This is a genomic window from Mesorhizobium sp. P160187, assembly GCF_057766425.1.
On sequence record NZ_JBYMDX010000003.1, the window covers coordinates 898912 to 955264 of the forward strand.

A 56353-nucleotide genomic window follows, 5' to 3' on the forward strand; every position below is an offset into this window, starting at 1 on the left:
GAACTGGGTGGCGCCCATCGGATCGCCGCCGGTGATGCGGCTGATCATGATCGGCCGTGCCGTGCCGCCGGATCCGGCAATGGCGCCGTCGACCCAGTGATTGCCGGTCGCGTCGAAGGCCTTGGCGAATTCCGCAACCGCCGCCGCCTCGCCGCCCGACGTCCACCAATGGGTGACTTCCAGGTCGGTGGCGGCCGCCGGGCCGGCAAGCTGAAGCGCGGCCGTCGCGGCAAGGGCAGCGGTCAAAAGTCTATAGCGCATTTCGGTTCCTCCCAGAATCTGAAACGTTACAGATTTTCGATACGGCAATTATGCGGTGCGTGCAACCCCTGAGATAAACGCGCTCGAATGTTTTTTCGAGGCGCGAACAAATTCGTTGCGTGCAAACCGGCAAACTCCGCGCAAAACCGGGTGCTGCGCTGCAAAATCATGCTGCAGCGCAAGAAAACCGTCTCGAACCTGATTGTCGCGCAACGTTTCTGGCCGCCAAAACCCTGCCAAAACCATGGCTTGAGAGACCCACGCGCTGCGATGTTGGAAATCTGTAACGTTTCAGTATATTGAGGCCTGACGGCGAAGAACCGTGCCACATCGTCATCGAAGCGATTGTCGGCTGGTCCGGCGGCTGCTATGCGCCTGACGGGGCGGGACGAATGGACAGGGACCAGACGGAGAAGGACGACGAGGCGTCGGCGCATGAGCGGCCGACGCTGAAAACGCTTGCCTTCATGACGGGGCTCGGCGTCACCACCGTCTCGCGCGCACTCAAGGATGCACCCGAGATCGGCGCCGAGACCAGGCGGCGGGTTCAACTCGTCGCCAGGCAGATCGGCTACCGGCCGAACCGCGCCGGCGTGCGCCTGCGGACTGGCAAGACCAATGTTATCAGCCTCGTGCTCAATACCGAGCGCGAGATCATGAGCTTTGTCTCGGACATCATCTACGGCGTCTCGGAGGTCATTGCCGACACACCCTATCACCTGATCGTCACGCCCTACTCGCGCTCGCAGGATCCGCTGGACCCGGTAAAGTATCTGGTCGAGTCCGGCTCGGCCGATGGCGTCATCATCTCACGCACGCAGCCCAACGATCCGCGCGCCCGCTACATGCTGGAGCGTGGCATACCCTTTGCCACGCATGGCCGCACCGATATGGGGCTTGTCCACCCCTATCACGACTTCGACAATTACGCCTTCGCCGCCGAAGCGGTGCGCCATCTGGCCGGCGTCGGCCGGCGCCGGCTGGCGCTGGTAGCGCCGCCGGTCGGGCTCACCTATTACGACCACACGGTCAATGGCTTTGCCGACGCACTGAGCGAGGTCGATGCCAGCGAAGTGCCGTTCAACGCTGTTTCAATCGACCAGTCGATCGATCAAATCAGGACGCGGACCGCGCAGTTGATGCGCCGCGACGTCAGGCCGGACGGTTTCGTCAGCAGCGCCGCCGCAGCGACGCTGGCAATCGTCGCCGGCATCGAGGATGCCGGCCTGAAACTCGGCCGCGACGTCGATGTCGTGTCCAAGCAATCGTCGGAACTGCTGCATCTGTTCCGCCGGGAGTTGCTGATCGTCAACGAAGACTTCCGCCTCGCCGGCACCGAGCTTGCCCGCGCCGTGCTGGGCTGGATAGGCGGCGCGGCACCTGGCTCTTTGCAGACAGTGGTCAAGCCAGGCGACGTCGTCGCGTATCAGGGCTGACTGGCACGACCTGAGAGGTCCGCCTCACCTGACCCTATCCGGCCGCTCCACTTCCCCATGGCCCATGGAAAGCGCCCTGCTCGCCGATGCGCTCGAAGCCATGCGCGCCGAAGAAGTCGCGCTGCGCCTGGATCAGGTTCGAGGTGCCGCGGCCCTGGCGGTAGCTGTCGAAATAGGCAAGTGCCGACGCCAGTGCAGGCACCGGCGAGCCTGCTTCCGATGCCTTGGCAACGGTGCGCCTAAGCGACGGATGCGCCTCCTGCATCATGGTGGTGAAAGCCGGCGCCATCAAAAGGTTGGTGGACGCGCCGCCCGAGCCGAAGGCTTCCGCCATGGTGTCGAGCATCTGCGAGCGGATGATACAGCCGGCACGCCAGATCTTGGCGATGGTCGGCATCGGCAGGCTCCAGTTGAACTCCTTCGAGGCGGCGCTCATCACCGCGAAACCTTGTGCATAGGCGGCGATCTTGCCGGCGAGCAGCGCCAGCTCCAGGTCTTTCAGAAGTGCCGCCTTGTCGCCGGAGATCTTGGTGACGCCGATATTGCCATAGGCTTTTTCGGCCGCCTGCCGCTCATCCTTGATCGAGGACAGCACGCGGGCCGCCACCGCCGCCTCGATGGCCGTCGCCGGAATGCCGAGCTGCTGCGCCTCGATGACAGACCATTTGCCGGTGCCCTTCTGGCCGGCACGGTCGAGGATGATGTCGACCACCGGCTTGCCGGTCTTTGCATCGTCAGCGGCCAGCACCCTGGCGGTGATCTCGATCAGATACGAATCGAGCCGGCCCTTGTTCCAGTCCTCGAAGACCTTGCCGATCTCCTTCGGCCCCATGCCGAGACCGTCACGCAGGATACCGTAGATCTCGGCGATCATCTGCATGTCGGCATATTCGATGCCGTTGTGGATGGTTTTCACGAAATGCCCGGCGCCGTCTGTGCCAAGCCAGGCAGCGCACGGTTCATCCTTGAACTTGGCCGAGATCGCGGTCAGCACGCGTTCGACGCGCTTCCAGGAGTCTTCGGTGCCGCCGACCATGATCGACGGTCCATGGCGCGCGCCTTCCTCGCCGCCGGATACGCCCATGCCGATGAAGGTGAGACCTGAGCCCGACAGTTCCGAAAAGCGCCGCATCGTATCGCGGAAATTGGCGTTGCCGGCATCGATGACGATATCGTTGTCAGACAACACGCCGCGCAGCGCTTCGATCTGTTCGTCGACCGGCTTGCCGGCCAGCACCATGATGATGACCGGGCGCGGCGGCTTGATCGCAGCTGCCAGTTCCTCCAGGCTGTAGCAGGGCACCACCATGTCCCTGAGCGAACCGGCGCCTTCGAGGAAGGCATCGGTGCGCGCCTTGGTGCGGTTGAAGACGGCGATGCGGTGCCCGTGCTCGGCAATGTTGAGCGCGAGGTTGGAGCCCATTGTGCCAAGGCCGATCAGGCCTATTTCGGCTTTTTCCATCGTTTCTTCCCTGCTTTCGGATTTTGTTGAGGCCGCGTTTTTCGGGATGCCCATTTTTCGGCGAGATGATTGACGGGCCTTTCGCGCCACGTCAACCGCCTCGCCGAATTGTGTTGCGTCTGCGTTGTGTCAGACCGAGTCAGGAAGGGTCAGTTGGTGACCAGGCGACGCCTTGCCGATCGAACATATGACGTTAGGTTGAACTTATGGCAGTCAAACGGATGGACAATGTCGGAATCGTCGTCGATGACCTCGACGAGACGATTACCTTCTTTCGCGAGCTCGGCCTCGAACTGGAAGGGCGGGCGACGATCGAAGGCGAGTGGGCCGGACGTGTCACCGGGCTCGGCGATCAGCACGTCGAGATTGCCATGATGCGCACACCGGATGGCCATAGCCGGCTCGAGCTCTCCCGCTTCCTCACGCCGACGGTCGTCGCCGATCACCGCAACGCCCCGGTCAATGCCCTGGGCTACCTGCGCGTCATGTTTACCGTGGACGACATCGACGACACGCTTGAAAGGCTCCGCAAGCGTGGCGCGCAGCTGGCCGGTGAAGTCGTCCGTTACCAGGACGTGTATCGGCTCTGCTACATCCGCGGGCCGGAAGGGCATCTCATCGGGTTAGCCCAGGAACTCGGCTGAGCGCCCTTCGCGGGCGGGCTGAATATCACTCGGCGCGGATATCGATCGGCGCTTCGATCTTTATCACTTCGAAATCCGAAACCAGAACATCGAGCCGCGCCGTCCAGCGGCCTGGAATCGGAATGACGAGATTATCGACCCGCCAGGTGCCGTCGCCTGGCTTGGTCGCCGGACGCTTGATCGGCTCGATCTCCGAATCGGGCTTGGACAGCACCAGCGTCACTTCCTTGGCGTCGAGCGGGCCGAAATCGCCATCCATGATGACGATGGAGGCGGTGACCTCCCCGGTATGGCCGGGCGTGATGTCGATGTCGGCCATCGCCTTCATAGTGTGGATATGGGTTGACGTCGGTTGTGCCGCGGCGATTGCCAGCGCCCGTGGCGGCGGCGTGAAGCGCCAGCCGGCGGCAACGCCGAAGATCAGGAGCACGATCAGCATTTCGACTGAGATCGAGCGGCTAAGCCGTCGCCGCACTTCCGTCGCTCCGGCCTCGGCCAAGGCGGTGAGCCGCCATCGATTGACCGCCGCCAGCGTGAACAGAAACACCAGCAGCGCCAGCTTGATCAGCAGCAGCCGGCCATAGGCGGTGTTGACCAGTGCCGCCGGTGTCTGCACCTGGATGATGGCGAGCGCCACACCGGCGGCGGCAAGCGCTACCACCACGGGCATGATCGCGCGCGAAAACCGCCGCAGGAACGCCCCGGCTTCCACCGATTGGCTGCTCAACGCCAGGCCGAGCGGCAGCAATGCTCCAGCCCAGAAAGCGATGCCGGCGCCATGCAGGAACACCATAGGCCGCGTCAGCCATTGCGGTTCGGCTGCACTGGCATGGCCGCTGGCGGCAAGAGCTGCACCCACACCGGCCAGCCCGGCGAGCGCCAACGGCCTGGCGCCGGCACGCGATCCGACCAACGACAGCAGGCCAAGCCCGAGCGCCGCCAGCGAAATCAGCACCGTCCAGCCGAAGCTGGTGCCAAGCGCCGTCCGCCAGACCACCGGTTGCGCCAGCCGGGCGAGTGGCGCGCCCAGCGCGTCCAGCCCCTGGAACCCGAGCGACAGGGGTGCTGCGACCAGCCCGCAGAGGATGGCGGCAATGACGAAGCGCTGGCCTGAGCGCTGGCCTTGCGCCAGCCATGTCAGCGCGAAGGCGCCGCCAATGCCGAGGAAAAGCCCGATGTAGAGAAGAACCTTGCCGGTCCAGATCGCTGACCGCAAATCTATATCGACAGCTTCCCCCACCGCCGGCGCCGCACTTGGCGCGCCAACGGAAAACAGCACCGAGCCGCCGACCGGATGGCCATCGGCGGAAATCACCCGCCAGCTCAAGACTTGGGTGCCCGGCCCGAGCTTTTGTGGATTGTCGATCTCAACCGTTTGGTCGCTCAACCGAAACGAGGTCAAAGCGACAGGCGTACCGTCGGGCCGCACCAAGGTCAGCACCAGCGGCGACACAGGCTCGCTGAAGGTCAGCGAAAATTGCGTCGGCGCTCGCTCCAGAACCGCGCCGTCGGCAGGCTCGGCCTTGATCAGCGCCGCATGGGCAAAGGCCTGGTTTGGCGTGGCAAGGACGGCAAGCAGCAGGATCGCGGCCAGCAAGCTGAAGCACCTGCCGGCTGTCCGTTCTATCCGCTGGAAACAGGCCACGTTCATGCCATCCACCAAAACAGTGGCGCGCCGCTTCGAAGCAGCGCGCCGCCAATGCATCATTTCTTCGGCAGCAGGTTGAGGCCGGGCGCCGGATCTTCCAGCGCATCCTCATCCTGACCAGCCGCCGGAATCTCTATCCAACGCGCGGTGGCGCCATCGCATTCCTGCACCACCGGAAAATAGAGTTTTTGCCCGGCCGGCAGATCGGCGGCCAACGTGCCGCGGAAGACGAACTCGTCATAAAATTCATCCGGCAGGCTGCCGCCGCTCCAGTCGACTTCCTTGACGCCCGAGGTCACCGCCTCGCCATAGAGCTGGTAGGATTTCTCGTACTTGCCTTTCTTGACCTGCAGCGTCCAGCCCGGCTTCGGCATCGGCTTCACTCCGATCACCCCTTCCGGGATCTGCACGCGCACGGCAATCGTCGCCTTGCCGTCGCAGCCATGCGGCACCCGCAGCACGGCCTTGTAGGTCGAACCGACCGGCGCTTCCTGGGTTTCGAGCGTGATATGGCCGAAGGCAGCGCTCGTCCCCAGGACAAGAAATGCAGCGGCCGGCAAAAGATACTTGTTCATGATGGTCCCTCTCGAAAAATCGGTTGGCAAATTGATTGGTCAGTCGTTGTCTTCGAGGGGTGGCGCGCTGCCTATGGCTTGCACGGCAAACTCGACGGTCACGGTTCCGGCCTTCTCGAAAGTCAGCGTGGCGGCAAACATCTGGCCTTCTTTAGGCGGCTGCTTCAAATCCATGAACATCACGTGGTAGGCGCCAGGACCCAGCGTGATCTTGCCGCCCGCCGGAATGTCCAGGCCGCCACTGACCGGGCGCATGGTCATGACGCCATCCTTCACCCCCATTTCATGCAGTTCGGCCTTCCCCGAAATGTCGGAGGAAATCGACAGCAGCCGGTCTGGTGCGCTGCCCTTGTTGACGATGGTGAAATAGCCGCCGGCAACCTTGGCGCCGGCTGGCGTGGCACGGGACCAGGGATGCTCGATCTCGATGTCACCGGCCTTGAACTCATGCGCAAGGACGGAATGGGCGCCGACGAACAACAGTGCAAAGGCAAAGAGGGCGCTGCCGAGACGCTGCTCGATAGTGGTGAAGATAGGGGTGCTGCGGCGCAACGCGCCGGCATGACGAAAACGGGACATGGGTAGGCTCCATGAATATGAGGTCGCGCCTTTGTCCGGCTGCGAACGAGTTTATCATTGGATGATTATCGCCCGCGCGGGTTACGCCAAGCGAGCGGCGGTTTTTCAGCCCGCAAGCGGCGGGGCGCGCGGATTGGCCGGAGAGCGCTCACGCGTAACGTCGGGATGCCTGACTGCCGGCGGAAGAAACGCGACTGTTTCAAAAGACAGGCTCACCGGCGCCACGCCGACGCCTGCTGGCGGCGCATAGGCGACGGAGGCCATGCTGCAGCCGAGCATGCAGCATGCCGGCATGTGCGGCTGGTGCGGATCGCCGCCGGGAAGCTGGACCGCCCCCTCATGTGTACAGATGACGTTGCCGAAAACGTCGAGTTGCGAGGCATCCGGCGCAATGCCGAAAGCAAACACGCCGAGCGTCGACTGGAGCAGCAGCACACAGGCCGCGACAAAGGCGGCCATCATGCTCCATCTCTTACGCCGGAAGTCCAAAGACCTGCCTCTTCACGCAGCAACGCTTGGATATCTAGCACGCGGCATGTCGGCGGAAAATCGCCAAATCATCGCTGCGGCAACGCGGCGCGTTCAATCCATGTCGCCAAAAAGTGCGCTGCGGTTTGGGATAACGACATGCATAGGCAAAGATCTTGTGCGCATAACCTCCCTTCGGACGTCGCGCTCAGGAAGCCGGGCGGCCGCCGATTTCCGGGATCGACGTCAACAGCGTGTGGCGTGCCGACTTCAGATGCTTGCGGCAGGCGGCGTCGACCTTGCCGAGATCGCGCGATTTCAGCGCCGCGATGTAGGCGAGATGCTCGCCAACCGCGACTTCGTTGCGCTCGCGCTCCTGCGCCTTGTTCCACTGGTAGTGGTAGTGAAAGATCATGGCGATGACGTCGTAGAAATCGACGATGAAGCGGTTGTGCGACGCCCGGTGGATCAGCCGGTGGAAGCGCTCGTCTAGCTCCGAGAATTCGTTGAAGCGGATGGCGATTTCGCTGGCCAGAAGCCGGTGCTCGTCTTCCAGCCGGTCGAGATCCGCCCAGACCGGACTATCCCCAGGCAAGGCGGCAAAGGCCGCCGCCGAGCGTATCTCGAACATTTCGCGGATTTCAGTGAGTTCGAGCGCAAAGGCACGGGTAAATCCTTTCAGCACCCAGTGGCTGTTGCGCCGCTTCTCGATCAGGCCGAAGCGGGAGAAGCGGATCAGGAACTCGCGCACGCTGGTGGTGCCGACGCCGATCTCGCGCGCCAGTTCGAGCTCGTTGATCTGCATGCCGGCCTCTGCACCGCCGGCCAGCAACCTGCGCATAAACGACCGCTCGATGATCTGGGCCAGTGTATCTGTCTCCTCCTCGGGGAAGAAATCATCCGGCTTCGGCGTCCTGAGCACTGTCTTGCTGCGTTTGTTCCACGCGATCAGCCCGGTCTCTTCCATGCGCGCCAGAATGGTGCGCACGGTGGTCCGGCTGACGCCGAGCAAAGTGCCCAGTTCCGGCTCCGACGGCAGGCTCTGGGTCTCATCGAGCAGCCGCAGACCCCTGTTGTAAGCGTCCTTGTAGACGTTGTTGCTCTTCGACATCCCTGCCCCGTTGCGCGCCGGCGCTTGCTGTGGCTGGCTTGAAGCGCGATATCACATATGTCCTGGCGCTGACCCGGCAAAGCAAAACGCTCTGCGTGTCAGACGCCGCTCCCCACAACCCAAGCATCCATAGGACGCATGGTCTCCTTCTGAAAAAACAATTGACGCACAAATGTTTTTTCACGATAAAAGACATTATATGTAAACAGACGCGTGTCAATCCGCGCATCCCCAGGAACAGACCCAGGAAACTGCCCGTGAACGCCTCGAACAGCATTCTTCTGTCCCCCGCCGACAATGTCGCGGTCGCCAATGGCCGCATCGAGATCGGCACCCCTCTGCCCGGCGGCGCCGTCGCCACGGCCTTGATCGAGCCCGGCCACAAGGTGGCGATCAAGCCTATCGCCGCCGGCGAGGCGGTGGTCAAGTATGCCCAGGCCATCGGCCGCGCCACCCAGGACATCGCGCCCGGCGACCACGTCCATTCGCACAATCTGGTCTTCGAGTCCGGCCGTCTGCCGGTCGTGCCGCCGAGCGAAGCGGAGCATGCCACCGCAGCCGACCGCGCCCGGACATTCATGGGCTATCGTCGCGCCGATGGCCGTGCCGGCACCCGCAACTTCATCGGCATCATCGCCAGCGTCAATTGCTCGGCCACCGTCTGCCACGCCATCGCCGACGAGGCCAACCGCGTGCTGTTGCCGAAATATCCGGGGATCGACGGCTTCGTCCCGATCGTCCATGGCCAGGGCTGCGGCATGAGCGGCACCGGCGACGGCATGATGGTGCTACACCGCACGCTCGCCGGTTACACCCGCCATCCGAATTTCGGCGGCGCGTTGATGGTCGGCCTCGGCTGCGAGGTCAACCAGCTCACCCTTTACGGCCAGAAGGGTGCGGCGGCGGGAAAACGCCATTTCAACATCCAGGACGCCGGCGGTTCGCGCAAATCGGTCGCAAAGGCGATGGGCGTGCTCGCCGAAATCGCCGAGGAAGTCGGCCAGTATCAGCGCGAGCCGATCCCGGTCTCGGAGATCGTCGTCGGCCTGCAATGCGGCGGTTCCGACGGCATGTCGGGCATCACCGCCAATCCCGCGCTGGGAGCGGCGGTCGACATCCTGGCCGGCGTCGGCGGCATCGGCATCCTGTCGGAGACGACGGAGATCTATGGCGCCGAACATCTGCTCGCCTATCGCGCGGCAACGCCGGAGATCGCCAAGAAGCTCGACGGTTTCGTCAAATGGTGGGAGGACCATGTCGCCAAGCACGGCGCCTCGATCGACAACAACCCCTCGCCCGGCAACAAGCGCGGTGGCCTGACCACCATCCTGGAAAAGTCGCTGGGCGCCGTGGCCAAAGGCGGCCAGACTCCGCTCAACGGCGTCTTCGGTTATGCCGAAAAGGTCACCGGCAGTGGCCTGGTGTTCATGGACACGCCCGGTTACGACCCGGTCTCGGCGACCGGTCAGGTGGCGGGCGGCGCCAACATCATCGTCTTCACCACCGGCCGCGGCTCCTGCTTCGGCTGCCGGCCCACGCCGTCGATCAAGGTCGCCACCAACTCGACCATGTACCACCAGATGGAAGAGGACATGGACGTCAATTGCGGCGTCATCGCTTCGGGTGAGAAGACCATCGCCGGCATGGGCCGGGAACTCTTCGAACTCATCGTCGAGACGGCATCGGGCCGCAAGACCAAGAGCGAGGCGTTCGGCTACGGCGACAACGAGTTCGTGCCGTGGCACCTCGGCGCGACGCTCTAACCACCGACGAAAAAAAACGGGCTGCAACGACGGCTCACAAGGGGAGGCTTTGGATGGACAAACGCCGCATCGGCACGACTGCGCTCGAGGTAACCGAGATAAGCTTCGGCGGGGCGGCGATCGGCGGGCTCTACCGGGCCTGTCCGCGCGAAGCGGCGATGGAGACGCTGCAGACAGCCTGGGATGCCGGCCTGCGCTATTTCGACACCGCGCCCTTCTATGGCTTCGGCCTGTCGGAGCGGCGGACCGGCGACTTCCTGCGCTACAAGCCGCGGGATTCCTATGTGCTGTCGACCAAGGTCGGACGGCTGTTCCGCCCGGTGCCGGAAGACCAGGTTCCCGATCATTCCTATGTCGACCCGCTGCCCTTCGCGCTCGACTACGACTACTCCTATGACGGCATCATGCGCTCGGTCGAGTTCTCCTATGCCCGGCTCGGGCTTAACCGGATAGACATCCTGTTTGTGCACGACATCGGCACCTACACACATGGCGTCGAGAAGACGAAGCTGCACTTTCGCCAGCTGGTGGACGGCGGCTTGAAGGCGCTGGACGAGCTTAAAACGTCCGGTGTAATTTCCGCCTATGGGCTCGGCGTCAACGAGGTGCAGATCTGCCTCGACGTGCTGCGCGAAGCACCGCTCGACTGCATCCTGCTGGCCAGCCGCTATTCGCTGCTCGACCGCTCGGCTGAAGCCGAGTTGCTGCCGTTATGCCGTGAGCGACAGACTTCCCTGATCATCGGCGGCGTCTTCAACTCCGGCATCCTGGCGACCGGACCGGTGCACGGTGCGCATTTCGACTATCTGCCGGCGACGCAGGACATACTCGAGCGTGTCGGCGCGATGGAGAAAATCGCTGATGAGGGCGGATATCCGCTGGCGGCGGCTGCATTGCAGTTTCCGCTGCAGGAGCCTCTCGTGGCCAGCGTGCTGACCGGAACGGCCAAGCCTGCCAACCTGACGCGCAACCTCGACCTGTTCGACGTCCAGGTGCCGCAAGCGGAATTCGCCCGCTACACTCCCTACACCATCGTGCAGGAGCTCGGCTGACGAAACGCCACGATCACGGTTCTCAAGAAGGAATGAATATTCCATATTGACTCGACGGTGGAATTAATATTCCATGATGATCAAGGAGGATCGGGAGCGTCTGGACGTGGCACTAAGGATCGGCAGGGAGGTTTCCCCGCCAAGCCATGCGCAGGCCGATATGAAACACCGCTTGCGTCGGCCGGACCGATGCACTATCAAAAAGCGGCAACTGTTTTTTATTGATAAAGTTCTGTTTGGGCCGCGCCTATCCAAATGGAGCTTCCGTAACCTTCACCGGGCGATCTAGGGAGGATTCCTAATGAAATTCGTGACCAGCATTCTCAACCGCCGCTCACTGATGGCACTAGCTGCCGCCTCGATGCTTGCCGGCACGCTGCACACGGCGCCGGCTTCGGCGGCGGACGTGACCATTCCGATCATCGTCAAGGACACCACGTCCTTCTACTGGCAGATCGTCCTGGCCGGCGCCCGCAAGGCCGGCAAGGATCTCGGCGTCAACGTACCCGAACTCGGCGCCCAGGCTGAAACCGACGTCAACGGCCAGGTCTCGATCCTCGAGAATGCCGTCGCCGGCAACCCGGCCGCGATCGTCATCGCGCCGACCGAATTCAAGGCGCTCGGCAAGCCGATCGATGAAGCGGCCAGCAAGGTCAAGGTCATCGGCATCGACTCCGGCGCCGACTCCAAGGCGTTCACCTCGTTCCTGACCACCGACAATGTGCAGGGCGGACGCGTCGCCGCTGACGGTCTTGCAGCAGCCATCGGCGAAGCCAATGGCGGCAAGATCGAGGGCGACGTCGCCCTGATCACCAACGCACCGGGCGCCGGTTCGCTGGAGCAGCGCAAGCAGGGCTTCACCGAGCAGCTGGCCGCGAAATATCCGGGGCTCAAGCTCGTCGCGGACAAATATGCCGACGGCCAGGCAACGACCGGTCTCAACATCGCCACCGACCTGATCACCGCCAACCCGAACCTCAAGGGCATCTTCGCGTCCAACCTGATCATGGCGCAGGGCGTCGGTCAGGCTGTCGCCGAGAACAACCTTGGCGGCAAGCTGGCGCTGGTCGGCTTCGACAGCGACGAGAAGCTGATCAAGTTCCTCAATGACGGCGTCATTTCCGCGCTCGTCGTCCAGGATCCGTACCGGATGGGCTATGACGGCATCAAGACCGCGCTCGCCGCCTCGAAGGGCGAGAAGGTCGAGGCCAATGTCGACACAGGCGCCAACCTGGTGACCAAGGCAAACATGAAAGACCCCAAGATCGACGCCCTGCTCAACCCGAAGCTCTGAGCCCGTCAGGCAAAAATCGTTCCGGGGCCTCGCGCCCCGGAAACATTCGATACCGGCTTGAATATCCACCGGCTTGAATTACCTCGGCGATGCGGCTGACTGCATCGCGACGTGCCAACCGTAAGGCCAACCTGGGAGGATTGTCATGACGCCCACGGCGCAGGAACTGCACCCGGCCCCAACGCTAGCGCCCGGCAGGACGATCCTCGAACTGCACGGGCTGGAAAAGCGCTATCCCGGCACGCATGCGCTGAAGCCCGTTCACCTTGCCTTCAAGGCAGGTGAGATCCACGCCATCGTCGGCGAGAACGGCGCCGGCAAATCCACCTTGATCAAGCTTCTGACCGGCGTCATGCCGCGCACTTCCGGCGATGTCATCTGGGAGGGCAAGCCGGCAGCGCTGGCAACCCCGCACGAGGCGATGGCGCTCGGCATCAACGCCGTGCATCAGGAGGTCGTGCTCTGTCGCCATCTCACCGTCGCCGCCAACATGTTCCTCGGCGAGGAGAACTCGCGCTTCGGCATCCTGCAGCAGCGCGCCATGGTCAAGGAAGCGCAGAAGATCATCGACGGTCTCGGCTTCGACCTGCCGGCGCATGTCATGCTGGGTGACCTCACCATCGGCCAGCAGCAGCTGATCGCCGCCGCCCGCGCCACCGTGCGCGGCACCAAATTCCTCATCTTCGACGAGCCGACCGCCTATCTCACCCGCAAGGAAGCTGACCAGCTGTTCACGCTGATCCGCAGGCTCAAGGGCGAAGGCGTCACCATCATCTACATCAGCCATCGCATGGAAGAGGTGTTCGAACTCGCCGATCGCGTCTCGGTACTGCGCGACGGCACGCTGGTCGGCACCCGCAACATTGCCGAGACCAATGACGCCGAGCTGGTCAAGATGATGATCAACCGCTCGATCGAGCAAGTCTACCACAAGGAGCATTTCACCCCCGGTGCCGTGATCGTCGAAACCAGAAACCTGTCGGGCAAGGGCTTCGAAGACGTCTCGATGTCGGTGCGCGCCGGCGAGATCGTCGGGCTCTATGGCCTGATCGGCGCCGGGCGGAGCGAGTTCGTCACCACGCTCTATGGCCGCCACAAGAAGTCGGCCGGACAGGTCCTTTGGCAAGGCAAGCCGGTCCACATCAATTCCGAGCACGACGCGATCAAGCTCGGCATGGCGCTGGCGCCGGAAAGCCGCCGCGACCAGGGCCTGTGCCTGAACCTGCCGGTCGGCCTCAACCTCAACCTGCCGATCTACAAGCGCATCTCCAACAACCTGCTGATTGCGAACACGAAGGAAAAGGCTGAAGCCGATCGCCAGATCGCCGGCCTCCGCATCAAAACGCCAACACGCGGCGCCCTGGCCTCCAGCCTGTCCGGCGGCAACCAGCAGAAGATCGTTATCGGCAAATGGCTGGCGCACGGCGCTAAGCTGTTCATCTTCGACGAGCCTACGGTCGGCGTCGATGTCGGCACCAAGGCCGAGATCTACCGCCTGTTCGGGGAACTGTTGTCCAAGGGCGCCGGCATCATCCTGATCTCGTCCTATCTGCCCGAGGTTTACGAGCTCGCCGATACGCTGCACGTGTTCCGGCGCGGCAAACTGGTCGCCAGCCATGGCTTTCGCGCCGCTAGCCACGAAGACGTGCTGACGCAGGCGATCGGCTGACAAAACAAGAAACGGGAGGAACCATGAGCATCGAAACCGTCGCGATCGAAAAACCGAAACGGAACTACAACGTCCTGTTCGGGCTGACGCTTCTGGCGTTGCTGGTTCTGCTCTGGATCGTGCTGTCGGTGGCGACGCCGAGCTTCGCCTCCTCCAACAACATCGCCAATCTTTTGCGGCAGGGCTCGATGATCGCCATCATGGCGGTCGGCCAGACCTTCGTCATCATCACCGGCGGCATCGACCTCTCGGTCGGCGCCGTGGTCGGCTTCGCCACCGTCATTGTCGCCATGATGATCAATGCCGGCTTCCCGATCTGGGTCGCCATTCTGGTGACGCTGCTGGTCGGCGTTGCCATCGGCCTGTTCCATGGCTTCGGCATCGTCAAGATGGGCCTGCCGCCCTTCATCATCACGCTGGCGACGCTGACCTCGTTGCGCGGCATCGGCCTGTTGATGACCAACGGCAATTCGATCAACATCAACAGCGACAGCTTCACCGCGTTCTCGCGTAGTTCCTTTGTCGGCATCCCCAATCTGTTCTGGATGGTGATCCTGGTCGGTATCCCGGCCTACATCTTCCTGCACCACAGCCGCTGGGGCCGCTATCTCTTCTCCGTGGGATCCAATGCCGAGGCTTCGCGCCTCTCGGGCGTCAATGTCCAGCGCACCATCTACATGGCCTACACGCTGTCGGGCCTATGCGCGGCCTTCGTCGGCGTGCTGCTGGCGGCGCGCATCGGCATCGGCAACCCGACCCAGGCCGAAGGTTGGGAGTTGCAGGCGATCGCCTCATCGGTGATCGGCGGCACTTCGCTATTCGGCGCCGTCGGCTCGGTGCATGGCCCGCTGCTCGGCGCCTTCATCCTGGCCACCATCAACAACGGTGCCAATCTGCTCAACGTCAACTCGTTCTGGCAGCGCATCATCACCGGCGCGTTGATCATCATCATCGTCTATTTCGACGGCCTGCGCCGTCGCGGCAAGTAATCCTCCCTGACCTTCCGTGTCGGTCCGCTCAACAACGGACCGGCGCCTTTTTGAACACTGGAATTGCCGAATGAAAGCTGTTGTCTGCCGCTCGCCCGGCGAGCTTGTCCTGGAAGACCGGCCGGCGCCAGGAGCGCCGCCTGCCGGCTGGGCGCTGGTCGCCGTCAGCCATGTCGGCATCTGCGGCACCGACTACCACATCTTCGAAGGCAAGCACCCGTTCCTCGCCTATCCCCGCATCATGGGCCACGAAGTGTCGGGCACCGTCGTCGAGACCGGCGAAGATGTCGATCTTGCCGTGGGCGAGCCCGTCATCATCAATCCCTATCTCGCTTGCGGAAAATGCATCGCCTGCCGGCACGGCAAGCCGAATTGCTGCGTCAGGATCGAAGTGCTTGGCGTCCATCGCGACGGCGCCATGGCCGAGCAGATCCTGGTGCCGGCGCAGAATCTTTATCCAGCAAACGGCTTGTCGCTGGCCGATGCGGCGGCGGTGGAATTCCTCGCCATCGGCGCGCATGCCGTGCGGCGTGCCCGCGCCGAACCAGGCGCCCGCACGCTGGTCATCGGCGCCGGGCCGATCGGCCTTGGCGCAGCGCTGTTTGCCCGCATCGCCGGGCTCGATGTCAGCCTGCTCGACATGAGCACGGAGCGGCTGGATTTTGCAAAAGGCGAACTCGGCTTCGCCACGCTCGACGGTTCACAACAAGCGGCAGCCGAACTGGTGCGCGAGGCAACCGGCGGCGAAGGGTTCGACGTCGTCTTCGACGCCACCGGCAACACCGCCTCGGTGCAGTCGGCCTTCGCCCATGTCGCGCATGGTGGCACGCTCGTGCTGGTCAGCGTCGTCAAGGACGACATCGTCTTTTCCGATCCGGAATTCCACAAGCGCGAAATGACATTGATCGGCAGCCGCAACGCGCTGAAAGTCGATTTCGACCACGTCGCCGCCTCGATACGCAACGGCGCCGTGCCTCTGGCAAAACTCGTCACCCACCGCACCACGCTGGCCGGCACGCCGGATGATCTCGCCCGCTGGGCGCATGAGAAATCGGGGTTGATCAAGGCTGTGATCGAGGTGGGGTAAGACATCCGAAAAATTTGGTGGAGCGATAAGTGCCGAGTTAAGGCAGATCGCATACCTCGGCGATTTGCGAAAAGGCCCGTCGCTTCCTCATCCACGGGCGGAGCAAGGAGCGAAGCGACGCGGCGCAGACCCGAGGATTCATTCGGTGACGTCTGCGCTAGAATCCAGCGGTGCAAAAAGAGGCGTCCATTCGCATCTCCTACCTGCACCGCTGCGGCGCGCGACAGTCGCGGCATGGGTCCTCGGGTCTCCGCGTCCGCTGCGCTCCCGCTCCGCCGTGGATGAGTAAGTGAGCGGCTAAGCCGCCCGCTTCCACCCATCCCTGATATGCTTGTACCCCTCGCGATAAACCGCCTCCGGCGTCTCGGAAAAATCCCGCCACACCTTGGTCGCCGCCGCCAGATCCTTCAGCGATCTGCCAAACGCCTCGATCGTCAGCCAGTCGTCATAGCCGCTCTTGCGGATGGCCGCGAAAGTCTCTTTCCACGGAATGTTCCCGCGCCCCGGCACGCCGCGATCGTTCTCCGAAATGTGGATGTGCACGACATTCCGCCGGTGCTTCATGTAGGCGCCGATCGGGTCGGCCTCCTCGATATTGGCGTGGAAGGTGTCGTACATCGCTTTGATGTGCGGCCGGTCGATGGCGTCGACGTGCTCGGACAGATCGGCCATCGTGTTCAGCAGATAGCACTCGAAACGGTTGAGCGCCTCCAACCCGATGGTAACGTTCCGCTTGCCGGCATGATCGCCAATGGCGCGCTGCGACGCGATCGACCGCTTCTTCTCGGCCGCCGTCGGCCCGCTGCCGGAGAAGGCGCCGAGCGTCGAATGCAGCGGCCCGCTCAGCGTACTCGCGCCGAGCGCCTGGGCGCAATCGATCGCCCATTTCATGTAGTCGATGCCGGCCTTGCGGGTCGCGGCATCCGGCGAAATCAGATTCATCGCCGGGTCGCCCATCGCCGTAACAGCCGTGCGCTCCAACCCGATGCGGTCGAGCAAATCGCCAAGCTTCTTGTAGTCTTCTGGCGTGCCTGAGAAGATCGGTATCTCGACGCCGTCGAAGCCGGTCGCCTTGATGTCGCGCAGCAACGGCTCGTGTTTTTTAGACACGGAAGTCGTCCACAAAAACATGCACATGCCGATTTTCATCGACAGCCCCTCCCCATTTGACGACGCTCGCTGGTTTCTTTCGCACCTCGCACCATGCGCCCTCATTCGGCCGCTTCGCGGCCACCTTCTCCCCGAAGGGAGAAGAGACTTGGCGCCGGCGCTCCCTAAAGTTTCGTCCACGCCCCGTTCTTCTTCGATGACTTCACGCAGGCCTCGATGAACGCCATACCTTCGACGCCGTCCTGGATGGTCGGGAACACCACGTCCTTGCCCGGCTTGCCGCCCTTCTTGCGTGCCGCGCGGATCGCCCGCGCCGCCTCCTGGTAGATGTTGGCGAAGCCTTCGAGATAGCCTTCCGGATGGCCAGACGGAACGCGGCTGACGCGTCCCGCAACTGGCAGCGCGCCGGCGCCGTTGCGGGTGAGCAACTGCTTGGGCTGGCCGAACGGCGTGTACCAGAGATAGTTCGGATCGGCCTGCACCCATTCCAGCCCGCCTTTAGAGCCATAGATGCGCAGCTTCAGCCCGTTCTCGTGGCCCGGCGCCACCTGGCTCGCCCAAATCATGCCCTTGGCCGGATGCACCTTGCCGACCGGCTTGAAGCGCAGCATGACATTGACATTGTCATCGAGCAGCCTACCCGGGACGAAGGCATCGAGATCGGCCGACAGGGAATCGAGCTCCAGCCCGGAGACGAAGCGCGCCAGATTGTAGGCGTGCGTGCCGATGTCGCCGAGCGCGCCGCCCGCGCCCGCCTGCTTGGGGTCGGAGCGCCACGCCGCCTGCTTCTGGCCGGTGGCGGCAAGATCTTCGGTCAGCCAGTCCTGCGGGTACTCGGATTGCACGATGCGGATGTCGCCAAGCTGCCCCTTGGCCACCATCTCGCGCGCCTGCCGGATCATCGGATAGGCAGTGTAATTGTGCGTCAGCACGAACACCTTGCCGGTCTTTTCAACCACGGCCGCGAGCTTCTTGGCCTCGGCCAAAGTCGTCGCCAGCGGCTTGTCGCAGATGACGTGGATGCCCGCCTCGAGGAAGACCTTGGCCGCCGGCACGTGCACATTGTTGGGGGTGACGATCGCCACCGCCTCGATGCCGTCCGGGCGCTTGGCCTCGGCCTTGGCCATCTCGGCATAGGAGGCGTAGCTGCGCGCCGGGTCGAGACCGAGTTCGGCGGCGGAAGCCTTGGCGCGCTCGGGATTGGCCGACAGGGCGCCGGCCACCAGCACGAAGTCATTGTCCATGCGGGCCGCGATCCGGTGCACCGCGCCGATGAAGGCGCCTTGGCCGCCGCCGACCATACCATAGCGGATCGGGCCGCCCCCCGCTTCCGACTTCGATGCGCCGACCATGTCTTTCTCCTGCTTGTCTCAAATACCCATCATGGCGCGCAGCATCTTCTTGTCGGTGGCGCCGCCGGCGAAATCATCAAAGGCCTTTTCCGTCACCCGGATAATGTGGTGCTGGATGAAGGGCGCGCCTTCGGCCGCGCCGTCCTCCGGATGCTTGAGGCAACACTCCCATTCCAGCACCGCCCAGGAATCGTAGCCATACTGGGTAAGCTTGGAGAAGATGCCGCCGAAATCGACCTGCCCGTCGCCAAGCGAGCGGAAGCGGCCGGCGCGATTGGTCCAGCTCTGATAGCCGGAATAGACGCCTTGCCGCCCCGTCGGATTGAACTCGGCATCCTTGGCATGGAAGGCCTTGATCCGCTCGTGATAGATGTCGATGAATTCGAGATAGTCGAGCTGCTGCAAAAGGAAATGCGACGGGTCGTAGTTGATGTTGCAGCGCTTGTGACCGCCAACCGCATCTAGGAACATCTCGAAGGTTGCGCCGTCGAAGATGTCCTCGCCAGGATGGATCTCGTAGCCGACATCGACGCCGTTTTCGTCATAGACGTCCAGGATCGGCTTCCAGCGTGTGCCGAGCTCGGCGAAGGCCTCCTCGATCAGCCCGGCCGGCCGCTGTGGCCAGGGATAGAGGTACGGGAAAGCTAGGGCGCCGGAAAACGTCACCGAGGCTTTCAGGCCAAGATTCTTCGAGGCCTTGGCGCCGAACTCCATCTGTTCGACCGCCCATTTCTGCCTGGCCTTGGGGTTGTTGTGCACCGCAGGCGGTGCAAAGCCGTCGAACTGGGTATCATAGGCCGGGTGCACCGCCACCAGCTGCCCTTGAAGATGCGTCGACAGTTCGGTGATCTCGACGCCGGCATCCGCGCAGATGCCTTTCACCTCGTCGCAATAGGTCTTGGAAGATGCCGCCTTCTTGAGGTCGAACAGGCGTGCATCCCAGGTCGGGATCTGCACGCCCTTGTAACCGAGACCGGCCGCCCATTTGGTGATCGAGGCCAGCGAGTTGAACGGCGCGGTATCCCCCGCGAACTGCGCCAGAAACAGCCCCGGACCCTTCATTGTCGACGGCATCGGCATCCTCCCAATTCATTTTTCCAAGGACCAAGCATAGCGTCTGATGAAAGCAGGGCCAGCCTCTTTGGTCTCTCGTGATGTGCATTCTCGTATCGGCATTCTGGTATTACCAAATACTGGAAATGGGTCAAGCCATTTGACTCACGCGCAAAGCTGCCGGGGCATTCCATTTTTGGCGATATATACCAGCATAATCAATACGGTACACAGATGCCGATATCGCATCGCGGCGGTTCTTGCCGCGCGACAAAAATTGCTGTAGACCTCCATTAGGGCCCAATTGGTCGAACCAGTTGCGCAAAAACGCTGGAGCGCCTTGGGGAGGAAACACGCGACGCGCCTTGTGGGGCGCATCGCAGGCGAACTGGCACAGACGAATTCTGGGAAGGATAGACCATGCATCTTTCGACGCACAACTGGATGCGCGCGGAACCGTTGGAGGTGACGCTGAAGCGCATCAAGAAATTCGGCTACGAGTCGATCGAGATTTCCGGCGAGCCCGAGCAATACAAGACCAAGGAGACCCGCGCGCTGCTGAAAGAATACGGCATCCGCTGCTGGGGGTCGGTGACGCTGATGCTGGGCGAACGCAACCTTGCCGCCAGGGACCAGGGCCAGCGCGAACGCTCGGTGCAGTACGTCAAGGACGTGCTGACCATGGTCAGCGAACTTGATGGCGAGATCATAACGCTGGTGCCCGCGACCGTCGGCAAAGTGGTGCCGGACGGCACCGAGGAAGAGGAATGGAAGTGGGTGGTCGACGCCACCCGCGAATGCTTCACCCATGCCAAGAAGGTCGGCGTCAAGATCGCGGTCGAGCCGCTCAACCGCTTCGAGACCTATCTGTTCAACCGCGGCGCGCAGGCGATGGCCCTGGCCGATGCGGTCAGCCCCGAATGCGGCGTCTGCCTCGACGCCTATCACATCCATATGGAAGAATTTAACGTCCATGACGCGATCCGTCAGGTCGGCAAACGGCTGTTCGACTTCCACGTCGCCGACAACAACCGCTTTGCCGCCGGCCTTGGCCAGATCGATTGGCCACGGATCGTGCAGACGCTGAAGGAAGTCGGCTATGACGGCGCGCTGACCAACGAATTCGTCGCGCCCGTCGACCGCACACCCGCCGCGCCCTATCCCGACATGGTCGACCGGAATCCGGTCGACATTTCTCCCGAACAGCTGAAGTTCATCCAGGATCACGGCTCCAGCGTGCTGACGGAGAAATTCTACACCGACCAGATGCGCATCACGGCCGAAACGCTGCTGCCGCTGATCAAGTAGCCGATCGGGATGCGCATCACAACGGTCCAGGCGTGGTGGGTCCGCGTGCCGATTGAGGCCGCGAAGCAGCACCGCAGCGACTTTGGCCAGGTGACGACGTTCGACGCCGCCATCCTGCGCATTGAGACTGACGACGGGCTGATCGGCTGGGGCGAGGGCAAGAACGCCGCCGGCAGCGCCGGCAGCTATGGTGCGCTGGTCTACATGCTAAATCAGGAGGTCGGGCCGCAGCTGATCGGCCGCGACCCCGCCGACATCGGCTTGATCTGGGAGATGCTCTACAACGGCGTGCGCCATGACAGTGCCGCGCGCGCCGGCCATGCCATGCCGCAGCTGGCGCGGCGCGGCATGAGCATAGCGGCAATCAGCGCCGTCGATATCGCGCTCTGGGATATTCTGGGCAAGTCGTTGGGACAGCCGGTGTGGCGGCTCATCGGCGGCCGCAAGCTCGACCGCATGCCGGCCTACGCCTCCGGCGGCTGGGCTGCCGCCGACGCTATCGGCGAGCAGCTCAAATCCTACATCGCCAAAGGCGGCTTCAAGGCGCTGAAGATGCGCGTCGGCGCGATGGACGGCGCCCCGCACATTTCCGCCGCCCGCGTCCGCGCCGCACGGCAGGCGCTCGGTCCTGACGTCGAGTTGATGGTCGACGCGCATGGCACCTATACGGTGGCCGAGGCCAAGCGCTTCATCAGCTTGGCCAGCGATCTCGACCTCGCCTGGTTCGAGGAGCCTGTTATCGCCGACGACAAGGCTGGTATGGCCGAGGTGCGCGCCTCGGGCTCGATCCCGATCGCCACCGGCGAAAGCGAAGCGACGCGCTACGCCTTCCGCGATCTCGCGGTGCTGAAATCCGCCGACATCTTCCAGCCGGATCCGGCCTTTTGCGGCGGTATCAGCGAGGCGATGAAGATCGGCACCATCGCCAGTGCCTTCAATCTGCGCTTTGCCCCGCATCTGTGGGCCGGCGCGCCATGCTTCTTCGCCGGCCTGCATGTTTGTGCGGCCTCGCCTGCCAGTTTTACCGTTGAATATTCGCTCGGCGCCAACCCGATGATCCACGATCTTATCGAAGAGACTGTCGAAGCAAGGGACGGTATGATAGCGATCCCTGAAAAGCCGGGTCTGGGATTCACCATTTCGGAGCGGTTCCTGGAGGCGCACGCGCAACGCGGTTGACGATGAAAGAAAAGAACCTTCTCGCCGAGCTCGCCGCCTATCTCTTCGCCCATTCGGACAAGGAGACCGGCCGCACGCCTTCGGAGCGCGAACTGGCGGAGCATTTCGTCGTCAGCCGCGGCCAGATCCGCGAAGCGCTGGCCATTTTGGAGGCCATGCGCATCGTCGAGCGCCGCGCCAAATCCGGCATCTATGTCGACACCAGGCAGGCCAGTGTAGAAGCCTTGGCTCTTTTCGCCCGCGCGGGCCTGCCGCTCGATCCGGTGCAGATCTACGAGACCGTCGAACTGCGCAAGATCCACGAGATCAAGGCCGCCGAACTTGCCTGTTCGCGTGCCACCGAAGAGAATTTCGAACGCCTGCGGGAGATCCTGAAAGCCTCGGAGGAGTGCATCGCCGCCGGCGAAGGCCTCGCCAAGGAAGACCGCGAATTCCACCTCGAAATCGTGCGGGCGACCAAGAACGGCGTCTTCCACAATATCTGCAGTGTCTATTACCTGATGGGCGAGCAGCGGCTGCCGATCTACTTCAACGATCCCGAGCGCTCAGTGCGCTCGCATGCCGAGCATATCCAGATCTACGAGGCGCTGCTGCGTCGCGACGGCAATCTCGCTCAGGCGCTGATGAGCGCCCACCTGCAAGGCGCGGAAAGCTACTGGAAGGGGATCATCGAGGGCCGGGAGGCGCAAACGCAAAGCCTGGCACTTGAGAAGGTCTAGTGCAATTCCAGGAAAGGTGTGAAACGGTTTTTCTGGGAAAAGCGCGCGGCGCTTTCCTTTGAGAATTGCGACTAGCGAGAGCCCCATGCCCAGAATTCTGTCGACGCACACGCTGCATCCGCGTGCCTCCGCAATGCTGGCGGGCGCCGGTGAACTCGTCGTCGCCTCAGCCCTCGATGCGGCAACGCTGACCGCCGAGGCGAAGCATGCCGACGTCATCATCGTTCGCGCACCGCTGCCGCCGTCGCTGTTCGAAAACGCCACGAAACTCAGAGCAGCGGTCCGCCACGGCGCCGGGCTCGACATGGTGCCGATGGAGGCCGCGGCCGCGGCCGGCGTGCTGGTCGCCAACGTGCCGGCGGTCAATGCGCGTTCGGTCGCTGAATATGTGATGTTCGCGGCCCTTGCCCTGCTTCGGCGCTTCCGTTCGGTCGACCGCGACTTGCGCGCCAAGGGCTGGAATGCCGGCCGCGACCACGCCAGCCATGCCAGCGAGCTTGCCGGCAAGACCATCGGCATCATCGGCTTCGGCGCCATCGGTCAGGCGGTCGCCCATATCGCCGCGCACGGCTTCGGCCTCGACGTCGTGGCGACGACCCGCAGCATGCAGCCGGCACCCGACAGGATCGGCTTCCTGTCGATCGATGCGCTGATCGAACAGAGCGACATCATCGTGCTCTGCTGCCCGCTGACGCCGGAAACGCGCGGCCTGATCAGCCGCGAACGCATTGCCCGCATGAAGCCGCACGCGCTTTTGGTCAACATTTCGCGCGGACCGGTGATCGATGACGAGGCGCTGATCGAGGCCTTGCGCAAGGACCGCATCGGCGGCGCCGCACTCGACGTCTTTGCCACGCAGCCGCTGCCGGCAAACCATCCCTATTTCGGTTTCGACAATGTCATCGTCACCCCGCATATGGCGGGGATCACCGAGCAATCGATGATGCGCATGGGGGTGGGTGCTGCCGGCGAGACCTTGCTGGTGCTGGCCAACCGGCTGCCTGTCAATCTGCGCAATCCCGACGTGGTCGAGCATTACCGCAGACGGTTTCCTGCCGACTGACGTTTCTGCGAGCCGCCTCAATTTTCGCGGATTTGCCGTCGACCTTCGCCGACATGGTCAAGAGCGTCGTGAGAGTTCTTCTTCTGATTGCCGGTACAAGCGTGCCGCCAGCCGAGGCTCAGGCCGAAAGCAGCTACGTGCCTTGCGACAACGGCCTGCGCTGCGTGATGGCGCCCTGCCCTTCTACCAGCGCGCTCGACCTCGCCACCGGAAAGGTCGTCAAGGGTGTGTGGGTCGACATCGACGGCTTGCCGCAGCAGGACAAGGCGCTTGACCTTTCCGACAAGCTCTATGCCGGCAAGCTCGTTGTCACAGGAACAATCGAGAACCGGCCACACAGCTTCAACGGCAAGCAGCACGACGTGCCAACATTGGTCGCGACGGGCATCCTGCGCACCGCCAAGGACAGCGAACGCAAGCACTGCTCGTCGCGCTGACTATCACCGACCAAGCAGCCCTTCGACTTCAGCCGCGATGCGCAGCAAATGGTGGTCACGGCCATTGCGCGCCACCAGCATCAGCCCGGCCGGCAGCGTCATGCCGGGCATCGGCAGTGAGATCGCGCAGAGGTCGAACTGGTTGGCGACCTGGGTGTTGCGCAGCAGCAGACCTTCCGTGCGTTCACGCAGAGCCGTATCCTCGGCCATCGAAACGATAGTCGGCGCTGTCACCGGCGTGGTCGGCAGAGCCAGCACATCGACCGAACCCAACCGCTCGTCCATGGCTATGCACAGTGCCGCGCGACGACGCATTGCCCTGATATAAACCGGCGTCGGTATGGCCGCCGCCCGCGACAGCGGCCCGCTGACATGGGGATCGACCGGCACCGATGCGCCCGTCGCCAGCCAGTCGGCATGGATTTCAGCACCTTCCATGGCCGCGATCGAGCCGCGTTTGGTGGCCAGGCGCAGATCGGCAATGAGGTCGTCGATCGAAATGTCCGTGAGCCACGCGCCTGCCTGCTCGATCCCGGCAAGGCTGCGATCGAACGCGGCGGCAATCTCCGTTTCCGTGTCTTCGAAAAGCAGGCCGCGCGGAATGCCGACACGAAGCCCGGCAAGCGCTAACGGCAGGTGCAGTTGCGGCATCTGCTCGCCCGTCATCGCGGCGTCAGCCAGGGCACACGCAGCAACACTCAGCGCCAGCGGCCCGATCGAATCCAGCGTCGCAGAAAGGGGATAGGCACCAGTCAGCGGCACGCGCCGCGCCGTCGGCTTGAAACCGACGACGCCGTTCAGCGATGCCGGGATGCGCACCGAACCGCCGGTGTCGGAGCCGATGGAAATGTCGCTCGTCCCCTCGCCAACGGACACGGCGGCGCCCGACGACGAACCGCCCGGAATGCGGCTGGTGTCGGCGGCATTGCCCGGTGTGCCGTAGTGCATGTTGTCGCCGATGGCGGTGAAGGCGAATTCGGTCATGTTGGTCTTGCCGATGATGACGGCGCCGGCCTGGCGCAGACGGTTGACGACCGCAGCGTCGTGCCGACGGGGCGCGGTGTCCCTCAACATCAGCGAACCGGCCGTGGTCGATTCACCGGCGACATCGAACAGATCCTTGATCGAGATGATGGCGCCGTCGAGCGGCCCGAGCGATACGCCGGCCTTCTTGCGCGCATCGGTGGCCTCGGCCGCTGCGCGCGCCGCCTCGGCATAGAGTTTGGTGAACACCTTCTCGCCTACCGCGCAATTGGCAAGACGTGACAGGATGATCTCGAGACGATCGCGGATTGATTGCATGTCGATGTCGGATTCCGTCAAGGTGGAGCGTCTTTAAGGCATATGGCCCGCTAGGTCAGCGGAAGGAATAACCCGGACAGCGTGCCTTTGCACCTGCAAGCGATAGGAAGAGACTGATGCTGTACAAAGGCAGCTGCCACTGCGGCAAGGTAGCGTTCGAATTCAAAGCCGAACTGACCGGCGCCGTGCGGTGCAATTGTTCGATGTGCAGGCGCAAGGGCGTGCTGTTATGCGCCATCCCGCATGACAGCCTGAAGGTGCTCGCATGGGGCGATGATCTCGGCACCTATACGTTCAACAATCACGTATTGGCGCATCGCTTCTGCCGGACCTGCGGCATCCATCCCTTCGCCGAGGATGTCAGTCAGGGCAACGAACGCAGCGCCTACGTCAACCTTAACTGCGTTGCGGATATTGACGCTGCCGGTCTGTCGATTTTCGACTTCGATGGCCGCTCGGTCTAAGCTTACCGGTAACCCGCGGCATCGGCAGGTTTGCCGGCGTCCTGTACCTCCGGAACATAGCGCCAGGCGTCCGGGCGTGAGCCGTCGAGATCGGTAAAACCATAAATCTGCGCCAACCCACCGCTGGACAGCGACTGGCCGTTCCAGCGCGCACGATCCGGATCCGCCGCAAGCGACGCAACCGCGCGGCCGACAAAGCGCGGCGTTTCGGAAATGACGAAATGCGGCACGTTGGCGGTGGCGTCGCGCCAATTGTCTTCAGTGACGCCAAACGCCTCCAGCATCATTTCGGAACGAAGCCAGCCGGGCGTCAGCGACACCGAGGTGGCGCCATGCGCAGCAAGATCTTTGGCGTGTGCCCATGCCATGCGGTTCACCGCGACCTTGGCGAGATCGTAGAACGGCGACAGCCGATAGTGATCGGCATTGTACTCGGCGGTGCCGTCAGTGACCTCGACCAGCAGCCCGCCCGGCCGCTCGATCATCAGCGGCAGCGCATGATGCGCGGTGATCAGATGCGTGTCGATGCCGAGCCGCAACAGGCGCAGGCCGTTTTCCAGATTGTGGTCCCAGACCGGCTTATTCCACTCGAACAGCTTTTCGCCGCCCCAGACATCGTTGACCAGAATGTCGAGCCGACCCTGTTCGGCCCGGATGCGCTCGACCAGACTGCGCACATCATCAGTCACCATATGATCGACTTGCACGGCAATGCCCTTGCCGCCATGCGAAGAAACCAGCTCCGCCGTCTCCTCGATGGTTTCGGGCCGGGCATAGTCGGATTGCTGGCTGCGTGTGGTGCGCCCCGTGACATAGACGGTGGCGCCGGCGGCACCGAGCTCAACCGCGATTCCCCGCCCTGCGCCACGCGTGGCGCCGGCGACCAAAGCGACTTTTCCCTGCAATGTCATGGTACGCTCCCAAACGAAACAATGATTAATCCAGCTGGCCTTCGCCGCTCACATCAGATATAAATGATCATTCGGTTATATCTGGATGTCAAGATGACTCGACCAAAAACGCAATCCGACGAGCAGGTGCTGGAAGCCGCGCTGCGATTGATTCACGATCAAGGCCCCGAGGCGCTCACCTTTGAGCGGCTGGCAAAGGCCTGCGGCCTCTCGGGCGCGACACTGGTGCAGCGCTTTGGAAACAAGGCGCAGCTGAAGCAGCGCACCTTGCTCTGTGCCTGGGGCGGTCTCGACGACAAGACCAGGATGCTGACGGCCACGGTTGCCAAAACCCCGGCAGGCGCCATCGAGCTTCTGGTGGGACTATCGCAGGGCTATGGCGGCATCGAAGCCTATGCCGAAGGCCTGCTCGTGCTGCGCGAGGATCTGCGCGACCCCGTGCTCAGGGCGCGGGGCGCCGCCTGGAAAGCGTTCCTGAGCGAGGCCCTTGCGGCTTGCTTCGCCGGAACGCCCGACACCCCGCGCGACATCGGCCTGCTGATGGCATCGCATTGGCAGGGCTCACTGCTGTGGTGGAGTTTTGACCCGACGATCGAGGTGGCCACCTATGTCGAGGAAAGCCTCAAGTGCTTCGTTGCAGCCATCACCAAGACAGCGGCCCGAAAACCGTGATGGGCCGCTGCGCAAGCTGGGAGTGGATGTAGTCTAAATTAGCTGGCGTGCCGCAAGCTCACGCCGCTGCCCTTGTCGAACAGCACCACCTTGTCCTGATTCCAGGCAAAGCGCACCGGCTGCTCGATCTGGACATCGGTTCTGGCCGGCACCGTGGCGCGCAGCGTCGTGTCGCCGACCCGCAGAGTCAGGATCTTTTCCACGCCATGGTTCTCGACATCGTGGACGCGTGCCTCGACCGGCGCACCGCTTTCAAGATACACATCCTCAGGTCGAATACCGAAGACGAGCGGGCGACCGTCGGTCGCACCGCCCGCCTTGGCACCCCCAGAGAAAGGCAGTTCGAAATTCAGCGGCGCCATCACCGCGCGGCCGTTGACCAGCTTGCCATCGATCAGGTTCATCGGCGGCGAGCCGACGAAGCTGGCCACATAGGTATCGCGCGGATTGTTATAGATCTCGTGCGGCGTGCCGGTCTGGATGATGCGGCCATGGTTGAGCACGCCCACCTTGTCGCCCATCGACATCGCCTCGATCTGGTCGTGGGTGACGAACAGGAAGGTGGCGCCAAGCTGGATCTGCAGGTTCTTCAGTTCCGTGCGCAGCGCCTCGCGCAGTTTGGCGTCGAGCGCCGACAGCGGTTCGTCCATCAGGAACACGCGCGGCTTGCGCACGATGGCGCGCCCGATCGAGACGCGCTGCATTTCGCCGCCTGAAAGGCGGTCAGTCTTGCGGTCGAGCAGATGCTCGATCCGCAGTGTCTTGGCCGCCCGCGCAACACGGTCCTTGATCTCGGCATCCGGCAGCCGACGTATCTTCGGCTTCAGCGGGAATTCGAGATTTTCGCGCACCGTATAGCGCGGATAGAGCGAATATTGCTGAAGCACCAGCGCCACGTCGCGCTCGGCCGCACCCCAGTCGGCGACGTCGACGCCGTCGATGAACACCTGACCCTCGGTCGGCTTTTCCAGACCCGCGATCATGCGCAGCGTCGTCGTCTTGCCGGCGCCGGTCTCGCCGAGCAGCACGAAGAATTCGCCATCGGCGATCTCGAGATCGAGCCCGGTCAGTGCGGTGTGGTTGCCGAAGCTCTTGGAAATATTCTTGAGCTGGATATGAGCCATCAGAGCCTCACCTCAAGCGACTTGCCGCTTGCCGTGTCGAAGAAATGTGCCTGCGTCGGATCGATCCTGGCGAAGACCTTTTCGCCCGGGCCGCCGACGAAGCCGCTCTTGGTGCGCGCACGCAGCATCTTGGAGCCGACCTTGAGATCGACAATGTCGAACGAGCCGAGCGGCTCGACGATCTGTGTCTCGACCGGCACGAAACCCTCCGCCGCTTCATGGCGCACCAGCACGCCTTCCGGCCGGATGCCGAGCGCAAGCTGGCCGCCGGCATGGCCGTTGAGCTTGGACAAAAGCGTGCGCGGGAATTCGAAGCCGGCGGCAGCGCCACCGAGGGTGACCGAGGCCGCCGAAGCGGTCTCGGCGATCGCCGCGTCGGCGACGTTCATCACCGGGCTGCCGACGAACTGCGCCACGAACAGATTGGCCGGATGCGAATAGACCTCGTCGGGCGAACCGACCTGCTGCAGCACGCCCTCATGCATGATCACGATGCGGTCGGCGAGGCTCATCGCCTCGATCTGGTCGTGCGTGACATAGATGGTGGTCGAGCCCTGTTTGATGTGCAGCCGCTTGATCTCGGCCCTCATCTCTTCGCGCAGCTTGGCGTCGAGGGCGCCGATCGGCTCGTCCATCAGCATCGCCTTCGGCCGCCGCACCAGAGCCCGGCCGATGGCCACACGCTGCATGTCGCCGCCCGACAGCGCCGACGGCTTCTTGGCCAGCAGTTCCGTGATCTGCAGCGTCTTGGCGACCGAGCGCACCTCGCTATCGATCTCGGCCTTGCTCTTGCGCGTCGCGCGCAAGGGAAAAGCAATGTTCTCATAGACGCTCATATGCGGGTAGAGCGAGAACGACTGGAACACCATGGCGATGTCGCGGTCGGCGGCCTTGAGGTGTTGCACCGGCTTGCCGTCAATGAGGATGTCACCGCCGTCGATCGTCTCCAGCCCGGCAACCGCCCGCAATGTCGTCGTCTTGCCGCAACCCGATTGCCCGAGCAGCACGATGAACTCGTTGTCATCGATCTTGAGGTTGAGGTCCTTGATGACCTGGACGGCACCGAAGAATTTCTGGACGCCGCGAAGCTCAATCTGGGTCAATGCTCTGCTCCCGGATTGCGCACCTGGCCGGTACCGGCCTTCTCCGCCGGCGCGATCTTCGAGGTGATGTTGAAGCCGATCAGGCCGATCAGGATGATGGTCACGCCATAGCTGTGCAGCAGCAGGTTCCACGGCTGGCAAAGCGCAATGATGCCGAGCACCATCAGCACCTGAGACCCCGGTTCGAGATATTTCTGGTTGATGGCTCGAAAGCTCATTTGCGGATCGCTCCGAAGGACATGCCGCGCAGCAAATGGTTGCGGAGCAGGAAGGTGAAGATTGCGACCGGCAGCAGGAACAGGAAAGTTCCGGCGGCGATCACCGTCCAGTCCGGCAGGCCGGCGCCGACCTGGCTGGGAATGAAGGGGGGCGCCGTCTGGGCGCGGCGGTTGGTCATGATCAGCGCGAAGGCATACTCGTTCCACGCCGTGATGAAGCAGAAAACCGCGGTGGCGGCGATGCCGGTAGCGGCCTCCGGCAGCACGATCTTGAAGAAGGCTTCCATGCGGGTATAGCCGTCGACCAGCGCTGCCTCTTCATACTCCTTCGGAATCTCGTCCATGAACCCCTTCATCAGCCACACCGAGAAGGACAGGTTGAAGGCGGTGTAGAGGATGATCAGCCCGATATGGGAATCGTTGAGGCCGGCCGCCCGGTACATCAGGAACATCGGGATCGCGACCACCACCGGCGGCAGCATGCGCGTCGACAGGATGAAGAAGAGCAGATCCGCCTCCCCCTTCACCTTGAAGCGCGAGAAGCCGTAGGCGGTGAAGGTACCCATGCCGACAGCCAGCACCGTCGAGGTGATGGCAATGATCAGCGAGTTCATGAAGCGGCTCGGATAGCCGGACCATTGCACCTGGCCCTTGCCGTCGCGCACGATCTTTTCACCGCCGTCGAACACGACACGTTCCCACCAGGGTGCCGCCGCATACTCTTCCGGCGACGGCGGGTTGCGCATCTGCGAGCGCTTGGTGAACAGCTTGACGAACGGCGATATCTCGGGCTGGAACACCACCGTCGGCGGGATGGTCGTGGCAAGATTGCGCGGCTTGAACGCCGTCGAGGCGATCCAGTAGATCGGCGCCAGGAAGATGATCGTCACCAAAAGGACGGCGACGATGGCGACGCGATTGAAGCCTATTTCGGAAGAAGTGCGGACGGCGGCCATCTCAGCGCTCCTTCACCTTGTTGAGGTACTTGACGTAGATGTTGGTGATGGCCAGCACCATGATCAGCACGATGTAGGCGAGCGCGCAGGAGCGTCCGGTCTGCCATTCCTGGAACGCCATCTTGTACAGCCGGATAGAGATCAGCTCGGCCGTCGGCTGGCTGGTCAGGATATAGGCGAGGTCGAAGGTCTTGAACGCTTCCATGGTGCGGAAGATGACCGCGATCATCAGGATCGGCGCGACCAGCGGCAGCGTGATGCGGAAGAAGGTGTAGAACGGTCCGGCGCGGTCGATCGCCGCTGCTTCGTAGAGATGCTTCGGCACCGCTGAAAGACCGGCCAGCGACAACAGCATGACGAAGGGCGACCACATCCAGATGTCGGTCAGCGCAACCGCATAGAGCGCCATCTTGGGGTCGGCCAGCCACTCGAAATTGCCGAGGCCAAGCGCATAGTTGATGACCCCCCATGACGGATCATAGAGCAGTTTCCAGAACAGACCGACGACGGCCATCGACAGCATCATCGGCAGCAGCAGCAGCGTTGTGATGAGACCCTTGAGGGGAATATCCCGGTTGAGCAGCATGGCCACGCCGAAGCCGACGAGCAGCTGACCCGCGACCGAGATGATGACGTACTTCGCGGTGATGGCGAAGTTGGACCAGACATAGGGGTCGTTGAGCAGGTCGCGATAATTCTGCAGCCCGACGAAATTTGCCGGCGCGTTGGTCGACGCGCGGAAATCGGTGAAGGAATAGCCCAGCGAATAGATCAGCGGGAAAATATTGAAGACGATCAGGAACAGGATCGTCGGGATTATGAAGAGGTTGCGGATCGACATGTCGCTCAGACCGCGTGCAGCGGCCCGCGAAGAAGTGTCCAGCGTTGTGATCATCGTGGTCGCCAAGACCCTGCTCCCGTTTCGGAAAAAAGAACGGAGGAGGCACGGATGCCTCCTCCGCGACAAATGCTGCTTATTGGCCGCGGCCGTATTTCTTGAACGTCGCGTTCCAGTCGCCTGCGAGCGCGTCCAGCGTTTCCTTGGCGGTGCCTTCGCCGCCGATCATGTAGGGATAGACGCGCTGGTTGAGCTGCTGCAGCAGCTCGGCATATTCCGGCACCGCCCAGAAGTCCTTCACCTTGAACATGGTCTCGTAGAAGGCCTTGTTGTACGGCGTGGCGTTCTGGAACTCCTCCGACTTGAGCACCGCAGCGCTGCAGGTGTAGCCGCCGAGCGCCGCCCACTTCTTCTGGGTCTCGTCCTTGATGAACCATTCAAGGAACTTCGTCGCCTCTTCCTGCTTCTTGGAGTAGGAAACGATCGAGATGCCCTGACCGCCGAGTGCGGCGAACTGATCGCCGTTCGGGCCTGGAGGATTGGCGAAGAAGCCGGTGTTCTTGGCGTTCGGGTTCGACGCCTCGTTGATCAGCGAGGGGAAGAACGCGAAGTAGTTCATGCTCATCGCGGCCAGGTTTTCGGTGATCGCCTGATTGTCCTCGACGAAGAACGACTTGGCCCAGCCCGGAGGCGTGAACGTGTAGAGTTCCTTGTAGGCGTCGAGTGCGGCGATTGCCTTGTCGGAGTTGATGAAACCGTCGACCTTGTAGGTCTTGTAGTCACCCAGTTCGCCGCCGAAGGAGAACAGCGCGTTTTCGAAGCCCATCGCCATCGCGTCATAGGAATTGTCGGTGTAGATGGCGATGCCGTATCGCTTCTGATCCGGCCGATAGAAGAACTCCGCGATGTCGCGCAGCGCCTTGAAATCCTTCGGCACGTCGAGATCGTAGCCGTATTTGGCCTTGAAGGCTTCCTTTTCCTTCGGGTCCTCGAACCAGTCCTTGCGATAGGACCAGCCGACAGCGTCGCCTTCGAGCGGGATCGCCCAGTACTTGCTGCTGCCGCCCGGATACTCGGCGTAATATTTCACCGTTGCCGGCGCCATCACTTCGCCAAGCTTGTGCTTGTTGAAGAAGTCGGTCAGGTCGACATAGTGGCCGCCGGTCGAGCCGGCGCCGAGCCATTGCGAGTCGCCAACGACCATATCATAGGCGTCGCCATGGGCGTTGAACTCGGTGAAAGCCTTGGTCTGGAAGTCGGACCAGGGCGTGGTTTCCACCGTGATCTTGACGCCGGTTTCCTTCTCGTACTCGTTGCCGAGTTCCTGCAGGTAGTTGGCCGGATCCCATTCCGCCCAAAAGATGGTGAGCTCCTTGTCCTGCGCGTAGACGGACGTTCCGCAGGCAAGTACTAAGCCGATACCAGCAAGCAGGCTGGTCATTGTCTTGCGCATAATGATTTCCTCCCTTGTGCGCATTCTACCTTGTCATGAGAGCCGGCGGTGAAGCCGGCCCTGGTAGTTCCTCCCGAGATCGCACCTTTCCGGTTCCAAGCCTCCTCGCTTTGCCGGAAAATGGATCGCAGCTCTCACTTTCGATCCGCTTTTTCTGTCCTGATCTGGTATTACCAATTTTGGATAGCCGTCAAGCTCTTTCTTGGACCACTACCGGAGCTTGTATAACCGGATTCTTCATGTATCCGACTGTTTTCCCTGAATTTTCCTACTCGTTGATATAGGAGAGCCTTGTTTCGGCACTGCCATCCCGGTTAACATCAATAGTGGGCATCCAAATCTGGTCGAACCAGATTGGCGCTATTTCGCCAATGCCGCCGTCGGGGCCGCATCGATTTCAGCCGTTGATTCCGCCACCGCGGCGCGCACAAGGGCGCCCGCCGCCCATTGCGCGACCGACCGCATACCGCGGCTATCGAGCCCCCATATATCCTTCAGCACGATCAGCACTTCGACGCCGAACATCATCGACAGCGCCTGCGCCAGGCGCTTGAACTCGCGCGGCGGCAGCCGGCCCTTGAGCGGTGCGATGGCATCCTTCAGCAGCTGGACGCGATGTCCGCGCGTGAATTGCGGCTCGCTGCCCAGCGTGCCCGCCTGCCGCTGCGCCCATTGGTCGAGCGACAGTTTCAGCGCTGCCTTGAAAGTTGCCTCGAAAGCTTCGATGCGCGGCATGGCGGTATCGAACAATTCGGCAACGCGCCGCCCGGCATCGGTGGACGTCGATTGCCAGGTCAGGATCGGCCCAAGCCCCTCGTCGACCACCGCCTGCACCAGGGCTGCCTGGCTGGGGAAATAGCGATAGGCGGTGGCGCGCGACACTTGCGCCGCCTCCGCGACTTCGCTGACCGACGGGGTGACGCCCGCCTGCATCAGCCGCGTCGCCGTCTTCAGCATCAGCCGTTTTGTGCGGGCCCGTGGGCCGCGTTCTGCAGCCTCGTTGGCGTCGTCGTTCCCAGCGGCTTGTTGACGTGAGACTTCCATGTCAATACGATACGCGCGTCTCAAAAAATTGCAATGACCTTTGCCCACCGAAAGGCCGGCAAAGGGCGACAGGCGGCCCGGCGCCGGTCGGCCGGTGACGGGAGAAACGCGATGAAGCGCATCTACGTGGTGGGCACAGCCGACACCAAGGGCGAGGAACTTGCCTTCCTGGCCGATGCTATTGCCGCCACCGGCAGTTCGGTTGCCCGCGTCGACATCGGAACGCGCGGTGCCACGGTGCCGGTCGATATCCCGGCCAGCGAGGTCGCGGCGCATCATCCGGGTGGAGCCAGTGGCGTGCTCGGCATCGATGATCGCGGCACGGCAGTGGCCGGCATGAGCGCCGCCTTCACAAATTTCATTCAGTCGCGCGACGACATATCAGGCGTGATCGGCATTGGCGGCGGCGGCGGCACGTCGATCATCACTGCCGGCATGCGCGCGCTGCCGCTTGGGCTGCCCAAGATCATGGTCTCGACGCTCGCCTCCGGCGACACCGCGCCCTATGTCGACGTCTCCGACATCATCATGATGCCATCGGTCACCGATATGGCGGGACTGAACCGGCTGTCACGCGTCGTGCTGCACAATGCGGCGCAGGCAATCGCCGGCATGGCCGCCAGGCCGGCGCCGACTGCCACCGGCAAGCCGGCACTCGGGCTCACCATGTTCGGCGTCACCACGCCTTGCGTGACCGCCATCGCGGATCAGTTGCGCGCCAACTATGACTGCATGGTTTTCCACGCCACCGGCACCGGCGGCCGCTCGATGGAGAAGCTCGCGGACTCGGGCCTGCTCGCCGGCGGCATCGACATCACCACGACGGAAGTCTGCGACCTGCTGTTCGGCGGCGTGCTGCCGGCGACGGAGGACCGCTTCGGCGCCATCGCCCGCACCAAGCTGCCCTATGTAGGCTCGGTCGGCGCGCTGGACATGGTCAATTTCTGGGCGCCGCCGACCATTCCCGAGAAGTTTAGGGGCCGGCTGTTCTACGAGCACAATCCCAACGTCACACTGATGCGCACCACGGTGGACGAATGCCGCGGTATAGGCGAGTGGATCGGCACCAGGCTCGCTCGCTGCGAGGGCCCTGTGCATTTCCTGATCCCCGAAAAAGGTGTCTCGGCACTCGATATCGAGGGCGGCGCCTTCTTCGACCCCGAAGCCGACGCCGTGCTGTTCGGTGCCATCGAGCGCACCATCAGGCCGAGCGCCACACGCCGGGTCACACGCCTGCCGTTGCACATCAACGATCCGGAATTTGCCAAAGCCGCAACCGCGGCCTTCCTCGACATCGCCAGACAGTGAGAGCCAACAAATGCCCGCAATACCGCGCAAGGACATATTGAAGAAGTTCAAGGCGATGATCGCCGACGGCGCGCCCATCGTCGGGGGCGGCGCCGGCACCGGCCTGTCGGCCAAGGCCGAGGAAGCCGGCGGCATCGACCTCATCATCATCTACAATTCCGGCCGCTACCGCATGGCCGGGCGCGGCTCGGCTGCCGGCCTGCTCGCCTATGGCAACGCCAATGAGATCGTCAAGGAAATGGCCTATGAGGTGCTGCCGGTGGTCAAAAAGACGCCGGTGCTGGCCGGTGTCAACGGCACCGATCCCTTCGTCATCATGCCGTTGCTGCTTGCCGAGCTGAAGACGATGGGCTTTTCAGGCGTGCAGAATTTCCCGACCATCGGCCTGTTCGATGGCAGCATGCGCCAGAGTTTTGAGGAAACCGGCATGGGGTTCGGGCTGGAGGTCGACATGATCGCCGAGGCGCACAAGCTCGATCTTCTGACCACGCCCTATGTCTTCAACCCCGACGAGGCGCGCGCCATGACAAAAGCCGGCGCCGACATCGTCGTTGCCCATATGGGGGTGACGACCGGCGGCTCGATCGGAGCCACGTCGGCCAAGTCGCTCGACGACTGCGTGGTCGAGATCGACGCCATCGCCAACGCGGCGCGCTCGGTGCGCAAGGATGTCATCCTGCTTTGCCATGGCGGGCCGATCTCGATGCCGGATGATGCCCGCTACATCCTCGACAGCTGCAAGGGCCTGCACGGCTTTTATGGCGCGAGTTCGATGGAACGGCTGCCGGCTGAAGCCGCGATCGCCAGGCAGACGGCGGATTTCAAGGCCGTCACGCCGCACGACCAGAAGAAAAAGAAGGGATGAGATCATGACCGACAAGAGCAAGGTGTTCGTATACCCGAAGGACGTGAGCGCCTTCGGCTTTGACTGGGGCAAGCTGTCGCTGACGGTGGCGCCTGAAGTGAATGGCGCTGAGCGCTTTTCCGGCGGTGTCGTCGACCTGCCCTCAGGCAAGGGCCATACGCGCCACAACCATCCCGGCGCGGAAGAGATCATCTTCGTCATCTCAGGCAATGGCGAGCAGATGGTCGAGGACGAGGAGGGCAATCCGGTCGTCGCCAACGTCGGCCCCGGCTGCACCATCTATGTGCCGGAAAGCCGTTTCCATTCGACGCTGAATACCGGCGATGGGCCGATGCAGCTCTTCGTCGTCTATTCGCCGGCCGGACCGGAACTGGTGCTGCGGGAGCTGCCGGATTTCAGGCTGATCCCGGCGGGGAAGTAATCGCGAAAGGCCCCCTTCATCCGGCCGCTTCGCGGCCACCTTCTCCCCGAGGGGAGAAGAGGCAGAAGCCAGCGCCGGCGCAAACTCCTCTCCCCTCGGAGAGAGGTCGGATAGCCCCGAATTGCCCTTCGCAATTCGGATGGCAATCCGGGTGAGGGGGTAGCGCCGAGCTAGGCTATCCCACCTCTATTCCACCCCCGTGCCCGATCCCCAAACATCACATACCCCGCATCCGTCACCGCCAGCGTATCCTCCAGCTTGATGAACCCCCGCGTCGGGTGAAGCATGGTCGTCTCCACCGACAGCACCATGTTTGTCTCCAGCGGCTTGGCGGCATAGGTGCCTTCATAGGTCACCGGATGGTTGGTCATCAGGAACGGAGCCTCATGCGTGATCAGCCCCATGCCATGGGCGAAGAAATCCGTATAGGGCGCGACCTTCGACGCCTTCAGCACGCCCTCCGCGTGCGAAATCATGTCGCCGCCGATGGTGCCTGCCCTCACCTTCGAGAACGCCGCCTGCTGCACCGTCTCGACCTCGGCCAACAGATCTTCCAGCTCGGCATCCGGCTCGCCCAAAATGCCCATGCGGCAGAGGTCGCCGATATAGCCGTGATAATTGCCGCCGGAATCGATCGACAGCACCTCGCCCTTTTTCCACGCCTGTGGTGACGCCGCACGGTTGTGGCTGGCGCCCAACGTCAGCAGGCAATATTCGAAATGCGCGCCGCGATTGGTCTCCTCGCGCCGCAGATGCTCGATGATCTCGGCCTTGGTCTTGCCTTCGTGCGCCCACTGGATGGTCGCCAACATGGAATCGGTGATCAGCTCGGAGGCGATGCGCAGCTTTTCCAGCTCGGCGTCCGTCTTGATGGCGCGCATGCGCTCCAGCATATCGGTCGCGTCGATCAGCTTCGCGTCCGGCAGCGCCTTGCGGATCAGCGCATAAGCATCGGACGGCAGGAAGGCCGGCTCGATGCCGATGCGGGCGCCTACCTTGCCGATTTTCGTCACGTGCTCGACCGCAAGATTGGCAGCATCGAGCGTGCCCCAGCAGGCGGCATGCAGCGTCGGCGTCCAGAACGGGTTGTTCTGGTGCTCGGCGCCTTCCATGCGGTTGCCGATATAGGCGGCATGATCGGGCCCACCCTTTTCATAGACGACGACAGGCAGGTAACGGCTATGGCCGATCGCATCCATGGCGGCAAAGAAGATGAACTTGTAGCCGCCGAGCAGATACTGCGTGTTGTGCTTGGACGTCGCGAGCAGAACATCGATGCCGGCCTCTTCCATCAGCCGGTCGACCCTCGCCTGGTCGAACGGGATATTGCTGACGGCGCTCTTGCCCGGGGCAATGTTCATCTTTCTCTCCCTGATTTCCGTGGGATCGCCGATCGTGCAGCGGCCGATCCCTTGGCTTTCGATCAAATCTGCACCATTTCGTTAACTCTGGTCCAGCCAGAAACAGGTTAGATTGCTTCGGCAGGCTGTCACCACTCGTCATTGCTGCACACTAAGGCAATCTGGTCCTACCAGAATACCAGAATGAAAGGGCAACCTCTAAAACTGGTCCAGCGGACGAAAATTTCAAAGCCAAGCAAGGATGCGCCAATTCCGTCTCTGGCGAAACCCTTGGCAAGGGTCATAATCGCCGCGAGGATGCTGGCGGGTGAGGCCAGCTTCGAGGGGTGCGCCCATCTGGTCGCGGAGAGGACGGAGGTTGATCATGTCGGATATTTCCAGACGCACGCTGCTTGGCGGCTCAGCTTTGCTGCTGGCCTCCACCGCCATGCCCACATTCAGCTGGGCGCAGACGCCGAAGAAGGGCGGCCGCCTCGTGCTTGCCGCCGATTCCGAGCCGCGCAACCTCAATCCGGCCATCGTCGCCTCCAACGGCGTCTTCTTCATCTCCAGCAAGATCGTCGAAACGCTGGCCGAAGCCTCGTTCGAAGGCAAGGACGGACTGGAACCCCGCCTTGCGCTCTCCTGGGAAGGTGCTGCCGACGGGCTGTCGGTGACCTTCAAACTGCGCGACGGCGTCAAGTGGCATGACGGCAAGCCGTTCACCTCGGCCGACGTCGCCTTCTCGGCGCTGCAGATCTGGAAGCCGCTGCAAAATCTCGGCCGCACCGTGTTCAAGGATCTGGCCGGCGTCGACACCCCTGACGATCTAACCGCCGTGTTCAAATTCGCCAAGCCGACGCCGTTCCAGCTGATCCGCAACGCCTTGCCGGCGCTGTCGAGCGTGGTGCCGAAACATATCTACGAAGTCGGCAAGATCGAGGACAACCCGGCCAACAATGCACCCATCGGCACCGGGCCGTTCAAGTTCGGCGAATACAAGGCCGGCCAGTATTACAAGCTGACCAGGAATGCGGATTACTGGGCCAAGGACGAGCCGTATCTCGACGAGATCATCTACCAGGTGCTACCCGACCGCACGTCGGCTGCAGCGGCGCTCGAGGCTGAAGAGATCCAGCTCGCCGCCTTCTCCGCCGTGCCCCTGGCCGACCTCGACCGCATCTCCAAGGTGCCGGGCCTGAAGGTGATCTCCAAGGGCTATGAGGGGCTGACCTATCAGCTCGTCGTCGAGATCAACCATCGCCGCAAGGAACTGGCCGACGTGAAGGTCCGCCAGGCGATCGCGCATGCCATCGACAAGGACTTCGTCGTCAAGACGGTGTTCCTCGGCTATGCCGCTGCCGCCACCGGCCCGGTGCCGAAGAACGATCCGCAATTCTACACTGCCGACGTGCCGATCTATCCATTCGACGTCGCCAAGGCCAACGCCTTGCTCGACGACGCGGGGTACAAGCGCGCCGATGACGGCAAGCGTTTTGCGCTGAAACTCCTGCCGGCACCCTATTTCAACGAGACCAAGCAGTTCGGCGACTATCTGCGCCAGGCGCTGGCGGCAATCGGCATCGACGCCGTGATCGTCAACAACGACTCGGCCGCGCACATCAAGGCCGTCTACACCGACCACGCCTTCGACCTCGCCGTCGGCCCGCCGGTGTTCCGCGGCGACCCGGCGATCTCGACCACCATCCTGGTGCAGAGCGGCATTCCCGACGGCGTGCCGTTCTCCAACCAGGGCGGCTACAAGAACGCCGCGCTCGACGCGCTGATCGCCAAGGCTTCGGAGACGCTGGATACGTCAGGGCGCACCGACCTCTACAAGGAATTCCAGAAACAGGTCGCGGCGGACCTGCCGCTGATCAACGTCGCCGAATGGAGCTTCATCAGCGTCGCGCGCGAGACGGTGGGGAACATCGCCAACAACCCGCGCTGGGCGGTTTCGAACTGGGCGGACACGTATCTGGAATCGTGACACATTTGCGCGGATGAAAGTTCGCAAAGAAATTGGTGTGAAGGCATGGCGTAGGGCCGTTCGTCACACCCCCCTCTGTCCTGCCGGACATCTCCCCCGCAAGGGGGGAGATCAGCAGCTTCGCTGTCGCGTACATTCGGCATCGAAGATTGGCGAAGGCAGAGGCGACATCCAATCTCCCCCCTTGCGGGGGAGATGTCCGGCAGGACAGAGGGCGGTGCCTAGACACCGCACCTCTCCCGACTGGCGCAGTGCTATGCCTTTCCCATGACCCGCGCCCTCACCCTCATCCGCCGTCGCCTCGTCGGCAGCATCTTCGTGCTGCTGATCGTCATCATCGGCACATTCCTCCTCCTGGAAGCTGCCCCCGGTGACGCGGTCGACGCCTACATCGTCTCGACCGGCGGCGACGCCGGCATGATCGAATTGCTGCGTCATCGCTGGGGCCTCGACCAGTCCGAGCTAACACGGCTCGCGAACTATCTCTGGGCGCTGCTGCATTTCGACCTCGGCCAGTCCGTTACCTTCTCGCGGCCAATTCGCGATGTTATCCTGGAACGCCTGCCGACGACACTGCTCCTGATGGTGACCGCCACCGCGCTCTCCTTCGGTTTGGGCTCGGCGCTCGGCATCTACGCCGGCGCCAGACCCGGCAGCTTTCGCGACCGCTTCCTGTCGATCGGCTCGCTGGCGCTTTATGCCGTGCCGGGTTTCTGGCTTGGCCTGGTGCTGATCGTCGTCTTTGCCGTCGACCTGCGCTGGCTGCCGATCGGCGGCATCGAGAGCCTGGCCTCGGACAAGACCGGTTTTGACCGCGCCACCGACATCGCCGTCCATCTCATCCTGCCGGTTTCCGCGCTCGGCTTCATCTATCTCGCCCTCTATCTGCGCATGATGCGCGCCGGCATGGCCGAGGCGTGGCGGCAGGATTTTGTGCTCGCCGCCCGCGCCAGGGGGTTGTCGCGCCGCCGCATCGTGCTCGCCCATGTCGCCCGCAACGCGCTCTTGCCGCTGGTCACCATGCTCGGCCTGCAATCGGCGCAGATGCTGGGCGGCAGCGTCGTCATCGAAAGCGTCTTTGCCGTGCCCGGCCTCGGCCGGCTGGCGCAGGAAGCGGTCGCCTCGCGCGACACGCCGCTGCTGCTCGGCATCATCCTCACCAGCGCCGTCCTCGTCATTGCCATCAACCTTGCAGTCGACATCGCCTACGCCTTCCTCGACCCGCGCGTCGGTGCCAGCGAGGCCAGCGCGTGAGCGCGCTGCCGCGGTTCCTGCGCCGGCCGGAAGCGGTCGCCGGCGCGATCATCCTGGCGCTTCTGTTCGCCATGGCGCTGTTTGCGTCGCTGCTCTTCCCCGGCGACCCGCAGGCCATTGCCGGACCAGCACTGCTGCCGCCGTTCCAGGACTGGTCGCTGCCGCTCGGCACCGACCGGCTCGGCCGTGACGTGCTGGCCGAACTGTTCCACGGCGCCCGCACCTCGCTGGCGGTCGGCCTGGCGGCGGCGGCGGCGGCACTCTTCGTCGGCGCGATCGTCGGCACGCTGGCCGGCTTTGCCGGCGGCCTTGTGGACGAGGGGCTGATGCGCATCACCGATGCCTTCCAGACCGTGCCGAGTTTTCTCCTGGCGTTGGCCTTCGTCAGCGTCGTCGGGCCGTCGGTCGGTGTCGTCGTCACGGCAATAGCGCTTGGCGCCTGGACCGGACCGGCGCGTGTAGCGCGCGCCGAAGTGCTGTCGATCCGCGAGCGCGATTACGTCGCCGGCGCTCGCGTCATCGGCATGCATCCGCTTGAGATCGCTTTTCGCGAGGTGTTGCCCAACGCGTTGCCGCCGGTGCTGGCCTTGTCCTCGGTGATCGTGGCGGCCGCGATCCTCACCGAGGCAGCGCTGTCCTTCCTCGGTCTCGGCGACCCCAATCGCGTCACCTGGGGCGGCATGATCGCCGAGGGCCGCACTGTGCTGCGCACCGCGCCCTTTCTGTCGATCGTTCCGGGCATCGCCTTGGTGCTGACCGTGCTTGGCGTCTATCTCACCGGCGAAGGCGTGGTCGAAACGACGGCGGTGCGGAGGAGCCTGTCGTGACCGCACTGGCTGAGATACGCGATCTGTCTGTGCGCTATTTCAGCGATGGCAGCGAGGTAACGGCGCTGAAGGGGGTCAGCCTGGATGTTATTGCCGGCGAGCGGCTGGCGATCATTGGCGAAAGCGGTTCGGGCAAGAGCACGCTGGCGCTGGCGGTGGCTAGACTGCTGCCGGGGTCAGCCAAGATTGAAGGGCATGTCAAGTGGCGATTTCAGGCGCCGCGATCCTTCCCACCCCCCTCTGTCCTGCCGGACATCTCCCCCGCAAGGGGGGAGATCAGCAGCTTTGCCGACGGCTTCCCTTCTGCAACGTTCGTGGTTGGCGAAGGCGGAGATGAGAGAGCAATCTCCCCCCTTGCGGGGGAGATGTCCGGCAGGACAGAGGGGGGTGTGACGGAACGCCGACCTCTCAAATTAACCGAGCCCAGTACGCTCCCCCTTCCCGGCCGCGACATTGGTTTCGTCTTCCAGGACCCCTCCGCCAGCCTCGACCCCGTCATGACCGTCGGCAAACAGATCGCCGAAGTCGCCTGCACCCACCTCGGCCTCGACTGGCCACAAGCTTACGCCAAAGCCAAAACCCTGCTCCAACGTGTCCGGCTGCCCGACCCACAAACCGCCATGCGTGCTTTCCCGCACCAGCTCTCCGGCGGCCAGAAGCAGCGCGTTGCAATTGCCGCGGCCATTGCAGCCGGTCCGAAACTGCTGATCGCCGATGAGGCGACCAGCGCGCTGGACACCATTGTGCAAGCCGAAATCGTCAGCCTCATTCGGCAACTGGTGGCGGAGGACGGCATGACGCTGCTGTTCATCAGCCACGACATCGCGCTGGCCGCCGAACTCGCAGAGCGTATCGCTGTATTCCGGAACGCCGAACTGATCGAACTCGGCCCGACGGAGCAAATCATAAACGCCCCGCGCCATGCCTATACGCGAACGCTGCTCGACGCCCATCTCGGCCTCGACGCCGATCCGCTGCTACGACGGGCGCCGGCATGAACTTGCTCACCGTCTCCGGTCTTACCAAGCGATACCGTCGTGGCGGCAAGGCCATCGCGGCCGTCGACGGTGTCTCCTTCGCCATCGAACCCGGCGAGACGCTGGCGCTGGCCGGGCCCTCCGGCAGCGGCAAGTCGACGATCGCGCGGCTGGTGCTTAGGTTGATCGAGCCCGACGCCGGCACCGTCCAGTTCGAAGGCGATGACTTTCTGCTCTTGAAGGGTGCGGCCCTGCGCACCAAGCGCGCGCGCCTGCAAATGGTGTTCCAGGATCCGCTCGCCGCGTTCAACCCGCGCGCCACGGTGGCTCGCGTGCTTGACGATCCCTTGCGCATCCATGCCATCGCTTCCCGCGCCGAGAGGCCGGCCCGCATTGCTGCCTTGCTGGATCGCGTCGGGCTGGCAGCCGATCTCGCCCCGCGCGCCATTCACGAAATCTCCGGCGGCCAGCGCCAGCGCGTCGCCATCGCCCGAGCCATCGCGACCAAACCGTCGCTGATCGTGCTCGACGAGGCGGTGTCGGCGCTCGACGTTTCGGTCCGCGGACAGATCCTTGAGTTGCTGCTCGACCTGCAAGCCAGGGAACGGATCGCCTATCTCTTCATTTCGCATGATCTCGGCGTCGTACGGGCCATCGCCCACCGCGTCGTTCTTCTCAACGCCGGGCGGATCGCCGAGAGCGGCGACGCCCGCAACGTAGTCGACGCGCCGCAATCGGCAATCGGCAAGGCGCTGGTTGCGGCGGCGCCAAGATTGGACAGAAGCAGCAGGCAAGTACCATGACCGAACCAGAAGCCAGAGCCGAAAAACTCTCGCGCGAACTCGATTCCGCCTTCCGCAACCGCGCCGATCTCTACCGTCTGTTTCTCGACGAGCTGACCGGCGAACTCGGCGCGGAAAAGGCCGAGGCGATCATGATCCGCACCATCGAGCAGCGCGGCAAGGAGGTGGCGGCGGCCGCCTTCGCCCGTTTCGGACCTAACGACGCGCCGGCCATCGGCGAGGCATTTTTGGCCGTCAGCCCGGATGGCGGCCTGATGTATCCGACCGATGTCGAGCGCGGGCCGGACCACATCGCCTTCAAGGTGAAGCGTTGTCCGCTGAAGGACGCCTGGGTCGAGGCCGGTGTCGGTGATGAAAAACTCGCCACGCTCTGCCGCATCGCCGGCGCTTTCGACCGTGGTCTGTTCGAGGCAACGGGCGTGCGCTTCGACAATGTCACTTGGACGCCGGGCCACGGCTCCGGCTGCTGCCACATCGCGCTGACCAACCGGGATGCCGCCGGATAGCCAATGCTGATCAGTCGGCGGCAAACACATGCATCTCCGTGCCCGCCTGTTCGGCAGCAGTGCGCAGGTCGGCCTTCGGTTCGCTGTCGGTGACGATATCGGCAATGTCATCGAGCCCGCAGATGCGTTCCAGACTGCTGCGGCCAAACTTGTCGTGGGTCACCACCAGCACCGTCGACAGTGAACGCGATATCATTGCGCGTTTAACGGCCGCGGCGCCCGAGATCATGTCGCTCGGACCATCGGCGCTTATCCCCGATGCGCCGATAATGGCGACGTCGGCATTGTAGCGGCGCAGGAACTCGACGGTGTCTTCGCCCAACACGCTGCCTTCCCGGCTATCATAGGTCCCGGGGCAGAGCAGCACCCGAAAGGTCGGATTGGCGCCCGCCACCGAGGCCACGCCGGTGGAATTGGTGATGATGGTCAGGTCGCGCTTCAGCTGCGAAAGGTTGCGCGCCACCTCATAGGTGGTCGAACCGCCATCGATCATCACGATCTGGCCCTTCTCGACAAGGCTTGCCGCGCCGCGGCCGATTCGGGCGCGCTCCTCGATCAGGGTCAGGCCACGCTCCGAAATCACCGGTTCTGATGTCACCAGCGAGATCGTCGCACCGCCATAGGTGCGGTTGATCAGCCCGGCATCGCCGAGTTCGATGAGATCGCGGCGGATGGTCTCGCCGGCGACGCCGATGCGCCGTGCGAGCTTGGAGATGCGTATCGACGCCGACCGGCGCACTTCCGAAAGGATAAGCGCGTGCCGCTCCTTCTTCGTCAGTCGGCCTTGGTCCATGACTATTCCATTCCCTTTGCAGCAATCAGCGCGTCGCCAAGCTCGGCAAATCCCTCCGCGCCGCGCCCTCTTGTGACGAAGGCGGGAGACGCAGGAAGCTCGCCTGCGAAGTCCAGCACATTAGCGACGCCGACGCTGTTGGGGAAGAAGCCGAACATTGGTGCATCGTTTGGACTATCGCCGACGAAGACAATGCTGTCCTTGTCGTGGTCGATATCTATACCGAAACAGTCCCGCAAGAATAGCCGGCTTGTCGACAGTTTGTCGTATTTGCCGAACCAGCCATTGACGTGGATGGACGAGATTTTCGCCGTCGCGCCATAGCGCTGGAAGATGCCGACGATCTTCAGAACCTCGGTTTTGGGCAGCGGCGCCACGTCCTCGCAAAAATCGATCGCCAGATCGGCCTCGCGATAGGCCTGGTCGGCCGCGACCGCCGCACCCGGAACTTCGCGCAGAACGGTTTGCTCGATCTCCTTGAGGCGCGCGGCATCGGCCTGCCGTTCGGCAGCGCTCTTGGCGTAGTGGCGAACAATCCGCTTTTTGGCGTCGTCGTAGCGGAAATAGAAGGCGCCGTTCTCGCCGATCACGCCGTCCACCGGCCATTGCCGGGCGATCAGGTCGCACCAGCCGGCAGGGCGGCCGGTAACCGGCGCGACAATGAAGCCGGCCTGCTTCAGCCGCTCCAGCGCCACATAGGCCTTTGCCGGCAGCCGTCCCTTGTCAGTCAAGGTGTCGTCTATATCGGTCAGCACGACGGCGATGTTGCGCCGGTCCAGCGCGGTGAAGTCGGCAAGCGGACGCAGCACCCGCTCAGGCTCCCGCCGCAACCGTTTCGAGCGAGGCAGCCGCGACGTCGAGCATGGTGAACCTGTCGCGGATCAGCCGGGCATTGGCGACCGCCTCGTCGTAGAAGCCAGCCGGTATGGCAACCTCCTGCGGCGTGGTCGGCGCGCCGGCGGCGCGCAGTGCTGCCGCGATCTCGCGCGCCGGGCGTGCCACCCGCACCAGCCTTTCACGATGCGAGCGCCATTGCCTGGCCAGCATGGTGTTGATGACGTCTGCCCGTTCGCGGTCCAGCAGCTTGGGCTTGAATGCCGCCCAGCAGGAACGTCCGAGCGTTTCGCCGAAGATTTCGATGAAGCGGTCTGGCGTATCGGCGGAGGGCGCGAGCTGCAATTCCCGCAGCGCCAGCACGCGTTCCTGCAGCCGCGCCATCGTCAACGTCGTCACCGCTATGTGCTCGCCGTGATGCGCTTCGGGCAATCCCTGGCCCCGCATGTCGATATAGTGGGCGATGAGATGTTCGCCCTGACTGGCCGGATAGGAGCCGCCGCACAAAGTCATGCCAAGGCCCGACATGACCAGCGTGCGCACCAGCACTTCCATCGCCTCAATGTCGCCGGTCCCGAGTTCGCCGGCTTTGGCGATAAGCGCCTCCTCGTCCTCCGCCAGAAGCATGAACGGCGCCTCCCGGTAGGGCGTGCCGAGCAAAAGATGCGCCATCAGCCAATCGGTCTGCGCGGTCGGCCGCGCCATTGAATCGCCGAAGCCGGCAGCGATCAGCCGGTGCGGCGCTCGCGCCATGACATCGAGATCGAGGAAGACACCGACCGGCAGGCTCGCCGTCAGCGATTTCTTCAGGCCGTCCTCTGTGATTGCCGCAGACACCGAGGTGTAGCCGTTCATCGACGGCGCGGTGCCGAACACCGCATAGGGCTTTTGGGTCAGATGGGCGGCATATTTGGTGATGTCATTGATCGAGCCGGATCCGACCGCGACCAGACCGCTGGCGTCTTTCGTGCGGGCGATCACCGATCGCACGGCGTCCATGTCGGGATGCGGATGGCGCGGCAGGATGATCTTGTCGACATCGATCGAGCCGCGCAGCGCAATGGACACTCTCTCGCCGAGAGCCAGCCTTGTGTCGGGATCCATGACAACGGCGAGCCTGCGGCCGAGCGGCAGCGGCTTGACCAGCGCATCGGCTTCGTCGCCGAGACCGCGCCCTATGACGATGGTCTTCAGCGGCACCGACAGCATTCCCTGGCTGTCCGGGTCAGGCAGCGTGCCGGCAATAAGGCGATCGAGCATTTGTCTGGACATAGGATGCAGTCCGGTCAGTCAGCATGAAGCGGGGTCAGGGCATCGAACAAGGTGCGATACCGGCGGTAACTTCTGTCGTAGGCGGCCTTGGCGGAAGGATCAGGGTCGATCGTCTCGATGTGGCCGGCCAGCCTTTCAGCCGCCTGCCGCACTGAGGAGGTAAGGCCGATGGCTGCGGCGGCAAGGATTGCCGCACCGATCGGCGAGGCATCGGCCGCACCCGCGATCTCGACCGGCCTGCCGCTGACATCGGCCCGGATTTGCCCCCACACCCGGCTGCGCGCGCCACCGCCTGAGAGCCGGATGCGCCCGGTTGTTATGCCGAGCTCGTCCAGCCGGTCGACAACGTCGCGCATGGCGAAGGCGCAGCCTTCCAGCACTGCGCGAGCGCAGGCCGCTTTGCCGTGGAAGGATGTCAGGCCGTAGAAAGCGGCACGCGCTTCGGCGATCCAGCGCGGCGCCATGGCACCGGACAACGCGGGCAAGAACAGCAAATCGTCGCTGCCGGCAACCACCGTCGCCGCCAGTTCGGACATCGCCGCCGGCGAATCGACGCCGAAGGTTGTTAGAAACCACGTCACCGCGCCGCCCGAGAGCCATCCGGGGTTGGAGATGAAATAGCCGTCGCCGAGAAAGCCATGGGTCTCGACCAGGCCGCCGGGGTCGAGGCGAAGCGTGCCGGACACCGCGCCGACCACTTCGGCCGTGCCGAGATTGCAGGCGACGACACCGGGCACGACGACCCCGGCGCCTATGGCGGCCGAAAAATCATCGCCGGTGCCGACCGCCAGCGGCGTGCCCACAGGCAAACCGGTGAGCTCGGCGCCGGCGTGCGTCAAGGCGCCGGCGATCTCAGATGCATCGTCGATGCCGGGCAATTTATCTGCATCGATGTCGAAGGCCGCCAGCAGATCGCCGGCATAGTTGTGCTCCTTCAGTCCATAGAGCATGGTTGTCGAGGCCAGCGCGTGATCGATGACGGCACGACCGCACAGCGCCGCGACCACGAACGATACCGGTTGATGCCAGAGCGCCACCCGGCGCGCTTCGGGCAGGTTGCGCGCTGCCCAGCGGATTTTCGCCGCCATATGCGTGGCATCGAGGACAAGACCGGTGCGCTCGCGGATGAAGTCCGGATCGATGCCGGCGATCTCTCCTGCCGCCCGCCGGTCCATCCAGATGATGCACGGAGCCAGCGCCTCACCATTGCCATCGACCGCGACGCAGCCGTCGAGCTGGCCGGCAATGGCAATACCCTTGATGTCGGACGGCGCAAGCCCAGCCTTGTCGAGCGCGCCGGCAATAGCCGGCTTCAGCGCTGCGAGCCACAGCGCCGGGTTCTGTTCGGCCCAGCCGGGCGCCGGGAAGGCCGGCTGGTACAGCGCAGCTGCCTCGCCACGCAGCCGCAATTCGTCATCGACAACGATCGCCTTCAGGCTTTGTGTGCCGAGATCGATGCCGATGACTGGCATTAGACGCGCTCGCAATCCGCGAGGACATCCCGCAGTTGCGAGAGGATAGAACCTTTCGTCGGCGAATAGGAGCCATCGAAAACCGCTGTGCCAATGGTAAAAGCGTTGGCGCCGGCCAGCTTGATTGCCTTGATCCGATCGACTGATGCCACAGCGCCGGCGACGATCAGATGCCGCGACGGACCAAGCCCGCGCCGGGCTGCGCGCACCAGTTCGGCCGGGTCGGCCTCGGTGGCGCGATAGGCGAGGATGTCGCATCCCGCACAACCCTTCTCGGCGAAGGCGCGGCAGTCGGCCTCGACATCCTCGGCCGAACCGCCGAGCTTGGTCGGATGGCCGACCGGCCGCCCGGGAAAAGGGTAGTATTCGGTGCCGCTCCCCTCCAGCAACGCCATGATCTCGTCGACCTGGGTACCACCGAGCAGGCGCTGGATGCCGAGATCCCTGGCGATGCGCGCGGAATTAAGGCAGGCCTCAGCCGTCGTCGAGACAACTTCCATGTAAGTGGTGGCGCCTGTCCGGCCAATGGCGACAGCGAGCTTGCGCAGCACATCCGGCGCGACGCCAATATCCTTGAAGCCGACATGCTTCAGGCCGACCGGCTCAATCAAATCGACCAGGTCGAGACAGTCCTCGACCGTGCGATCGTGGCGCGTCAGCATGAAGATGAAGTCCATCCGAGAGGTCCCTCGCCTGGTCGGGAAAGCCGGTTTGCTGCCGGTCTGTTAACACCTCCCAACCATTTGTTGCAAGGTGCCACATTTTGATTTGCAGTACCACACATTTTATGACAGAACGGGCGCCGGCCCGCCAGGCACGACGTCTAGGGAGAGGGAAGAATGCTCAAGCCGCTGAGACGTACCGCGTCCAGACTGCTCGTCGCAGCCGTATTTGTGTGGCCCCTGACGTGGCAAGTGACACAAGCGGCCGCGTGGGATCTGAAAGAGGCGTCGAAACCCTATAGCGGCCAGACCATCCGCATGGTCGGCGAGGCGCTGCCGCCGCTCGAAGCGCTGAAGAAGATGGCGCCGGAGTTTGAAAAACAGACCGGCATCCATGTCGAAGTCGAGATGTACGAGCACTCGGAAGCCGTCAACAAGGTGCAGCTCGATCTCAACTCGCACCGCGGCCGCTACGACGTCATCATCCAGCCGCATCGCGAACTCGGCAAGTTCGCCACCAACAACCATCTGGTCGAAATCGCCAAGATGATGGCCGACCCGGCTTTGCGCGATCCGAGCTTCGAGCCGGAGAAGCAGCTCTACCAGACCGCCTGGCACGAAATCTCCTGGTATGACGGCAAGGAGTACGGCTTCCCCTTCACAGTGCTCAACATGTTCATGTGGTATCGCTCGGACCTGCTCGCCGATCCCAAGGAGCAGGCAGGCTTCAAGGCCAAGTATGGCTACGACCTCGCTCCCGCCAAGGACTGGAAGCAATACCGCGATATCGCCGAATGGTTCTATCGCCCCGACCAGGGTTTTTACGGCACCGCCCTGCAGGGCAAGCGCCATGAGGCACTGTGGTATGAGTGGCTCAATTTCCTTTATTCCTTCGGCGGCGACGTGCTCGAAGTGAAGAGCGGCTCGGCCTGCGGCCCGGTCATCGTCAACAGCCCCAAGGCCGTCGCCTCGCTCGAATATTACAAGAGCCTGCTGCAATTCTCGCCGCCGGACAGCCTCAACTATTTCTGGGATGATGTCATGGCGCTGATGCAGCAAGCCAAGGTCGCCGAGCTGATCATGTGGAACGACGCAACCTATGCCGTGTCGGTCGACACCACGGCCTCCACCGTGGTCGGCAAGGTTGGCTTCGATCTCGTGCCGCAAGGCGACGGCGGGAAGATCGGCCAGGTCGAGGGCTGGACCTATCTGATCCCGGTCTATTCGAAGAACCAGCAGGCCGCCTTCCTCTTCGTCCAGTGGATGATGGGCTATGACCGCCAGCTCGAACAGCATCTCAATGGCGGCGCTTCAGGTCGGCCGGATGTCTATGCCTCCGCCGAGGTGCAGAAGCTGCCCTATGCCAAGGCTTCGATGGAGGCCAACGAGCATGCGGTGCCGAAGGCGACGCTGCCGCAATCGGCCGAGATGACCGACATACTAGTGCGCGAACTGTCATCCTACCTCGCCGGCGAAAAGGAGGCGCAGGCCGCCCTTGACACCGCCGCCACTGACATCTCGACACTGCTCGGTTCTTGCGCACCCATGACCTATCCGGCACGATAGGCCTTGAGATGTCGCGCAGAGGCTACCCGCACAAGCGGGTAGCCGTTCTTGTCCGCAGGAAACGCCCGTGACGAACCGCACTCCATCGCCGCGCGGAATGCCGCTTCTCGACCGTGGGGTGGGGCCGCTCTTGATGCTGCCGGCGACCCTGCTCGTCGTCGTCTTCCTGGTCGGCCCGTTCTACTACATGGTCTACACCGCGCTGACCGACCTCAGCTTCGCCGACGCCAGCCATGCCGGCGCCTTCGTCGGTTTCGACAATTTCCGCAAGCTGATGCGCAACGACCCATTCTTCTGGGCATCGTTCCTGTTGACGCTGAAATTCGTCGTCATCGCCGTCGGCCTTGAGTTCCTGCTCGGCTTTGCGCTGGCCTTCCTGATCTTCCGCTTCGTCGCCAGCCAGCGGCTTCTCACCATACTGCTGCTCATCCCGATGATGATCGCGCCGGTCGCCGTCGGGCTGATCTGGCGGCTGCTGTTGCAGGGCGATTTCGGCATGCTCACCTTCTACATGCGCAAGGTCGGCCTGCTGGCGCAGAATTCGGCGGTGCTTTCGGCACCCGACCTGGTGTTTCCGACCATCGTCGCCATCGATGTCTGGCAGTGGACGCCTTTCGTCACCCTGATCATGCTCGCCGGGATGATGAGCCTGCCGCGCGCGCCGTTCGAGGCGGCGATGATGGATGGCGCCAAACCGTTCCAGATTTTCCGAGACGTCATGCTGCCGCTGCTGCGGCCGGTCATCGCGCTCGTGCTGCTGCTGCGCGGCATCGACGCCTTCAAGGAGTTCGACAAGGTTTTCCTGATGACCGGCGGCGGACCGGGAACGCTGACCGAGCTGGTCTCGATCTATGCCTACCGCGTCAATTTCCGCAACTGGGACCTCGGCTACGGCGCCGCGGTCGCCTTCATGATCTATCTCGTCGTGCTGATCCTGTGCTCGGTCTTCTACAAGGCCGTCTACTGGTCGAGCCGCAAGCAGGTGGGGGCGTTTTGAGGGCGCTGCGATGATCGATCAATCCACCAACCGCGCCTGGAGGAGCTTTGCCTGGGCCGTGCTGCTGGTCGCAGTGGTTGTTGCGCTGACGCCTTACGTCTGGATGGTGCTGGCCTCGTTCAAGAACCGCGTCGACCTTCTGTCTTCTGTGCCGAAATGGGTCTTTTCGCCGACGCTCTCCAACTATCCGGCCGTCTTCATCGACAAGGGATACTGGCCGCTGGCGATCAATTCGGTGCTGATCTCGGTGTCGTCTACGATGCTCTGCATCGTCATCGGCGCGCCGGCTGCCTATGGCTTTGCCCGTTCCAATTTCCCCGGCAAGGAAGACCTGTTCTTCTTCTTCCTGACGACGCGCATGGCACCGCCGATCTCGATCGCCGTGCCGCTGTTCCTGTTCTTCACCTCGCTTGGCCTGATCGACACCATCTACGCCGTGGTGATCGCCCACACCTCTTTCAACCTGTCGCTCGTCGTCTGGATGATGCGCGGCTTCTTCGCCGAAATCCCCAGGGAGATCGACGAAGCCGCGATGATGGACGGCCGCTCGCGGCTCGGCGCATTCTTTTTCGTCGTCGCGCCGCTGGCCGCGCCCGGCATCGGCGCGACGGCCGTGCTCTGCTTCATCCTGTCGTGGAACGAGTTCCTCTATGCCTTCATCCTCGTCGCTTTCGACGGGCGGCCGCTGACCGTCGGCATACCCGGACTGGTGACGCCGCATGGCACGCTGTGGGGCCAAGTCGCGGCGGTCGCCATCGTGGCGACGCTGCCGATCGTGCTTTTCACTTTCCTTGTCCAGAAACAGCTCGTGCGCGGCCTCACCTTCGGCGCGGTTAAGGGTTGAAGGGATCTCGCATGGCAATTGTTTTCGACGGCGTCACCAAGGCTTTCCCCGACGGGACGGTGGCGCTGCAGGCGCTCGACCTTGCTTTCGAGCCCGGCGAATTCCTGGTTCTGCTAGGGCCCTCTGGTTCCGGCAAGACGACAGCCTGCCGGCTGCTCGCCGGGCTGGAGCGGCCGACCGCCGGGCGCATCATGGTCGAAGGCCTGGATGTCACCGATCTGCCGCCGCGCCTGCGCGGCATGGGCATGGTGTTCCAGAATTATGCGCTCTACAGCCATAAGAGCGTCTACGAGAACATCGCCTATCCCTTGCGCATCCGAAAAATGCCGGCCGCCGAGCTTGACCGCTGCGTCCGCGCCATGGCCGAGCTGCTCGAAATCACCCGTTACCTCGACCGCCGCCCTTCGCAATTGTCGGGCGGCCAGGCGCAGCGCGTCGCTGTGGCCCGCGCCCTGGTCTGGCAACCTAGCCTTTGTCTGATGGATGAGCCGCTGTCCAATCTCGACGCCTTGTTGCGGCTCCACATGCGCACCGAGCTGAAGCGGCTGCATCGCGAGCTGAAAAAGACCTTCGTCTTCGTCACCCACGACCAGGAAGAGGCGATGACGCTGGCGACCAGGGTCGCGGTGCTGCGCGAAGGCGCGCTGATCCAGTACGACGACCCGCGCGAGATTTATCGGCGGCCTGCCAATCGCTTCATCGCCGAATTCATCGGCCGTCCAGCGATGAACACGTTCGCTGGCGATGTCCGCGCCGGCGTCTTCCACGCCAGCGGTTTCACTTGCCCGCTGCCGGGAAAGCCTGATGGTCCCATCGTGCTCGGCATTCGCCCCGAGCAGATCCAGCTTGTCGACGCGACTGCCGGCGATGCCATCCTGTTTGCCGTCGACGTCGTCGAACCGGTCGAGCCGGACGTGCTGATCTTCGCCAAGAGCGAGGCGAATGCGCTGATCGTCAGGACAGTGAATGTCGATCGCGCCTTCGATCCCGGCCAGCCGCTTTATCTACGCTTTCCGCCGGCGGCGCTGCACACGTTCGATGCGGTTTCGGGAGCGCGGCTGCCGTGAGCTCGCTACTCGCTTTGGTGCCGCTCGCCGCCGCGGCACTTGTCTGGCGGCTGTTCTACAGCTTCAACCGGTCGCGGCGCTGGTTCTCGATGGGCGAACTCATCTTCTGGGACGCCATTGCACTGGTAATCCTGCAGCTTGTCTGGCTGATCTGGTTCTGAATGCGCATTCCAGTAACGCAGATCAGTAGCCCAGCGCACAACCGTCCTTGCGCGGATCGGAGGCACCGGTGAGCGTGCCCTTTTCCCAATCGATCAGCACCAGCTGGCCGCCGCCATGCGGCTCCTCGGCGATCGAAACCTGATGGCCGCGCTGACGCAGGCCGGCGATCGCCTCAGCCGGAATCCCGCGCTCGGCCAGCACGGCATTGTCCTTGTAGAACACCCGTGGCGCATCCAGTGCCTGCTGCGGGTCCATCCCGAAATCGATCATGTTGGTCAACAGATGGACATGGCCGAACGGCTGGTAGCCGCCGCCCATCACCCCGAACGGCATCACCACCTTACCCCCTCGCGTCGCCATGCCAGGCATGATGGTGTGCATCGGTCGCTTTCGCGGCGCGATACGATTTGGATGGCCTTCCGTGAGGCGAAAACTGCTGCCGCGATTCTGCAGCACGACGCCTGTCTTGGGACCGACGACGCCGCTGCCGAAGGAACCGAAGGTCGAGTTGATGAAGCTGACTGCATTGCGGTCGCGGTCGACCACGGAGATATAGACGGTGTCGCTGCGCGGCAGCTCAAGCCGCGGCAGATGCGTCATGGCGAGCGCCGGATCGATGGCGGCGCGCAGCCGCTCCGCATAGGCTGCCGACAGCAGTTGTTCGACGGGGACCTGGACGAAATCCTGGTCGCCGATGAAAGTATCGCGGTCCTGGTAGGCAAGCCGGCCGGCTTCGATCTCGAGATGCAGCCGCTGGGCACTGTTCGGCTCCAACGAACCAAGGCTGAAGCCCGAAAGCACATTCAGCATGATCAGCGCCGTCATGCCCTGATTGTTCGGCGGCATCTGATGGATATCGTAGCCGCGATAGGACGTATTCACCGACGTGACGTAGTCGCCTTGGGTCTCGGCGAAATCCTCCAATGCATGCAGCCCGCCCAGCGCGCGAAGACGTTCCACCAGATCGTCCGCGACCTCACCTTCATAAAACCCTGCACGGCCTCGGTTGGCGATGATGCGCAAGGTGTCCGCCAAGTGCGGCTGCCGATGCACATCGCCGGCTTGCGGCGCCCTTCCCTCGGGCAGGAATATGCGCGCGGCATGTTCATCGGCTGAAAGCAGGGCGACCTCGTCAGCCCAATCGAAGGCGACGCGATCATGAACGACATAGCCTTGTTCGGCATAGCGAATGGCCGGAGCCAGCGCGGCGTCGATGCCCTTCCTGCCGTGATCTTCAAGCAGCCGGCACCACGCGTCGATGGCGCCCGGCACGGTGACGGCGTGTGGACCGGTTCCAGGCAATTGGCTACGGCCCTGCTCCAGATACCAATCGGCATTTGCAGCAGCAGGCGACCGCCCCGAGCCGTTGAAAGCCAGCACCTCGCCCTCGCCTTTGGGGGAGTAGAGCACAAAACAGTCGCCACCGATGCCGGTCGATTGCGGCTCGACCACCCCTTGCACTGCCGCCGCACAGACGGCGGCATCCATGGCGTTGCCGCCGGAGCGCAGCATGTCGATAGCCGCCAGCGTCGCCAACGGATGCGATGTCGCCGCCATCGCTTCTGTCGCGCGAACCGGCGAGCGTCCGGTGAGTTGAAAATCACGCATGCAATCCTCTGATGATCCACCCGCCGGTAGTAACCTCAATGCTTGATACGGTCGCGCATGGCGTACCACAACATCCCCAGCACATAGAGCGGACCCCGTAGCGCCGTACCGCCCGGGAACGGCATCGGGGTCAAAGTCGAGAACAGGTCCAGCCGCGAGGCGTCGCCCGTAATCGCTTCGGCCAGCAGCTTGCCCGACAGCGTTGACAGGATGACGCCCTTGCCGGAATAGCCATGCGCGAAATAGACCTCGCCATAGTGCCCGACATGCGGCAGCCGCGACGTGGTCACCGACACCAGGCCGCCCCAGGCATGATCGATGCGGCAGCCCTTCAATTGCAGGAAGGTGGCCTCCATGTGCGGCCGCACGAAGCCGGCAATGTCGGCCGGCGGCGATGGCGTGTAGCGCTCGCCGCCGCCGAATAGCAGCCGACCGTCCGCC

Annotated in this window: 56 protein-coding genes (2 of these 56 running past the window's edge); 29 read left to right on the top strand and 27 right to left on the bottom strand. The window is 63.3% G+C overall.

What is annotated here, in order from left to right; genetic code table 11:
* Positions 1-261 carry the 5' portion of an ABC transporter substrate-binding protein gene (locus tag AC3CCE_RS07690; protein ID WP_023683028.1) on the bottom strand. It extends 978 nt beyond the left edge of the window, so only the first 261 of its 1239 coding nucleotides appear in the window; it begins with the start codon at positions 259-261; the stop codon falls past the left edge of the window.
* Between the two features lie 392 nt (positions 262-653).
* On the opposite strand from AC3CCE_RS07690, the gene AC3CCE_RS07695 reads away from it, so the two are divergent.
* Positions 654-1697, top strand: a complete 1044-nt coding sequence (locus AC3CCE_RS07695; RefSeq protein WP_023692000.1) for a LacI family transcriptional regulator — start codon at positions 654-656, stop codon at positions 1695-1697.
* A 34-nt stretch (positions 1698-1731) separates the two neighbouring features.
* Here the strand turns inward: AC3CCE_RS07695 and gndA are convergent, their stop codons facing one another.
* Positions 1732-3159 carry an NADP-dependent phosphogluconate dehydrogenase gene (gene gndA / locus AC3CCE_RS07700; RefSeq protein WP_352533983.1) on the bottom strand — a complete coding sequence of 476 codons (1428 nt, stop codon included), beginning with the start codon at positions 3157-3159 and terminating at the stop codon, positions 1732-1734.
* A 206-nt stretch (positions 3160-3365) separates the two neighbouring features.
* On the opposite strand from gndA, the gene AC3CCE_RS07705 reads away from it, so the two are divergent.
* Positions 3366-3803 (top strand): VOC family protein, encoded by a 438-nt coding sequence (locus AC3CCE_RS07705; RefSeq protein ID WP_352533981.1) that lies wholly within the window; start codon positions 3366-3368, stop codon positions 3801-3803.
* A gap of 25 nt (positions 3804-3828) precedes the next feature.
* Here the strand turns inward: AC3CCE_RS07705 and AC3CCE_RS07710 are convergent, their stop codons facing one another.
* From AC3CCE_RS07710 to AC3CCE_RS07730, 5 genes are all read right to left on the bottom strand, one after another.
* Positions 3829-5454, bottom strand: a complete 1626-nt coding sequence (locus tag AC3CCE_RS07710) for a copper resistance CopC/CopD family protein (protein ID WP_352533979.1) — start codon at positions 5452-5454, stop codon at positions 3829-3831.
* Between the two features lie 53 nt (positions 5455-5507).
* Positions 5508-6026 (bottom strand): YcnI family copper-binding membrane protein, encoded by a 519-nt coding sequence (locus tag AC3CCE_RS07715; RefSeq protein WP_352521595.1) that lies wholly within the window; start codon positions 6024-6026, stop codon positions 5508-5510.
* A gap of 39 nt (positions 6027-6065) precedes the next feature.
* A complete protein-coding gene (locus AC3CCE_RS07720; protein ID WP_352624906.1) occupies positions 6066-6605 on the bottom strand; it encodes a copper chaperone PCu(A)C in 540 nt (179 codons plus the stop codon).
* Positions 6606-6710: 105 nt separating this feature from the next.
* Positions 6711-7067 carry a DUF2946 family protein gene (locus AC3CCE_RS07725; protein ID WP_023713447.1) on the bottom strand — a complete coding sequence of 119 codons (357 nt, stop codon included), beginning with the start codon at positions 7065-7067 and terminating at the stop codon, positions 6711-6713.
* 214 nt (positions 7068-7281) lie between these two features.
* Positions 7282-8184: a GntR family transcriptional regulator gene (locus AC3CCE_RS07730; RefSeq protein WP_023700141.1), complete on the bottom strand. Its 903-nt coding sequence runs from the start codon at positions 8182-8184 to the stop codon at positions 7282-7284.
* Positions 8185-8441: 257 nt separating this feature from the next.
* On the opposite strand from AC3CCE_RS07730, the gene AC3CCE_RS07735 reads away from it, so the two are divergent.
* From AC3CCE_RS07735 to AC3CCE_RS07760, 6 genes are all read left to right on the top strand, one after another.
* Positions 8442-9947 (top strand): UxaA family hydrolase, encoded by a 1506-nt coding sequence (locus AC3CCE_RS07735; protein WP_352624908.1) that lies wholly within the window; start codon positions 8442-8444, stop codon positions 9945-9947.
* Between the two features lie 53 nt (positions 9948-10000).
* The gene (locus AC3CCE_RS07740; protein ID WP_352624910.1) at positions 10001-10999 is read left to right on the top strand and encodes an aldo/keto reductase; all 999 of its coding nucleotides are present in this window, start codon (positions 10001-10003) and stop codon (positions 10997-10999) included.
* Between the two features lie 301 nt (positions 11000-11300).
* A complete protein-coding gene (locus AC3CCE_RS07745; RefSeq protein WP_023669816.1) occupies positions 11301-12293 on the top strand; it encodes an ABC transporter substrate-binding protein in 993 nt (330 codons plus the stop codon).
* Between the two features lie 145 nt (positions 12294-12438).
* Entirely contained in the window at positions 12439-13962 is a 1524-nt protein-coding gene (locus AC3CCE_RS07750; RefSeq protein WP_352624912.1) for a sugar ABC transporter ATP-binding protein, read from the top strand.
* Positions 13963-13985: 23 nt separating this feature from the next.
* On the top strand, positions 13986-14951 hold the full coding sequence (locus AC3CCE_RS07755; RefSeq protein WP_023683015.1) for an ABC transporter permease: 966 nt from the start codon (positions 13986-13988) through the stop codon (positions 14949-14951).
* A 70-nt stretch (positions 14952-15021) separates the two neighbouring features.
* On the top strand, positions 15022-16038 hold the full coding sequence (locus AC3CCE_RS07760; RefSeq protein WP_352624914.1) for a zinc-binding alcohol dehydrogenase family protein: 1017 nt from the start codon (positions 15022-15024) through the stop codon (positions 16036-16038).
* A 297-nt stretch (positions 16039-16335) separates the two neighbouring features.
* On the opposite strand, the gene AC3CCE_RS07765 is transcribed toward AC3CCE_RS07760, so the two are convergent.
* The 3 genes from AC3CCE_RS07765 to AC3CCE_RS07775 all read right to left on the bottom strand — a co-directional run bounded on the left by AC3CCE_RS07765 (position 16336) and on the right by AC3CCE_RS07775 (position 19574).
* Positions 16336-17187 (bottom strand): sugar phosphate isomerase/epimerase family protein, encoded by an 852-nt coding sequence (locus tag AC3CCE_RS07765; RefSeq protein ID WP_352624916.1) that lies wholly within the window; start codon positions 17185-17187, stop codon positions 16336-16338.
* A 125-nt stretch (positions 17188-17312) separates the two neighbouring features.
* Positions 17313-18500 (bottom strand): Gfo/Idh/MocA family protein, encoded by a 1188-nt coding sequence (locus AC3CCE_RS07770; protein WP_023683012.1) that lies wholly within the window; start codon positions 18498-18500, stop codon positions 17313-17315.
* Positions 18501-18518: 18 nt separating this feature from the next.
* Complete coding sequence (locus AC3CCE_RS07775; RefSeq protein WP_352624918.1) at positions 18519-19574, bottom strand: sugar phosphate isomerase/epimerase family protein; 1056 nt, start codon at positions 19572-19574, stop codon at positions 18519-18521.
* A 399-nt stretch (positions 19575-19973) separates the two neighbouring features.
* Between AC3CCE_RS07775 and AC3CCE_RS07780 the strand changes: the two genes are divergently transcribed.
* The 5 genes from AC3CCE_RS07780 (at position 19974) to AC3CCE_RS07800 (ending at position 24259) form a co-directional block, all read left to right on the top strand.
* Complete coding sequence (locus AC3CCE_RS07780; protein ID WP_352624920.1) at positions 19974-20861, top strand: sugar phosphate isomerase/epimerase family protein; 888 nt, start codon at positions 19974-19976, stop codon at positions 20859-20861.
* A 9-nt stretch (positions 20862-20870) separates the two neighbouring features.
* Positions 20871-22040, top strand: a complete 1170-nt coding sequence (locus AC3CCE_RS07785) for a mandelate racemase/muconate lactonizing enzyme family protein (RefSeq protein ID WP_352624922.1) — start codon at positions 20871-20873, stop codon at positions 22038-22040.
* A 2-nt stretch (positions 22041-22042) separates the two neighbouring features.
* Positions 22043-22759, top strand: a complete 717-nt coding sequence (locus tag AC3CCE_RS07790; RefSeq protein WP_352624924.1) for a FadR/GntR family transcriptional regulator — start codon at positions 22043-22045, stop codon at positions 22757-22759.
* A gap of 85 nt (positions 22760-22844) precedes the next feature.
* The gene (locus tag AC3CCE_RS07795; protein WP_352624926.1) at positions 22845-23822 is read left to right on the top strand and encodes an NAD(P)-dependent oxidoreductase; all 978 of its coding nucleotides are present in this window, start codon (positions 22845-22847) and stop codon (positions 23820-23822) included.
* A gap of 68 nt (positions 23823-23890) precedes the next feature.
* Complete coding sequence (locus tag AC3CCE_RS07800; RefSeq protein WP_352624928.1) at positions 23891-24259, top strand: hypothetical protein; 369 nt, start codon at positions 23891-23893, stop codon at positions 24257-24259.
* 3 nt (positions 24260-24262) lie between these two features.
* On the opposite strand, the gene AC3CCE_RS07805 is transcribed toward AC3CCE_RS07800, so the two are convergent.
* Entirely contained in the window at positions 24263-25561 is a 1299-nt protein-coding gene (locus AC3CCE_RS07805; RefSeq protein ID WP_352624986.1) for an amidase, read from the bottom strand.
* Between the two features lie 116 nt (positions 25562-25677).
* On the opposite strand from AC3CCE_RS07805, the gene AC3CCE_RS07810 reads away from it, so the two are divergent.
* Entirely contained in the window at positions 25678-26025 is a 348-nt protein-coding gene (locus AC3CCE_RS07810) for a GFA family protein (protein ID WP_023747011.1), read from the top strand.
* Positions 26026-26027: 2 nt separating this feature from the next.
* Here the strand turns inward: AC3CCE_RS07810 and AC3CCE_RS07815 are convergent, their stop codons facing one another.
* Complete coding sequence (locus tag AC3CCE_RS07815) at positions 26028-26936, bottom strand: SDR family oxidoreductase (protein ID WP_352624930.1); 909 nt, start codon at positions 26934-26936, stop codon at positions 26028-26030.
* A 93-nt stretch (positions 26937-27029) separates the two neighbouring features.
* Between AC3CCE_RS07815 and AC3CCE_RS07820 the strand changes: the two genes are divergently transcribed.
* Positions 27030-27608: a TetR/AcrR family transcriptional regulator gene (locus tag AC3CCE_RS07820; protein ID WP_352624931.1), complete on the top strand. Its 579-nt coding sequence runs from the start codon at positions 27030-27032 to the stop codon at positions 27606-27608.
* Between the two features lie 38 nt (positions 27609-27646).
* Here the strand turns inward: AC3CCE_RS07820 and AC3CCE_RS07825 are convergent, their stop codons facing one another.
* The 7 genes from AC3CCE_RS07825 to AC3CCE_RS07855 form a co-directional block, all read right to left on the bottom strand.
* Complete coding sequence (locus AC3CCE_RS07825) at positions 27647-28732, bottom strand: ABC transporter ATP-binding protein (RefSeq protein WP_023669844.1); 1086 nt, start codon at positions 28730-28732, stop codon at positions 27647-27649.
* Complete coding sequence (locus tag AC3CCE_RS07830) at positions 28732-29835, bottom strand: ABC transporter ATP-binding protein (RefSeq protein WP_023753229.1); 1104 nt, start codon at positions 29833-29835, stop codon at positions 28732-28734. The genes AC3CCE_RS07825 and AC3CCE_RS07830 overlap by 1 nt, the downstream gene beginning before the upstream one ends.
* The gene (locus AC3CCE_RS07835) at positions 29832-30053 is read right to left on the bottom strand and encodes a hypothetical protein (RefSeq protein WP_023669846.1); all 222 of its coding nucleotides are present in this window, start codon (positions 30051-30053) and stop codon (positions 29832-29834) included. The genes AC3CCE_RS07830 and AC3CCE_RS07835 overlap by 4 nt, the downstream gene beginning before the upstream one ends.
* A complete protein-coding gene (locus AC3CCE_RS07840) occupies positions 30050-31009 on the bottom strand; it encodes a carbohydrate ABC transporter permease (protein WP_352624934.1) in 960 nt (319 codons plus the stop codon). Before AC3CCE_RS07840 ends, AC3CCE_RS07835 begins: the two co-directional genes overlap by 4 nt.
* Position 31010: 1 nt before the next feature.
* A complete protein-coding gene (locus tag AC3CCE_RS07845; RefSeq protein WP_023682997.1) occupies positions 31011-31916 on the bottom strand; it encodes a carbohydrate ABC transporter permease in 906 nt (301 codons plus the stop codon).
* 67 nt (positions 31917-31983) lie between these two features.
* Entirely contained in the window at positions 31984-33300 is a 1317-nt protein-coding gene (locus tag AC3CCE_RS07850; RefSeq protein WP_023669849.1) for an ABC transporter substrate-binding protein, read from the bottom strand.
* A gap of 360 nt (positions 33301-33660) precedes the next feature.
* Entirely contained in the window at positions 33661-34344 is a 684-nt protein-coding gene (locus AC3CCE_RS07855; RefSeq protein ID WP_352624936.1) for a TetR/AcrR family transcriptional regulator, read from the bottom strand.
* Positions 34345-34455: 111 nt separating this feature from the next.
* Here AC3CCE_RS07855 and AC3CCE_RS07860 point away from each other — a divergent pair, with 111 nt between their 5' ends.
* From AC3CCE_RS07860 to AC3CCE_RS07870, 3 genes are read left to right on the top strand one after another with little or no spacing between them, the layout of a single operon-like run.
* Positions 34456-35652 (top strand): Tm-1-like ATP-binding domain-containing protein, encoded by a 1197-nt coding sequence (locus AC3CCE_RS07860; protein ID WP_352624938.1) that lies wholly within the window; start codon positions 34456-34458, stop codon positions 35650-35652.
* 10 nt (positions 35653-35662) lie between these two features.
* Positions 35663-36517 carry a phosphoenolpyruvate hydrolase family protein gene (locus AC3CCE_RS07865; RefSeq protein ID WP_352624940.1) on the top strand — a complete coding sequence of 285 codons (855 nt, stop codon included), beginning with the start codon at positions 35663-35665 and terminating at the stop codon, positions 36515-36517.
* A 4-nt stretch (positions 36518-36521) separates the two neighbouring features.
* A complete protein-coding gene (locus tag AC3CCE_RS07870) occupies positions 36522-36938 on the top strand; it encodes a cupin domain-containing protein (RefSeq protein WP_023826310.1) in 417 nt (138 codons plus the stop codon).
* 170 nt (positions 36939-37108) lie between these two features.
* Here AC3CCE_RS07870 and AC3CCE_RS07875 read toward each other — a convergent pair whose 3' ends face one another.
* Complete coding sequence (locus AC3CCE_RS07875; RefSeq protein ID WP_352624942.1) at positions 37109-38299, bottom strand: M24 family metallopeptidase; 1191 nt, start codon at positions 38297-38299, stop codon at positions 37109-37111.
* A 364-nt stretch (positions 38300-38663) separates the two neighbouring features.
* Between AC3CCE_RS07875 and AC3CCE_RS07880 the strand changes: the two genes are divergently transcribed.
* The 6 genes from AC3CCE_RS07880 to AC3CCE_RS07905 all read left to right on the top strand — a co-directional run bounded on the left by AC3CCE_RS07880 (position 38664) and on the right by AC3CCE_RS07905 (position 44635).
* A complete protein-coding gene (locus tag AC3CCE_RS07880; protein ID WP_488377123.1) occupies positions 38664-40268 on the top strand; it encodes an ABC transporter substrate-binding protein in 1605 nt (534 codons plus the stop codon).
* A gap of 267 nt (positions 40269-40535) precedes the next feature.
* On the top strand, positions 40536-41522 hold the full coding sequence (locus AC3CCE_RS07885) for an ABC transporter permease (protein WP_023828295.1): 987 nt from the start codon (positions 40536-40538) through the stop codon (positions 41520-41522).
* A complete protein-coding gene (locus AC3CCE_RS07890) occupies positions 41519-42349 on the top strand; it encodes an ABC transporter permease (protein ID WP_352624946.1) in 831 nt (276 codons plus the stop codon). Before AC3CCE_RS07885 ends, AC3CCE_RS07890 begins: the two co-directional genes overlap by 4 nt.
* Entirely contained in the window at positions 42346-43347 is a 1002-nt protein-coding gene (locus tag AC3CCE_RS07895; protein ID WP_023830117.1) for an ABC transporter ATP-binding protein, read from the top strand. Before AC3CCE_RS07890 ends, AC3CCE_RS07895 begins: the two co-directional genes overlap by 4 nt.
* Positions 43344-44129 (top strand): ATP-binding cassette domain-containing protein, encoded by a 786-nt coding sequence (locus tag AC3CCE_RS07900; RefSeq protein ID WP_023712284.1) that lies wholly within the window; start codon positions 43344-43346, stop codon positions 44127-44129. Before AC3CCE_RS07895 ends, AC3CCE_RS07900 begins: the two co-directional genes overlap by 4 nt.
* Positions 44126-44635: an L-2-amino-thiazoline-4-carboxylic acid hydrolase gene (locus tag AC3CCE_RS07905; RefSeq protein WP_023712283.1), complete on the top strand. Its 510-nt coding sequence runs from the start codon at positions 44126-44128 to the stop codon at positions 44633-44635. The genes AC3CCE_RS07900 and AC3CCE_RS07905 overlap by 4 nt, the downstream gene beginning before the upstream one ends.
* Before the next feature lie 10 nt (positions 44636-44645).
* On the opposite strand, the gene AC3CCE_RS07910 is transcribed toward AC3CCE_RS07905, so the two are convergent.
* Genes AC3CCE_RS07910 through AC3CCE_RS07930 form a run of 5 tightly spaced genes read right to left on the bottom strand, consistent with a single transcriptional unit; the run spans position 44646 to position 49683 of the window.
* On the bottom strand, positions 44646-45428 hold the full coding sequence (locus AC3CCE_RS07910) for a DeoR/GlpR family DNA-binding transcription regulator (protein ID WP_023712282.1): 783 nt from the start codon (positions 45426-45428) through the stop codon (positions 44646-44648).
* Positions 45429-45430: 2 nt separating this feature from the next.
* Positions 45431-46234, bottom strand: coding sequence for an HAD-IIB family hydrolase (locus AC3CCE_RS07915; RefSeq protein ID WP_023830118.1), 804 nt, complete (start codon positions 46232-46234; stop codon positions 45431-45433).
* Between the two features lie 7 nt (positions 46235-46241).
* On the bottom strand, positions 46242-47534 hold the full coding sequence (locus AC3CCE_RS07920; RefSeq protein WP_081731100.1) for an iron-containing alcohol dehydrogenase: 1293 nt from the start codon (positions 47532-47534) through the stop codon (positions 46242-46244).
* A 14-nt stretch (positions 47535-47548) separates the two neighbouring features.
* Complete coding sequence (locus AC3CCE_RS07925; protein WP_023830119.1) at positions 47549-49006, bottom strand: xylulokinase; 1458 nt, start codon at positions 49004-49006, stop codon at positions 47549-47551.
* Positions 49006-49683: a beta/alpha barrel domain-containing protein gene (locus AC3CCE_RS07930; protein ID WP_352624949.1), complete on the bottom strand. Its 678-nt coding sequence runs from the start codon at positions 49681-49683 to the stop codon at positions 49006-49008. Before AC3CCE_RS07930 ends, AC3CCE_RS07925 begins: the two co-directional genes overlap by 1 nt.
* Before the next feature lie 237 nt (positions 49684-49920).
* Here AC3CCE_RS07930 and AC3CCE_RS07935 point away from each other — a divergent pair, with 237 nt between their 5' ends.
* The 5 genes from AC3CCE_RS07935 to AC3CCE_RS07955 all read left to right on the top strand — a co-directional run bounded on the left by AC3CCE_RS07935 (position 49921) and on the right by AC3CCE_RS07955 (position 54303).
* Positions 49921-51234 (top strand): ABC transporter substrate-binding protein, encoded by a 1314-nt coding sequence (locus tag AC3CCE_RS07935; protein ID WP_198025808.1) that lies wholly within the window; start codon positions 49921-49923, stop codon positions 51232-51234.
* 67 nt (positions 51235-51301) lie between these two features.
* Positions 51302-52231 carry a carbohydrate ABC transporter permease gene (locus AC3CCE_RS07940; RefSeq protein WP_352510237.1) on the top strand — a complete coding sequence of 310 codons (930 nt, stop codon included), beginning with the start codon at positions 51302-51304 and terminating at the stop codon, positions 52229-52231.
* 10 nt (positions 52232-52241) lie between these two features.
* The gene (locus AC3CCE_RS07945) at positions 52242-53075 is read left to right on the top strand and encodes a carbohydrate ABC transporter permease (RefSeq protein WP_352510236.1); all 834 of its coding nucleotides are present in this window, start codon (positions 52242-52244) and stop codon (positions 53073-53075) included.
* An 11-nt stretch (positions 53076-53086) separates the two neighbouring features.
* Positions 53087-54142 carry an ABC transporter ATP-binding protein gene (locus AC3CCE_RS07950; RefSeq protein WP_352624952.1) on the top strand — a complete coding sequence of 352 codons (1056 nt, stop codon included), beginning with the start codon at positions 53087-53089 and terminating at the stop codon, positions 54140-54142.
* Positions 54139-54303, top strand: coding sequence for a hypothetical protein (locus AC3CCE_RS07955; protein WP_023726413.1), 165 nt, complete (start codon positions 54139-54141; stop codon positions 54301-54303). The genes AC3CCE_RS07950 and AC3CCE_RS07955 overlap by 4 nt, the downstream gene beginning before the upstream one ends.
* Positions 54304-54325: 22 nt before the next feature.
* Here AC3CCE_RS07955 and ggt read toward each other — a convergent pair whose 3' ends face one another.
* Positions 54326-55912 carry a gamma-glutamyltransferase gene (gene ggt, locus AC3CCE_RS07960; RefSeq protein ID WP_352624954.1) on the bottom strand — a complete coding sequence of 529 codons (1587 nt, stop codon included), beginning with the start codon at positions 55910-55912 and terminating at the stop codon, positions 54326-54328.
* 35 nt (positions 55913-55947) lie between these two features.
* Positions 55948-56353 carry the final stretch of an NAD(P)/FAD-dependent oxidoreductase gene (locus AC3CCE_RS07965; protein WP_352624956.1) on the bottom strand. The gene runs 896 nt beyond the window's last position, so only the last 406 of its 1302 coding nucleotides appear in the window; its start codon lies beyond the right edge, outside the window; its stop codon occupies positions 55948-55950.

Coding starts and splice junctions, on each gene's coding strand:
- AC3CCE_RS07695 (WP_023692000.1), top strand. CDS start 654: ATGGACAGGGACCAGACGGAGAAGGACGACGAGGCGTCGGCGCATGAG.
- gndA (WP_352533983.1), bottom strand. CDS start 3,159: ATGGAAAAAGCCGAAATAGGCCTGATCGGCCTTGGCACAATGGGCTCC.
- AC3CCE_RS07705 (WP_352533981.1), top strand. CDS start 3,366: ATGGCAGTCAAACGGATGGACAATGTCGGAATCGTCGTCGATGACCTC.
- AC3CCE_RS07710 (WP_352533979.1), bottom strand. CDS start 5,454: ATGAACGTGGCCTGTTTCCAGCGGATAGAACGGACAGCCGGCAGGTGC.
- AC3CCE_RS07715 (WP_352521595.1), bottom strand. CDS start 6,026: ATGAACAAGTATCTTTTGCCGGCCGCTGCATTTCTTGTCCTGGGGACG.
- AC3CCE_RS07720 (WP_352624906.1), bottom strand. CDS start 6,605: ATGTCCCGTTTTCGTCATGCCGGCGCGTTGCGCCGCAGCACCCCTATC.
- AC3CCE_RS07725 (WP_023713447.1), bottom strand. CDS start 7,067: ATGATGGCCGCCTTTGTCGCGGCCTGTGTGCTGCTGCTCCAGTCGACG.
- AC3CCE_RS07730 (WP_023700141.1), bottom strand. CDS start 8,184: ATGTCGAAGAGCAACAACGTCTACAAGGACGCTTACAACAGGGGTCTG.
- AC3CCE_RS07740 (WP_352624910.1), top strand. CDS start 10,001: ATGGACAAACGCCGCATCGGCACGACTGCGCTCGAGGTAACCGAGATA.
- AC3CCE_RS07745 (WP_023669816.1), top strand. CDS start 11,301: ATGAAATTCGTGACCAGCATTCTCAACCGCCGCTCACTGATGGCACTA.
- AC3CCE_RS07750 (WP_352624912.1), top strand. CDS start 12,439: ATGACGCCCACGGCGCAGGAACTGCACCCGGCCCCAACGCTAGCGCCC.
- AC3CCE_RS07755 (WP_023683015.1), top strand. CDS start 13,986: ATGAGCATCGAAACCGTCGCGATCGAAAAACCGAAACGGAACTACAAC.
- AC3CCE_RS07760 (WP_352624914.1), top strand. CDS start 15,022: ATGAAAGCTGTTGTCTGCCGCTCGCCCGGCGAGCTTGTCCTGGAAGAC.
- AC3CCE_RS07765 (WP_352624916.1), bottom strand. CDS start 17,187: ATGAAAATCGGCATGTGCATGTTTTTGTGGACGACTTCCGTGTCTAAA.
- AC3CCE_RS07770 (WP_023683012.1), bottom strand. CDS start 18,500: ATGGTCGGCGCATCGAAGTCGGAAGCGGGGGGCGGCCCGATCCGCTAT.
- AC3CCE_RS07775 (WP_352624918.1), bottom strand. CDS start 19,574: ATGCCGTCGACAATGAAGGGTCCGGGGCTGTTTCTGGCGCAGTTCGCG.
- AC3CCE_RS07780 (WP_352624920.1), top strand. CDS start 19,974: ATGCATCTTTCGACGCACAACTGGATGCGCGCGGAACCGTTGGAGGTG.
- AC3CCE_RS07785 (WP_352624922.1), top strand. CDS start 20,871: ATGCGCATCACAACGGTCCAGGCGTGGTGGGTCCGCGTGCCGATTGAG.
- AC3CCE_RS07790 (WP_352624924.1), top strand. CDS start 22,043: ATGAAAGAAAAGAACCTTCTCGCCGAGCTCGCCGCCTATCTCTTCGCC.
- AC3CCE_RS07795 (WP_352624926.1), top strand. CDS start 22,845: ATGCCCAGAATTCTGTCGACGCACACGCTGCATCCGCGTGCCTCCGCA.
- AC3CCE_RS07805 (WP_352624986.1), bottom strand. CDS start 25,561: ATGCAATCAATCCGCGATCGTCTCGAGATCATCCTGTCACGTCTTGCC.
- AC3CCE_RS07810 (WP_023747011.1), top strand. CDS start 25,678: ATGCTGTACAAAGGCAGCTGCCACTGCGGCAAGGTAGCGTTCGAATTC.
- AC3CCE_RS07815 (WP_352624930.1), bottom strand. CDS start 26,936: ATGACATTGCAGGGAAAAGTCGCTTTGGTCGCCGGCGCCACGCGTGGC.
- AC3CCE_RS07820 (WP_352624931.1), top strand. CDS start 27,030: ATGACTCGACCAAAAACGCAATCCGACGAGCAGGTGCTGGAAGCCGCG.
- AC3CCE_RS07825 (WP_023669844.1), bottom strand. CDS start 28,732: ATGGCTCATATCCAGCTCAAGAATATTTCCAAGAGCTTCGGCAACCAC.
- AC3CCE_RS07835 (WP_023669846.1), bottom strand. CDS start 30,053: ATGAGCTTTCGAGCCATCAACCAGAAATATCTCGAACCGGGGTCTCAG.
- AC3CCE_RS07840 (WP_352624934.1), bottom strand. CDS start 31,009: ATGGCCGCCGTCCGCACTTCTTCCGAAATAGGCTTCAATCGCGTCGCC.
- AC3CCE_RS07850 (WP_023669849.1), bottom strand. CDS start 33,300: ATGCGCAAGACAATGACCAGCCTGCTTGCTGGTATCGGCTTAGTACTT.
- AC3CCE_RS07855 (WP_352624936.1), bottom strand. CDS start 34,344: ATGGAAGTCTCACGTCAACAAGCCGCTGGGAACGACGACGCCAACGAG.
- AC3CCE_RS07860 (WP_352624938.1), top strand. CDS start 34,456: ATGAAGCGCATCTACGTGGTGGGCACAGCCGACACCAAGGGCGAGGAA.
- AC3CCE_RS07865 (WP_352624940.1), top strand. CDS start 35,663: ATGCCCGCAATACCGCGCAAGGACATATTGAAGAAGTTCAAGGCGATG.
- AC3CCE_RS07870 (WP_023826310.1), top strand. CDS start 36,522: ATGACCGACAAGAGCAAGGTGTTCGTATACCCGAAGGACGTGAGCGCC.
- AC3CCE_RS07875 (WP_352624942.1), bottom strand. CDS start 38,299: ATGAACATTGCCCCGGGCAAGAGCGCCGTCAGCAATATCCCGTTCGAC.
- AC3CCE_RS07880 (WP_488377123.1), top strand. CDS start 38,664: ATGTCGGATATTTCCAGACGCACGCTGCTTGGCGGCTCAGCTTTGCTG.
- AC3CCE_RS07885 (WP_023828295.1), top strand. CDS start 40,536: ATGACCCGCGCCCTCACCCTCATCCGCCGTCGCCTCGTCGGCAGCATC.
- AC3CCE_RS07900 (WP_023712284.1), top strand. CDS start 43,344: ATGAACTTGCTCACCGTCTCCGGTCTTACCAAGCGATACCGTCGTGGC.
- AC3CCE_RS07905 (WP_023712283.1), top strand. CDS start 44,126: ATGACCGAACCAGAAGCCAGAGCCGAAAAACTCTCGCGCGAACTCGAT.
- AC3CCE_RS07910 (WP_023712282.1), bottom strand. CDS start 45,428: ATGGACCAAGGCCGACTGACGAAGAAGGAGCGGCACGCGCTTATCCTT.
- AC3CCE_RS07920 (WP_081731100.1), bottom strand. CDS start 47,534: ATGTCCAGACAAATGCTCGATCGCCTTATTGCCGGCACGCTGCCTGAC.
- AC3CCE_RS07925 (WP_023830119.1), bottom strand. CDS start 49,006: ATGCCAGTCATCGGCATCGATCTCGGCACACAAAGCCTGAAGGCGATC.
- AC3CCE_RS07930 (WP_352624949.1), bottom strand. CDS start 49,683: ATGGACTTCATCTTCATGCTGACGCGCCACGATCGCACGGTCGAGGAC.
- AC3CCE_RS07945 (WP_352510236.1), top strand. CDS start 52,242: ATGATCGATCAATCCACCAACCGCGCCTGGAGGAGCTTTGCCTGGGCC.
- AC3CCE_RS07950 (WP_352624952.1), top strand. CDS start 53,087: ATGGCAATTGTTTTCGACGGCGTCACCAAGGCTTTCCCCGACGGGACG.
- ggt (WP_352624954.1), bottom strand. CDS start 55,912: ATGCGTGATTTTCAACTCACCGGACGCTCGCCGGTTCGCGCGACAGAA.